This is a genomic window from Microbacterium sp. LWO12-1.2 (assembly GCF_040675875.1).
Lineage (GTDB): Bacteria > Actinomycetota > Actinomycetes > Actinomycetales > Microbacteriaceae > Microbacterium.
The window spans coordinates 1,519,029-1,575,364 of sequence record NZ_JBEGII010000001.1; the positions used below are offsets into that span (position 1 = coordinate 1,519,029).

55 protein-coding genes and 1 tRNA gene (2 of these 56 cut by a window edge) are annotated in these 56,336 nt (G+C 67.2%); 18 read left to right on the top strand and 38 right to left on the bottom strand.

Annotated elements, in window-relative coordinates; translation table 11 throughout:
- Positions 1-1,163, top strand: partial view of an alpha-L-rhamnosidase N-terminal domain-containing protein gene (locus tag MRBLWO12_RS07255; protein ID WP_363554084.1) — the 3' end only. The gene continues 1,258 nt to the left of window position 1, outside the view; 1,163 of the gene's 2,421 nt are visible here — the last part of the coding sequence; its start codon lies beyond the left edge, outside the window; the stop codon is at positions 1,161-1,163.
- A gap of 5 nt (positions 1,164-1,168) precedes the next feature.
- A complete protein-coding gene (locus MRBLWO12_RS07260; RefSeq protein ID WP_363554086.1) occupies positions 1,169-2,587 on the top strand; it encodes a carboxylesterase/lipase family protein in 1,419 nt (472 codons plus the stop codon).
- A 3-nt stretch (positions 2,588-2,590) separates the two neighbouring features.
- On the opposite strand, the gene hemW is transcribed toward MRBLWO12_RS07260, so the two are convergent.
- Both hemW and MRBLWO12_RS07270 read right to left on the bottom strand, forming a co-directional pair.
- Complete coding sequence (gene hemW, locus MRBLWO12_RS07265; protein WP_363554088.1) at positions 2,591-3,808, bottom strand: radical SAM family heme chaperone HemW; 1,218 nt, start codon at positions 3,806-3,808, stop codon at positions 2,591-2,593.
- Positions 3,808-4,461, bottom strand: coding sequence for a DUF1990 family protein (locus MRBLWO12_RS07270; RefSeq protein WP_363554090.1), 654 nt, complete (start codon positions 4,459-4,461; stop codon positions 3,808-3,810). The genes hemW and MRBLWO12_RS07270 overlap by 1 nt, the downstream gene beginning before the upstream one ends.
- A gap of 150 nt (positions 4,462-4,611) precedes the next feature.
- Between MRBLWO12_RS07270 and MRBLWO12_RS07275 the strand changes: the two genes are divergently transcribed.
- Entirely contained in the window at positions 4,612-4,932 is a 321-nt protein-coding gene (locus MRBLWO12_RS07275; protein WP_363554092.1) for a GIY-YIG nuclease family protein, read from the top strand.
- Between the two features lie 17 nt (positions 4,933-4,949).
- Here MRBLWO12_RS07275 and MRBLWO12_RS07280 read toward each other — a convergent pair whose 3' ends face one another.
- Both MRBLWO12_RS07280 and lepA read right to left on the bottom strand, forming a co-directional pair.
- Entirely contained in the window at positions 4,950-5,432 is a 483-nt protein-coding gene (locus MRBLWO12_RS07280; protein WP_363554094.1) for a DUF1990 family protein, read from the bottom strand.
- Between the two features lie 2 nt (positions 5,433-5,434).
- The gene (gene lepA / locus MRBLWO12_RS07285; RefSeq protein ID WP_363554096.1) at positions 5,435-7,288 is read right to left on the bottom strand and encodes a translation elongation factor 4; all 1,854 of its coding nucleotides are present in this window, start codon (positions 7,286-7,288) and stop codon (positions 5,435-5,437) included.
- Between the two features lie 263 nt (positions 7,289-7,551).
- On the opposite strand from lepA, the gene MRBLWO12_RS07290 reads away from it, so the two are divergent.
- The 5 genes from MRBLWO12_RS07290 (at position 7,552) to MRBLWO12_RS07310 (ending at position 14,079) form a co-directional block, all read left to right on the top strand.
- Positions 7,552-8,535 carry an ABC transporter permease gene (locus MRBLWO12_RS07290; RefSeq protein WP_363554098.1) on the top strand — a complete coding sequence of 328 codons (984 nt, stop codon included), beginning with the start codon at positions 7,552-7,554 and terminating at the stop codon, positions 8,533-8,535.
- Between the two features lies 1 nt (position 8,536).
- Positions 8,537-9,472, top strand: coding sequence for an ABC transporter permease (locus MRBLWO12_RS07295; protein WP_363554100.1), 936 nt, complete (start codon positions 8,537-8,539; stop codon positions 9,470-9,472).
- The gene (locus MRBLWO12_RS07300; RefSeq protein WP_363554102.1) at positions 9,469-11,427 is read left to right on the top strand and encodes an ABC transporter ATP-binding protein; all 1,959 of its coding nucleotides are present in this window, start codon (positions 9,469-9,471) and stop codon (positions 11,425-11,427) included. Before MRBLWO12_RS07295 ends, MRBLWO12_RS07300 begins: the two co-directional genes overlap by 4 nt.
- A gap of 117 nt (positions 11,428-11,544) precedes the next feature.
- Positions 11,545-13,254: an ABC transporter family substrate-binding protein gene (locus MRBLWO12_RS07305; RefSeq protein ID WP_363554107.1), complete on the top strand. Its 1,710-nt coding sequence runs from the start codon at positions 11,545-11,547 to the stop codon at positions 13,252-13,254.
- Between the two features lie 96 nt (positions 13,255-13,350).
- Complete coding sequence (locus tag MRBLWO12_RS07310; protein WP_363554109.1) at positions 13,351-14,079, top strand: alpha/beta fold hydrolase; 729 nt, start codon at positions 13,351-13,353, stop codon at positions 14,077-14,079.
- On the opposite strand, the gene MRBLWO12_RS07315 is transcribed toward MRBLWO12_RS07310, so the two are convergent.
- Together MRBLWO12_RS07315 and MRBLWO12_RS07320 are read right to left on the bottom strand one after the other, a co-directional pair.
- Positions 14,074-15,297, bottom strand: coding sequence for an MFS transporter (locus tag MRBLWO12_RS07315; protein WP_363554111.1), 1,224 nt, complete (start codon positions 15,295-15,297; stop codon positions 14,074-14,076). The two genes, MRBLWO12_RS07310 and MRBLWO12_RS07315, sit on opposite strands and share 6 nt — an antisense overlap.
- On the bottom strand, positions 15,294-16,682 hold the full coding sequence (locus MRBLWO12_RS07320; protein ID WP_363554113.1) for a GH1 family beta-glucosidase: 1,389 nt from the start codon (positions 16,680-16,682) through the stop codon (positions 15,294-15,296). Before MRBLWO12_RS07320 ends, MRBLWO12_RS07315 begins: the two co-directional genes overlap by 4 nt.
- Before the next feature lie 256 nt (positions 16,683-16,938).
- On the opposite strand from MRBLWO12_RS07320, the gene rpsT reads away from it, so the two are divergent.
- Positions 16,939-17,199 (top strand): 30S ribosomal protein S20, encoded by a 261-nt coding sequence (rpsT, locus tag MRBLWO12_RS07325; protein ID WP_141871754.1) that lies wholly within the window; start codon positions 16,939-16,941, stop codon positions 17,197-17,199.
- A gap of 86 nt (positions 17,200-17,285) precedes the next feature.
- Here the strand turns inward: rpsT and holA are convergent, their stop codons facing one another.
- The 5 genes from holA to MRBLWO12_RS07350 all read right to left on the bottom strand — a co-directional run bounded on the left by holA (position 17,286) and on the right by MRBLWO12_RS07350 (position 23,445).
- Entirely contained in the window at positions 17,286-18,323 is a 1,038-nt protein-coding gene (gene holA / locus MRBLWO12_RS07330) for a DNA polymerase III subunit delta (RefSeq protein ID WP_363554116.1), read from the bottom strand.
- A gap of 9 nt (positions 18,324-18,332) precedes the next feature.
- Positions 18,333-20,654, bottom strand: coding sequence for a ComEC/Rec2 family competence protein (locus MRBLWO12_RS07335; RefSeq protein ID WP_363554118.1), 2,322 nt, complete (start codon positions 20,652-20,654; stop codon positions 18,333-18,335).
- Between the two features lie 180 nt (positions 20,655-20,834).
- Positions 20,835-22,109: a hypothetical protein gene (locus MRBLWO12_RS07340; RefSeq protein ID WP_363554120.1), complete on the bottom strand. Its 1,275-nt coding sequence runs from the start codon at positions 22,107-22,109 to the stop codon at positions 20,835-20,837.
- Between the two features lie 35 nt (positions 22,110-22,144).
- Positions 22,145-22,780: a DUF1684 domain-containing protein gene (locus tag MRBLWO12_RS07345; RefSeq protein WP_363554122.1), complete on the bottom strand. Its 636-nt coding sequence runs from the start codon at positions 22,778-22,780 to the stop codon at positions 22,145-22,147.
- 50 nt (positions 22,781-22,830) lie between these two features.
- Positions 22,831-23,445 (bottom strand): ComEA family DNA-binding protein, encoded by a 615-nt coding sequence (locus tag MRBLWO12_RS07350; RefSeq protein WP_363554124.1) that lies wholly within the window; start codon positions 23,443-23,445, stop codon positions 22,831-22,833.
- Positions 23,446-23,631: 186 nt separating this feature from the next.
- Here MRBLWO12_RS07350 and MRBLWO12_RS07355 point away from each other — a divergent pair, with 186 nt between their 5' ends.
- On the top strand, positions 23,632-24,627 hold the full coding sequence (locus tag MRBLWO12_RS07355; RefSeq protein WP_363554126.1) for a hypothetical protein: 996 nt from the start codon (positions 23,632-23,634) through the stop codon (positions 24,625-24,627).
- 47 nt (positions 24,628-24,674) lie between these two features.
- Here the strand turns inward: MRBLWO12_RS07355 and leuS are convergent, their stop codons facing one another.
- Together leuS and MRBLWO12_RS07365 are read right to left on the bottom strand one after the other, a co-directional pair.
- Complete coding sequence (gene leuS, locus MRBLWO12_RS07360; protein WP_363554128.1) at positions 24,675-27,251, bottom strand: leucine--tRNA ligase; 2,577 nt, start codon at positions 27,249-27,251, stop codon at positions 24,675-24,677.
- Between the two features lie 34 nt (positions 27,252-27,285).
- Positions 27,286-28,614 (bottom strand): anthranilate synthase component I family protein, encoded by a 1,329-nt coding sequence (locus MRBLWO12_RS07365; protein WP_363554130.1) that lies wholly within the window; start codon positions 28,612-28,614, stop codon positions 27,286-27,288.
- A gap of 41 nt (positions 28,615-28,655) precedes the next feature.
- Here MRBLWO12_RS07365 and MRBLWO12_RS07370 point away from each other — a divergent pair, with 41 nt between their 5' ends.
- Genes MRBLWO12_RS07370 through MRBLWO12_RS07380 form a run of 3 tightly spaced genes read left to right on the top strand, consistent with a single transcriptional unit; the run spans position 28,656 to position 31,219 of the window.
- On the top strand, positions 28,656-29,327 hold the full coding sequence (locus MRBLWO12_RS07370; RefSeq protein WP_363554132.1) for a DedA family protein: 672 nt from the start codon (positions 28,656-28,658) through the stop codon (positions 29,325-29,327).
- A 4-nt stretch (positions 29,328-29,331) separates the two neighbouring features.
- The gene (locus MRBLWO12_RS07375; RefSeq protein ID WP_363554134.1) at positions 29,332-30,357 is read left to right on the top strand and encodes an App1 family protein; all 1,026 of its coding nucleotides are present in this window, start codon (positions 29,332-29,334) and stop codon (positions 30,355-30,357) included.
- A gap of 1 nt (position 30,358) precedes the next feature.
- Positions 30,359-31,219 carry a 3-methyladenine DNA glycosylase gene (locus MRBLWO12_RS07380; RefSeq protein ID WP_363554136.1) on the top strand — a complete coding sequence of 287 codons (861 nt, stop codon included), beginning with the start codon at positions 30,359-30,361 and terminating at the stop codon, positions 31,217-31,219.
- 4 nt (positions 31,220-31,223) lie between these two features.
- Here MRBLWO12_RS07380 and MRBLWO12_RS07385 read toward each other — a convergent pair whose 3' ends face one another.
- From MRBLWO12_RS07385 to MRBLWO12_RS07410, 6 genes are all read right to left on the bottom strand, one after another.
- Positions 31,224-32,411, bottom strand: coding sequence for a glycoside hydrolase family 3 N-terminal domain-containing protein (locus MRBLWO12_RS07385; RefSeq protein WP_363554138.1), 1,188 nt, complete (start codon positions 32,409-32,411; stop codon positions 31,224-31,226).
- A 33-nt stretch (positions 32,412-32,444) separates the two neighbouring features.
- Entirely contained in the window at positions 32,445-33,101 is a 657-nt protein-coding gene (locus MRBLWO12_RS07390; protein ID WP_363554140.1) for an SDR family oxidoreductase, read from the bottom strand.
- 30 nt (positions 33,102-33,131) lie between these two features.
- Positions 33,132-33,659: a hypothetical protein gene (locus MRBLWO12_RS07395; RefSeq protein ID WP_363554142.1), complete on the bottom strand. Its 528-nt coding sequence runs from the start codon at positions 33,657-33,659 to the stop codon at positions 33,132-33,134.
- Complete coding sequence (locus tag MRBLWO12_RS07400) at positions 33,656-34,447, bottom strand: hypothetical protein (protein WP_363554144.1); 792 nt, start codon at positions 34,445-34,447, stop codon at positions 33,656-33,658. The genes MRBLWO12_RS07395 and MRBLWO12_RS07400 overlap by 4 nt, the downstream gene beginning before the upstream one ends.
- A gap of 64 nt (positions 34,448-34,511) precedes the next feature.
- A complete protein-coding gene (locus tag MRBLWO12_RS07405; RefSeq protein ID WP_363554146.1) occupies positions 34,512-35,597 on the bottom strand; it encodes an NAD(P)-binding domain-containing protein in 1,086 nt (361 codons plus the stop codon).
- A 61-nt stretch (positions 35,598-35,658) separates the two neighbouring features.
- Positions 35,659-36,099, bottom strand: a complete 441-nt coding sequence (locus MRBLWO12_RS07410) for a GNAT family N-acetyltransferase (RefSeq protein WP_363554148.1) — start codon at positions 36,097-36,099, stop codon at positions 35,659-35,661.
- A 109-nt stretch (positions 36,100-36,208) separates the two neighbouring features.
- On the opposite strand from MRBLWO12_RS07410, the gene MRBLWO12_RS07415 reads away from it, so the two are divergent.
- A tRNA-Ala gene (locus tag MRBLWO12_RS07415) sits at positions 36,209-36,281 on the top strand.
- Positions 36,282-36,434: 153 nt separating this feature from the next.
- On the opposite strand, the gene MRBLWO12_RS07420 is transcribed toward MRBLWO12_RS07415, so the two are convergent.
- The gene (locus tag MRBLWO12_RS07420) at positions 36,435-36,644 is read right to left on the bottom strand and encodes a hypothetical protein (protein ID WP_363554150.1); all 210 of its coding nucleotides are present in this window, start codon (positions 36,642-36,644) and stop codon (positions 36,435-36,437) included.
- A gap of 8 nt (positions 36,645-36,652) precedes the next feature.
- Positions 36,653-37,615, bottom strand: coding sequence for a DUF2599 domain-containing protein (locus tag MRBLWO12_RS07425; protein ID WP_363554152.1), 963 nt, complete (start codon positions 37,613-37,615; stop codon positions 36,653-36,655).
- A gap of 486 nt (positions 37,616-38,101) precedes the next feature.
- Between MRBLWO12_RS07425 and MRBLWO12_RS07430 the strand changes: the two genes are divergently transcribed.
- Positions 38,102-38,869, top strand: coding sequence for a hypothetical protein (locus MRBLWO12_RS07430; protein WP_363554154.1), 768 nt, complete (start codon positions 38,102-38,104; stop codon positions 38,867-38,869).
- Between the two features lie 107 nt (positions 38,870-38,976).
- Positions 38,977-39,162, top strand: a complete 186-nt coding sequence (locus tag MRBLWO12_RS07435; RefSeq protein ID WP_363554156.1) for a hypothetical protein — start codon at positions 38,977-38,979, stop codon at positions 39,160-39,162.
- Positions 39,163-39,182: 20 nt separating this feature from the next.
- Here MRBLWO12_RS07435 and MRBLWO12_RS07440 read toward each other — a convergent pair whose 3' ends face one another.
- The 8 genes from MRBLWO12_RS07440 to MRBLWO12_RS07475 all read right to left on the bottom strand — a co-directional run bounded on the left by MRBLWO12_RS07440 (position 39,183) and on the right by MRBLWO12_RS07475 (position 47,426).
- Complete coding sequence (locus MRBLWO12_RS07440) at positions 39,183-39,407, bottom strand: hypothetical protein (protein WP_363554158.1); 225 nt, start codon at positions 39,405-39,407, stop codon at positions 39,183-39,185.
- Positions 39,408-39,562: 155 nt separating this feature from the next.
- Positions 39,563-40,582: an Lrp/AsnC family transcriptional regulator gene (locus MRBLWO12_RS07445; protein ID WP_363554160.1), complete on the bottom strand. Its 1,020-nt coding sequence runs from the start codon at positions 40,580-40,582 to the stop codon at positions 39,563-39,565.
- A 5-nt stretch (positions 40,583-40,587) separates the two neighbouring features.
- Positions 40,588-41,487, bottom strand: a complete 900-nt coding sequence (locus tag MRBLWO12_RS07450; protein ID WP_363554162.1) for an alpha/beta fold hydrolase — start codon at positions 41,485-41,487, stop codon at positions 40,588-40,590.
- Between the two features lie 32 nt (positions 41,488-41,519).
- Entirely contained in the window at positions 41,520-42,698 is a 1,179-nt protein-coding gene (locus MRBLWO12_RS07455) for a M24 family metallopeptidase (protein ID WP_363554164.1), read from the bottom strand.
- 9 nt (positions 42,699-42,707) lie between these two features.
- A complete protein-coding gene (locus MRBLWO12_RS07460) occupies positions 42,708-43,607 on the bottom strand; it encodes an ABC transporter permease (protein WP_363554166.1) in 900 nt (299 codons plus the stop codon).
- Positions 43,604-44,566 (bottom strand): ABC transporter permease, encoded by a 963-nt coding sequence (locus MRBLWO12_RS07465; protein WP_363554168.1) that lies wholly within the window; start codon positions 44,564-44,566, stop codon positions 43,604-43,606. The genes MRBLWO12_RS07460 and MRBLWO12_RS07465 overlap by 4 nt, the downstream gene beginning before the upstream one ends.
- A gap of 32 nt (positions 44,567-44,598) precedes the next feature.
- On the bottom strand, positions 44,599-46,218 hold the full coding sequence (locus MRBLWO12_RS07470; RefSeq protein ID WP_363554170.1) for an ABC transporter substrate-binding protein: 1,620 nt from the start codon (positions 46,216-46,218) through the stop codon (positions 44,599-44,601).
- Positions 46,218-47,426, bottom strand: a complete 1,209-nt coding sequence (locus MRBLWO12_RS07475) for a dipeptidase (RefSeq protein WP_363554172.1) — start codon at positions 47,424-47,426, stop codon at positions 46,218-46,220. Before MRBLWO12_RS07475 ends, MRBLWO12_RS07470 begins: the two co-directional genes overlap by 1 nt.
- Before the next feature lie 159 nt (positions 47,427-47,585).
- Between MRBLWO12_RS07475 and MRBLWO12_RS07480 the strand changes: the two genes are divergently transcribed.
- The gene (locus MRBLWO12_RS07480; protein ID WP_363554174.1) at positions 47,586-49,253 is read left to right on the top strand and encodes an ABC transporter ATP-binding protein; all 1,668 of its coding nucleotides are present in this window, start codon (positions 47,586-47,588) and stop codon (positions 49,251-49,253) included.
- 57 nt (positions 49,254-49,310) lie between these two features.
- Here MRBLWO12_RS07480 and rsfS read toward each other — a convergent pair whose 3' ends face one another.
- The 9 genes from rsfS to rplU all read right to left on the bottom strand — a co-directional run bounded on the left by rsfS (position 49,311) and on the right by rplU (position 55,942).
- A complete protein-coding gene (rsfS, locus tag MRBLWO12_RS07485; RefSeq protein WP_141871728.1) occupies positions 49,311-49,688 on the bottom strand; it encodes a ribosome silencing factor in 378 nt (125 codons plus the stop codon).
- A complete protein-coding gene (locus tag MRBLWO12_RS07490) occupies positions 49,688-50,806 on the bottom strand; it encodes a hypothetical protein (protein WP_363554176.1) in 1,119 nt (372 codons plus the stop codon). The genes rsfS and MRBLWO12_RS07490 overlap by 1 nt, the downstream gene beginning before the upstream one ends.
- Positions 50,803-51,405 carry a nicotinate-nucleotide adenylyltransferase gene (gene nadD, locus MRBLWO12_RS07495; protein ID WP_247630406.1) on the bottom strand — a complete coding sequence of 201 codons (603 nt, stop codon included), beginning with the start codon at positions 51,403-51,405 and terminating at the stop codon, positions 50,803-50,805. Before nadD ends, MRBLWO12_RS07490 begins: the two co-directional genes overlap by 4 nt.
- Positions 51,406-51,411: 6 nt before the next feature.
- Positions 51,412-51,636 carry a hypothetical protein gene (locus MRBLWO12_RS07500; RefSeq protein ID WP_141871725.1) on the bottom strand — a complete coding sequence of 75 codons (225 nt, stop codon included), beginning with the start codon at positions 51,634-51,636 and terminating at the stop codon, positions 51,412-51,414.
- A gap of 51 nt (positions 51,637-51,687) precedes the next feature.
- Positions 51,688-52,941: a glutamate-5-semialdehyde dehydrogenase gene (locus MRBLWO12_RS07505; protein WP_363554179.1), complete on the bottom strand. Its 1,254-nt coding sequence runs from the start codon at positions 52,939-52,941 to the stop codon at positions 51,688-51,690.
- A gap of 60 nt (positions 52,942-53,001) precedes the next feature.
- Entirely contained in the window at positions 53,002-53,784 is a 783-nt protein-coding gene (gene proB / locus MRBLWO12_RS07510) for a glutamate 5-kinase (protein WP_363554181.1), read from the bottom strand.
- The gene (gene obgE, locus MRBLWO12_RS07515; RefSeq protein WP_363554183.1) at positions 53,781-55,277 is read right to left on the bottom strand and encodes a GTPase ObgE; all 1,497 of its coding nucleotides are present in this window, start codon (positions 55,275-55,277) and stop codon (positions 53,781-53,783) included. The genes proB and obgE overlap by 4 nt, the downstream gene beginning before the upstream one ends.
- 79 nt (positions 55,278-55,356) lie before the next feature.
- Positions 55,357-55,614 carry a 50S ribosomal protein L27 gene (gene rpmA, locus MRBLWO12_RS07520; protein WP_141871721.1) on the bottom strand — a complete coding sequence of 86 codons (258 nt, stop codon included), beginning with the start codon at positions 55,612-55,614 and terminating at the stop codon, positions 55,357-55,359.
- A gap of 19 nt (positions 55,615-55,633) precedes the next feature.
- Positions 55,634-55,942: a 50S ribosomal protein L21 gene (gene rplU / locus MRBLWO12_RS07525; protein WP_170198084.1), complete on the bottom strand. Its 309-nt coding sequence runs from the start codon at positions 55,940-55,942 to the stop codon at positions 55,634-55,636.
- 211 nt (positions 55,943-56,153) lie between these two features.
- Between rplU and MRBLWO12_RS07530 the strand changes: the two genes are divergently transcribed.
- Positions 56,154-56,336 carry the 5' portion of a DUF4031 domain-containing protein gene (locus MRBLWO12_RS07530; RefSeq protein ID WP_363554185.1) on the top strand. 84 nt of this gene lie beyond the right edge of the window, so 183 of the gene's 267 nt are visible here — the first part of the coding sequence; its start codon is at positions 56,154-56,156; its stop codon lies beyond the right edge, outside the window.

Sequence of the window (56,336 nt, forward strand, 5' to 3'; positions counted from 1 at the left end):
GCGTCGATCTGGTCGCGAACGCCGACTGGTCGCTCGCCGCGTGGAACCCTGCGCTGCTGTCGCGGGCACGCCCAGAAGGGATCCTGCCGATGGCGGCAGCCGGCGACTTCGCCTCGCCCCGCATCCCGACCATCCCGGACTGGTCTCTGCACTGGGTCGCCAGCGTGCACAATCTGTACCGCTACACGGGAGATTTCACGCTGGTCGCACCGCTGCTGCCCACCGTGGAGTCCGTCCTGCGCTGGTTCCTCCCCTATCTTCGGGACGGGGTACTGACCGACGTCCCCGGGTGGGTGCTCATCGACTGGTCCCCTGTGCAGGTCGAGGGATCCAGCGCCGCCCTCACTGCCCTCTGGGCGCGGGCGCTGCGCCAGTTCTCCGACATCGCAGGAGGGCTCGGGGACGAGGGCAGGGCCGCGTGGGCGGACCGGGTCTGGTCGGAGATCGAGGCCGGGTTCGAGGTGTTCTGGGATGCCGAGCGCCAGGCCTACCGCGACAACATCCTCCCCGACGGCGCCCGCGGCCGCAGCGTCAGCGAGCACGTCGCCGCCACCGCGTTCCTGGCAGGACTCGTCCCCGCGTCTCGGCACGCGGCGATTCAGACGCTCCTCGCCGACCGGGAATCGATCTTCACACGCAGTCCGCTCGCCGATCACGGCGCCGACTCGCTCGGTCCGAGTTCTGGCGCGCCGGTCTGGCGCCGCGATGCCCCGGACTGGGATACGGAGTCACGGGTCGTGGGAGCCCAGCCGTTCTTCCGCGCCATCGTGCACGACGCTGTGGCGGCACTGGGCGGCGCACTGCAACCGCTCTACCGCGATTGGACCCGGCTGCTCGCCTCCGGACCGACGGCCCTCAGAGAATGCTGGGAGGGCGGCTCGTACTGCCATGGCTGGTCGGCGACGGTCGCGCGCGACGTGATCGTGCACACCCTCGGCGTCACTCCGGCGGAGCCGGGGTATCGGGCAGCGCGCATCGCGCCACGACTGGAATGCCTGGACTGGGCGGAGGCGCGCGTCCCCACGCCGCACGGTGACATCGTGCTGCGTGTCGAACCCGCGCTCCTCGTCCTCGACACGCCGGTGCCAGCGCATATCGATTGGAACGGCCACGTCGCCGCGCTTCCGGCGGGGTCGCATCGAATCGCGCGTGACCTACGATGACGAGCATGACGTCTGATCCCCAGATCACCCTCCGCGCCGGCACCGTCCAGGGAACGACGGCCGACGGAATCCACCGGTTCCTCGGCATCCCCTACGCGGCGCCACCCTTCGGTGAGAACCGATTCCGGGCACCGCAGCCGGTGGTCCCGTGGGACGGCGTGCGCAGCGCCACTGAGTTCGGCCCCACCGCCCCGCAGCTCCCCTACCCCGGAGCGATCGGCGAGCTGCTCGGCTCGGTGCACATCCCGGGCGACGACATCCTCACGGCCAACGTCTGGGCGCCGGCGGATGCGAAAGGGGCGCCGGTCGTGCTCTGGATCCACGGCGGTGCCCTGGAACGCGGCACCGCTGCGATCCCGCTCTACGACGGTGCGGTGTTCGCGCGTGCGGGCATCGTTTTCGTCTCGATCAACTATCGCCTGGGCGCCGAAGGGTTCTCGGTGCTCGACGACGCCCCGCGCAACCTCGGCCTCCGAGACGTCGCCGCCGCACTCGAATGGGTGCATGCCGAGATCGCGGCGTTCGGTGGCGATCCCGCACAGATCACCGCGATGGGCGAATCCGCCGGAGGGGCGCTCGTCGCCACCCTTCTCGCACGCGACGAGTCCCGTGCGCTGATCGCGAGAGCCATCATCGAGTCAGGCCCGCTCGAGGCGCAGACCCCCGCCAAGGCCGGCCGCGTCACTGCCCAGATGGCGAAGCGTCTGGGCGTCCGCACAGATCGCGCCTCCTTCGCCGCCATCCCGCCCGAGCAGCTCCTCGAAGCCCGCCGGCGGCAGTCGGCCGGCTCGTCACCGCTCGGCGGAGCACCCGGCTTCCAGATCGCGGTCGAACCCGAGAGCCTGCCGCTCTCGCCCCACGATGTGCTCGGCGCGATCGACACTCCGTTGCTGATCGGCACCAACACCGATGAGTACCGGCTGTGGTTCCCGCCGGAGGCGCTGGCCGGCATCAGCGAGACGAAGCTCTTCCTCGCCTCCCTGGCCCTGCGCATTCCCCGTCGCGCGGTGAAGGCGTACCGCGACGAGTGGCCCGGCGCATCCACAGGCGAGGTGTTCGGACAGCTCGCGACCGACATGATCCTGCGCCGCGGGCTCACCCGCGTCGCGCGAGCGAAGTCGACGTCGACGTTCGTGTACGAGTTCGCCTGGTCGAGCCCGGTGCGCGATCTGCGTGCCGCGCACGCCCTGGAACTCGGCTTCGTGTTCGACAGACTCGATGACGACGAGGCGCAACGGCTCGCCGGACCGGATGCGCCGCGGAGTCTCGCGGCAGAGATGAACGCTGCCTGGGTCGCGTTCATCACGACCGGCGACCCCGGCTGGCCGGCGTACGGCGCAGGCCGCACCACGCGACTGTTCGACACCGCGACCACGACGGTGCCGCAGCGACGGACGACGGGGCTCGACCAACTGCCGCGCTGACCGTCAGTCGGTCAGTTCCCGCACCACCGCGTCCGCGAGGAGTCGCCCTCGCAGTGTGAGCGTCACCCGACCGCGCAGCGCTGACGCGGCGTCGACCATCCCGTCCGCGATGAGCCCTGCCACCCGCGTGCGCGTGCCCTCGGGGAGCTCGGCGATGGCGATGCCCTCGGCGAGGCGGCTGAGCAACAGGACGCGCTCGAGCATGTGCGCCTGAGCATCCGGCCGCTCAGTGCCCGCAGCAGGAGATTCGGCGGCGGCGAGACGCTGCGCGTACGCGGCGGGGTGCTTCACGTTCCACCACCGCAGGCCGGCGACATGGCTGTGCGCGCCGGGGCCGAAGCCCCACCAATCGCTCCCCCGCCAATACGCGAGATTGTGGCGGGAGCGCTGCTCCGGGCTCCGCGCCCAGTTGCTGATCTCGTACCAGTCGAACCCCGCAGATCCGAGTCGAGCGTCCGCGAGCTCGTACATGTCGGCCTGGACGTCGTCATCCGGCGTGGGGACCTCGCCTCGCCTGATCTGTCGAGCGAGCTTCGTGCCGTCCTCGATGATCAGCGCGTAGGCCGAGATGTGGTCCGACTCGAGCGCGAGAGCGGCATCGAGCGACGCCTCCCAATCGCCGAGCGACTCACCGGGTGCCCCGTAGATCAGGTCCACGCTCACCGCGAGACCCGCGTCCTTCGCCGCAGCGACAGCGGTGCGCACATTCTCGGGTCGATGCGTGCGGTCGAGAGCGGCGAGCACGTGTGGCACCGCCGACTGCATTCCGACCGAGAGGCGCGTGACGCCCGCGTCAGCCAGAGTGCGTGCGACCTGCGGCGTCACCGTATCGGGGTTCGCCTCGACCGTCACCTCGGCGCCCTCGGCGAGGCCGAACGCCGAGACAGCCGCGTCGAGCATCCGAGCCAGGTCTCCGGCCGGGAGGAGCGTCGGCGTACCGCCGCCGAAGAAGACCGTGTCCATCGGACGCAGCGCGCCGGCGTCACCGAGCACGCGTCGCGCCAACGTGATCTCGGTCTCGAGAGTGGTCGCGTAGTCCTCCTGCTTCGCGCCGCGCAACTCGCTGGAGGTGTAGGTGTTGAAATCGCAGTACCCGCAGCGCACACGGCAGAACGGGATATGCAGGTACGCCGAGAACGGCACGTTCGTATCGATCGGCAGGTCGTCGGGCAGATGTCCGTCGGCCGGTGCCGGATCCCCAAGAGGAAGAGGTCCCGCCATCAGAGCGGCGTCGCGTAGAGCGGAGAGATCGCCCGGAGGTAGCGCGCGAAGAGTTCCCGTCGGCGCCGCTTCACGAGCGCAGGAACCGTGCGGTAGAGCAGCGAGTTCGGAGAATCGAAGGCCCGAACCGTGAACCAGACCTCATCGTTGTCCTCACGCCAGTCGATGTCGAAGGACTCCTCGCCGCTGACGACGGAACCGCCGACGGTGCCCAGTACGAAGCCGATCCGGCGGGTCTCCTCGGTCACCGAGATGACCCTGAGCTCTGCATCTGCGCGCATACCTCCGACGCGTCCCCGCAGATGCAGCGTCATGCCAGGGCCCACGAACGGCATGCCCTCAGCGTCGTAGCGAGGCTCGACATCGCGCTTGCTCGGTGCGATCGGATTGCCCTCCGCGTCGAAGCTCACGCCCGCGTACGCGGGACCGGGAGCGGGACGCACGTCTTCGACGCTGAGGCCGGCCGCACGTTGCGCGGTCCAGGAGAGCAGCGATTCTCCGGCGCTCTGGAAGCGCTCGACCCCGCTGCCGATCCGCCAGGAGTCCTCCGCCGGGATACTGCGCTCCGGCGGGTACTGCATCAGATCGGGCGCATGGGTCGCACCCACGGCCGCATAGTCCACCGTGTCGTCTCGGAAAGTCCCGCGCCGCATGAGTTCCAGCCTACTGGGGGTTACCTGAGCGAACACCCCCACGCGCCGCCGGCGGTCATATCCCCGCCACCCTGGGTCCCTGAGCCTGTCGAAGGGCCACGACTTATCCACACCGACGCCGCGCGGACTCCGTCCGCCCGAACATGGAGCATGGCCTGGACCTACATCCTCATCTGCAACGACAATTCCCTCTACACAGGTAGCACCAACGGCGATCTCGAATCGCGTGTCTGGCAACACAACAACGATCCGGACTACGCGGCGAACTTCACCTGGAAGCGGCGTCCGGTGGTTCTGGCGTATGCGGAACAGTTCGATACCGTCGATGCTGCGTTCCGGCGGGAGAAGCAGATCCAGGGCTGGAGCAGACGGAAGAAGTTCGCATTGATCGAGCTGCGAGGAGCGGAGTTGCCGGCACTGTCGCGGTCTCGCGCTCGGGACGCTTCGACAGGCTCAGCGACCCAGCCGTGAGAGTACGACACCACGACTCAGCGTGAGGCCGCGGCGATCTCGGACTCGACGATGCGGATGTAGCTGCGCGAAACCGAGAGTTGCAGCACGCGAAGAGCCGGGGAGGCAAGACGCCAGAAGAGGCTCGACGGGCAGGAGAGAGATCGTGCCGTGAAGACTCCGTCGTCGGCGAGCACGAACGATTCCTCACCGTAGAGCGGATGGCCGGGGCGCGTCTCGTAGCCGAAGCCCTCACGCCCTGCCCACACCACGCGCACGGGTTCAGCGAACCGGACGCCGAGCATCCGCTTCGCGAGGATGCCCTCGACATCAGCGGCCGGATCCTCCGCAGGTACGTCGAACCCGGCTCGTCGCTTGAACTCCCACGAGCTCACCAGTGCGGCCACGGCCGCGCGAGCGCGTTCAGGGACGAAGACGGACCGCTCTGTGAGTCGAAGCCCCGTCGGGACGGCATCGAGCGGATGACGGGTCGCCCCTCGCTCATATGCCGGGAACGGCATCCCTACTTCTTGTCCTTGCCGTCGACGTCGCCGGAGAGCGCCGCGATGAACGCCTCCTGGGGGACCTCGACGCGGCCGACCATCTTCATGCGCTTCTTGCCCTCTTTCTGCTTCTCGAGGAGCTTGCGCTTGCGGCTGATGTCACCGCCGTAGCACTTGGCGAGCACGTCCTTGCGGAGCGCCCTGATGGTCTCGCGGGCGATGATCCTGGCACCGATGGCGGCCTGGATCGGCACCTCGAAGTTCTGACGAGGGATGAGCTTGCGCAGTCGCTCGGTCATCAGCGTTCCGTACGCGTAGGCCTTGTCCCGGTGCACGATGGAGCTGAACGCATCAACTTTGTCGCCCTGCAGCAGGATGTCGACCTTCACGAGGTCGGCCTCCTGCTGTCCTGCGGGCTCATAGTCGAGCGACGCGTAGCCCTGCGTCTTGGACTTGAGCTGATCGAAGAAGTCGAAGACGATCTCGCCGAGCGGCATCATGTAGCGCAGCTCCACGCGCTCCTCCGAGAAATACTCCATACCCAGCAGCGTGCCTCGGCGCGACTGGCACAGCTCCATGACCGTGCCCACATAGTCCTTGGGCAACAGGATCGCGGCCTTCACCATCGGCTCAGAGACGGAGCCGATGCGTCCGTCCGGGTACTCGCTGGGGTTCGTGACCGTGACCGTCTCGCCCGTGTCCGAGGTGAGCACCTCGTAGATCACGCTGGGTGCAGTGGTGATCAGGTCGAGGTCGAACTCGCGGGCGAGGCGCTCGGTGATGATCTCCAGGTGCAGAAGACCCAGGAATCCGCAGCGGAAGCCGAAGCCGAGCGCGACGGACGTCTCGGGCTCATAGACGAGAGACGCGTCGGACAGCTTGAGCTTGTCGAGCGCCTCGCGGAGCTCCGCGTAGTCGCTGCCATCGATCGGGTACAGGCCGGAGAACACCATCGGCTTCGGCTCCGTGTAGCCGGGGAGAGCTTCGGTGGCGGGTTTGCGCGCTGTTGTCACCGTATCGCCGACCTTGGACAGGCGGACGTCCTTCACACCAGTGATGAGGTAGCCGACCTCTCCGACGCCGAGGCCCTTCGAAGGGATGGGCTCGGGACTGGACACCCCGATCTCGAGGAGATCGTGGGTCGCGCCCGTCGACATCATCTGGATGCGCTCGCGGGGCGAGAGGCTCCCATCGATCATGCGCACGTAGGTGACGACGCCGCGATAGGCGTCGTACACGGAGTCGAAGATCATGGCGCGCGCCGGCGCATCGGAATCGCCCTGGGGTGCCGGGATCTCCTGCACGAGGCGATCCAGCAGTTCCTGCACACCGACGCCGGTCTTGCCCGATACGCGGAGCACGTCCTCGGGCTTCCCCCCGATCAGCGAGGCCAGTTCCTTGGCGTACTTCTCGGGGTCGGCGGCAGGGAGGTCGATCTTGTTCAGCACCGGGATGATGTGCAGATCGTTCTCGAGGGCGAGATAGAGGTTCGCAAGCGTCTGCGCTTCGATCCCCTGTGCCGCATCGACGAGCAGGATCGCGCCTTCGCAGGCCGCGAGGGAACGAGAGACCTCGTACGTGAAGTCGACGTGCCCAGGGGTGTCGATCATGTTGAGCGCGAAGGTCTCGCCGCCCAGTTCCCACGGCATGCGGACGGCCTGGCTCTTGATCGTGATGCCACGCTCGCGCTCGATATCCATGCGGTCGAGGTACTGGGCACGCATGTCACGGTCCGAGACGGCCCCGGTGATCTGGAGCATGCGGTCGGCGAGGGTCGACTTGCCGTGATCGATGTGCGCGATGATGCAGAAATTGCGGATCTGCGCCGAAGGCGTCGCGGCAGGCTGAAGAGGGGTGAGGGCGCGTGGTGACATGTCCTCTCGATTCTACGGTGAGGTGGCCGTGTCGACCGATTCCCCCACTTGCAATGCGGAAACCCCTAGAACTGGTGATAGTCTCCCGAAGTTGCCCGGGAGCAATCCGTGACACCGGATCCCGTGGGCGATAAGACTCCGTCACAGACCAAGTGGAGGCGTCGTGTCGCGCAGATCGGCAGATGGTGTTTTGACTGTCTTCCCGGCTCAGCGTTGCGCCGACGGATACCGCGCGCGTCCGTAGAAGAGAAAGACTCATCACCTTGATCAAGTACCTCTTGCGCCGATCAATCGGCTGGCTGCTGATGATCGTGGTCGCGACGAACCTCACCTATTTCCTGGCGTGGGGCTTCCTCGATCCGAAGAACAACTTCGTCGGCCGACGTCCCCCGCTCTCCCCCGAGCAGATCGATCAACAGCTCATCCCGAAGAACCTGAGCGACACTGTGCCCCTCATCGAGCGCTGGTGGACGTGGCTGTCGAACATCCTGCTCCGGTGGGACTGGGGCGTGAGCCCGACCGGCGGATCGGTCAACGAGCAGGTCGCCTACCGCATGTGGATCAGCGCGGAACTCGTGCTGGGTGCGACGATCATCTCGACGATCCTCGGAATCGCGCTCGGTGTGTACACCGCGTCCCGCCAGTACAAGCTCGCCGACCGCATCGGCCAGGCGACCTCGATCATCACGATGAACGTCAACATCGTGGTTGCCGCTCTCGCCCTGGTGCTTCTCGCCATCAACTTCAACGAGTGGGTCGGCGTCCGCGTCTTCTACGTCACGGGTAGCTCCTCAAAGGGGGTCGAGGGCTTCTTCCCTGTGCTTGTCGATGCCTTGCAACACCTGGTGTTGCCGACCATCGCCCTGGTCATCGTCGGGTACGCGAACATCCACTTCCTGCAGCGCTCCCTGCTGCTCGACAACATCGGTGCCGACTACGTGCGCACGGCCAGGGCCAAGGGGCTCACGAAGCCGCAGGCCATCCGCAAGCACGCGCTGCGCACGTCGATGATCCCGGTCGCGACTCAGGTCGCCTTCACCATCCCCGCGATCTTCACCGGAGCTGTCCTGACCGAGACGATCTTCGCCTGGAACGGCATGGGCCGCTACTTCGTCGATGCGCTGGGGAAGAACGACATCAACGCGACGGTCGCCATCGCCGCATTCGGCGCGGTGCTGACCGCCATCGGAGCGATCCTGGCGGACATGGCCGTCGTCGTCCTCGACCCGCGAGTGAGGGTGAGCTGAAATGACCACCGAAATGATCGACCCCACGATCCAGCCGCCGGTCGGCCCCGACACGACCGCTGCCCGCACACCGCGCAAGCGCATGTCGAAGTGGTCTCTCTACTACCGCCGCTTCATGCGCAACCGCCCCGCCGTGGGCGGCGTGATCATCTTCATCGCCCTGGTGCTGTTCTCCGTGATCGCCCCGCTGATCGCGAAGTACAGCTTCACCGATCTCGACTTCCTGAACCTCAGTACTCCGCCATCCACAGAGCACTGGTTCGGGACCACTTCCTCGGGGAACGACACGTTCGCCCAGACCGCCGTCGGCCTGCAGCGGTCGCTCATGATCGCGCTCACCGTGTCGATCGGAACGACGGTCATCTCGGCCGTCGTGGGGACGGCTGCGGCGTACTTCCGTGGATGGACCGAGCGCATCACCCTCTTGATCATCCACTTCATGATGGTGATCCCGAGCTTCCTGATCCTGTCGCTCATCTCGAACAAGTCCGGTGGTGACTGGCGCATCATCGCGCTGATCATGATCTTCGTGATCGGCTGGTACTTCCCCGCGCGAGTGATCTGGACCATGGCGCTCTCACTCCGTGAGCGCGAGTACGTGCAGGCCGCCCGCTACATGGGCGTCCGCGGCATGGTCATCGTGTTCCGACACATGCTGCCGAACATCGGCTCGCTGCTCGTCATCAACTTCACCCTGGGCGTCGTCACCGCAGTGACGACCGAGACCGGACTGTCGTTCCTCGGCTTCGGTGTGAAGATCCCCGATGTGTCGCTGGGCTCGCTGATCGGCTCGGGCGCGAACACGATCACCAGTGCGCCGTGGCTGTTCTACTTCCCCGCGGCGGCGCTGACGCTACTGACCGTCTCGATGGCACTCATCGCCGACGGTCTGCGCGACGCACTCGATCCCACTTCGGCTGCAGGAGGCCGCGCATGAGCACCGTACTCTCCGTCCGCGACCTCAAGGTCAGCTTCGCCTCCGAGGCGGGGCGCGTCGACGCCGTTCGTGGCGTCTCCTTCGATCTCGAGGCGGGAAAGACCCTCGGCATCGTCGGCGAGTCCGGGTCGGGCAAGTCCGTCACCTCGCTGGCGATCATGGGCCTTCTCGATGAGAACGCCAAGGTCACCGGCTCGATCATGTTCGACGGGCAGGAACTGCTCGGCAAGAACGACACGCAGCTCTCCGCGATCCGCGGCAACGGCATCGCGATGATCTTCCAGGACCCGCTCACCTCGCTCACCCCGGTATACACGATCGGCGACCAGTTGATCGAGGCCCTCACGGTGCACCGCAGCCTCAGCAAGAAAGAGGCGTGGGCGCGTTCGATCGAGCTGCTGGAGCTGGTCGGCATCCCCGAGCCCGAGAAGCGGATGAAGGCCTTCCCTCACGAGTTCTCGGGGGGCATGCGTCAGCGTGTCGTGATCGCGATCGCGATGGCGAACAACCCGAAACTGATCATCGCCGACGAGCCGACCACGGCCCTCGACGTGACCATCCAGGCGCAGATCCTCGACCTGATCGAGAAGGCTCAGAAGGAGACCGGCGCCGCGGTGATGATGATCACCCACGACATGGGTGTCGTCGCGCGCACGGCGGATGACGTCATGGTGATGTACGCCGGGAAGCCGGTCGAGCAGGCCCCCGTGCGGGAGCTGTTCCACCAGACCCGGATGCCGTACTCGATCGGCCTCCTCGGGGCCATCCCCCGCGTCGACAAGGCCGAGAAGCAGCCGCTGATCCCCGTCAAGGGCAACCCGCCGCTGCTGATCAACCTGCCGGATGCCTGCCCGTTCGCCGATCGCTGCCCGATCGTGATGGACGCCTGCCGCACACGGGAGCCCGAACTGCTCCCGGTGTCCACGGGCGTCATCTCCACCGGGACCGGTGGCACGCCCTCCGGGGCCACCCACCTCGCCGCGTGCATCCGTGCGAACGAGATCGAGGACGGGGGCATCCTCGGAGGCCTCCCCGTCTACCCGGTCCGTGAGATCCCCGAGAGCGCGCTGACCCGCACGCCCCGCGAGGAGCGCCCGATCACCCTCGAGGTCAAGAACCTGACCAAGACCTTCCCGTTGCTCAAAGGTGCATTCCTCAAGCGCAAGGTCGGCGAGGTCCACGCCGTCAAGGGCATCAGCTTCGACGTCCGCGAGGGCGAGACGATGGCGATCGTCGGCGAGTCCGGCAGCGGCAAGACGACGACCCTGCTGCAGATCATGGACATGGTCAAGCAGACCGACGGCGACATCATCATCGCAGGCACGAGCGTGAACGACATCCACAGCCACAAGGTGGAGCGCGCACTGCGACGCGACATCCAGATCGTGTTCCAGGACCCGATGGGCGCCCTCGACCCGCGCATGACGGTCGCCGACATCATCTCGGAGCCGCTGTTCGCGATCGGCACGCCGAAGGAAGAGGCGAACCGTCGCGTCGACGAGCTGATGGACATCGTGGGCCTCAACCCCGCCCACAGCGACCGTTTCCCGCAGGCGTTCTCCGGCGGTCAGCGGCAGCGCATCGGCATCGCCCGCGCGCTGTCCACCAACCCGAAGATCGTCGTGCTCGACGAGCCCGTCTCGGCGCTCGACGTGTCGATCCAGGCCGGCGTCATCAACCTGCTCGATGAGCTGAAGGTCAAGCTCGGCCTGTCGTACCTGTTCGTCGCGCACGACCTCTCCGTGGTCCGGCATATCGCGGATCGTGTCGCGGTGATGTACCTCGGCGATTTCGTCGAACACGGTGATGTCGATGACGTGTTCGACAACCCGCAGCACCCCTACACGAAGGCGCTGCTGTCGGCGATCCCGGTTCCGGACCCCGACATCGAGCGCACGCGACAGCGGATCGTCTTCGACCCGGCGACCCTCACAGACGTCCCCGTCACCCGGTGATCCGGCAGCGGATCACCGTCCGGTAACAGTTAGCCGTGATTCACCGTCATCCCGAGATATCGGACGGCGAGCGAACTATTCTCCCCTTATGACACGCCGCAAGGCGAAAGGAGCACCATGAAGCAGCACAAGCTGATGGGCACGCTGGCATTCGGCGCAGCCCTCGCGCTCACCCTCGGTGGGTGCGCTGCCAACACCGGAAACAACGGTGACGGCAACGGCGAAGAGGCCACTGGCGTCGACGCAGCGGACTACAATCCGCAGCCGCGCGAGAACCTCAAGGAAGGTGGCACGGTCAACTTCCCGATCAACGAGATTCCGGAGCAGCTGAACTCGTTCAACAGCGACGCCAGCGCGGACACCGCACGCCTCGCCGCGTGGTACACACCGCAGATCCTGCTCATGGAGCCGGACGGCACGCCCTACAAGAACGACGCCTACCTCGACGAGTGGAAGTCGGAGACCGTCGACGGCAAGACCCAGCTCACCTTCACCTTCACGGACAAGGCGCACTGGAACGACGGCACCGACATGGACTGGACCGCCATCGACGCGACGTGGAAGGCGAACCGCTCTTCCGACGAGGGCTACAACCCGAACGCGACCGACGGCTACAAGGAGATCGAGTCGGTCGAGCAGGGCGACTCGCCCAAGACCGCCATCGTGACCTTCAAGGGCGAGTTCGCCTGGCCGCAGATGCCGTTCCTGACGGGGATCATCCACCCGGCGATCAACACGCCCGAGCTCTTCAACGAGGCGTACATCGACGACCTGCACCCTGAGTGGGGCGCGGGTCCGTACACGGTCGACGAGTTCGACGCGAACAGCGACTACGTCTCGTTCAAGCCGAACCCCGAGTGGTGGGGCAACGCACCGCTGCTCGACAAGGTCACGTTCCAGGGCATGGACGCCGCCGCCTCGATCAACGCCTTCAAGAACGGTGAGATCGACGCCGTCGCCACGGCGAGCAAGGACCGTCTCGCGCAGGTCGAGGACATGAAGGATGTCGTGACCTACCGTGCGCAGCAGTCCGCGAACACGCTGCTGCAGGTCGACTCCGACAAGCCGCAGTTCGAGGACATCAAGGTCCGCGAGGCCTTCTTCCTCGCGGTCGATCGTGAGCAGCAGAAGCAGATCGCCTGGAACGGCCTCGGATACAAGGAGGAGCCTGCCGGTTCCTTCACGCTGTTCACGTTCCAGCCCGGTTACAGCGACGCACTGGCTGAGGCCGGTTGGTCGCACGACGTCGACAAGGCGAACAAGCTGCTCGACGAGGCCGGCTGGGTGGCCGGAGAAGACGGGATCCGCGAGAAGGACGGCGTCAAGCTGTCCGTCACGTACCCCATCTTCAGCGACAGCCCGGTGCAGGAGGCCCTCGCCAAGGCTCTGCAGGCGCAGGAGAAGGAAGTCGGCATCGACGTCCAGATCGATGTGCGCTCCTCGCAGGACTTCTCGACGGACTACACCACGAAGAACTGGGACATCGTGAGCCTGCGCTTCAGCTCCTCCGACCCGTTCGGCGCGGCGTGGTTCTGCCAGCTCTACTGCTCGGACAGTGGCCTGAACCTCTCGGCCACCGGCTCTGAGGAGATCGACAACCGCATCCACGATGAGGTCGAGTCGATCTCGGACCCGGAGAAGCAGACGGCTGCCGCCATGAAGCTCGAGGCGGAGATCTTCGCCGAGACCTGGGGCATCATCCCGCTGTACAACGGCCCGGAGATCTGGACGGCTAAGAAGGGCCTGGCGAACCTCACGCCCGAGCCCTACGTCGGACTGGACCTCTTCGGTGTCCAGCCGGTGGAGAACGTGGGCTGGGAGAAGTAATTCCTTATCCTCGAGCGGGGTCGGTGGTTTCCACCGGCCCCGCTTTTCCGTGTGCCGCGGGTGGTCTCTCAGGCGACGCTTCTTTAGGCTGATCGAGTGAGCGTCCAGATCGTCCTCGTGCATGGCATCCGCACCTCGGCCACCATGTGGCGGTCGCAGGTCGCGTATCTCGACGATCACGGCTACTCATGCACCGCAGTGGATCTGCCAGGCCACGGCACGCGCATGGACGAGGACTTCACTCTCCAGGAAGCGCTCCACACGATCGATGCCGCGGTTCGGGCTGCCGCCGCGCGCGGACCAGTGCTCCTGGTCGGGCACTCGATGGGCGGGCTGCTCTGCCTCGCCTACGTCGGCGGCGGTGCCGCTCCTCCCGTGACCGCGCTCATCGCCGCGTCGTGCACAGCACTCCCCCGCGGAACCAGTCTGTCGGCGTACCGGATCGTCGCCCGCGCCGTGGACCGGCTTCCGGATCGCGGACTCTGGCTCACCGAGCGCATCCTCGACGCGACGATTCCGCTGGAGACACGTGCCGACTTCGCGGCGGGCGGCTACGCGCTCGACACCCAGGACCGTGCGCTGCAGAGCCTGGCGAATCTGGATATCGCGTCGGCGCTCGAGCGCATCCGCATCCCGCTCTGGTTCGTGAACGGGCAGTACGACCAGTTGCGGGTCAACGAGGGCCTCTTCCAGCGGCTCGCACCCCATGCCGAGCTGATCATCGTTCCGCGCACGACTCACCTGGTGACTGCCATGCGTCCTCGAGTGTTCAACGCGGTGCTGCAGCTCGCGATCGCGACCGTGGAGACACCGCGGGCATCATGACCGCGCGGGTTGTCGTGCGAACGCGGTGAGCACTCCTCCCACTATCGACAGCACGGCGGCGGCGACGAAGACCAGCCAGAAGCCGCCGACCAGCGCGACGAGCCCGGCGCCCAGCACCGGACCGATGAGCTGGCCGAGTGCCGCGGTGACGTTCACGATTCCGAGGTCGCGTGCGTGGTCCTGCTCATCGGGCAGCAGGTCGGCGGCGAACGCGAGACCCACCGTCGAAAAGGCGCCATAGCCGAGACCCATCAGCGCCGCCGCGACCATCGTCATCTCGAACGTCGGCACGAGCGCGATCGCGACCCCCGAAGCGGCCTGCACGACTGTGGCGGCGATCGTCAGACGGCGGCGATTGCCGGTGCGATCCGAGATGATCCCGGTCAGCACCGAGGCCAGGACCACGAACACCGTGTAGACCACGATCAGCAGGAGGAGGTTGTCCTGGGCTGTGGCGTTCGGCTGTCCGAGCCCGTGCAGCAGGAAGAACAGGAACAGCGCGGTCCCGAGCGCGTTGCCGATGTTTGTCACCAGGCGACCGGAGAGCATCCACGCGAAGTCTCGGTCGCGCAGGGAGGCGAGCGCACGGCGGCCTTCGCGCGGCGGGCGCATCTGCGCGGTCGCGGCCGGGTCGGGCAGGAGGAGCGCCACCGCGGTTCCCACCACCGCGATGATGCCGGCGAGCAGCAGGTATCCCGCCTGGATGCCGAGCCCGAGGAGTACGACCAGCCCCACGCCGAGCACGATGCCGACGGCCTGACTCGATCCGACTGCCGCGGATGCGGCGCCGCGCTGCGTCGAAGGCAGCTGGTCGGCGATCAGAGCGGTGAAGGCTGCCGACGATACGGCGACGCCGACAGAGACTCCGACCCACGCCGCCCCGACGGCCCACGGGCCCTCTGCATAGCCGGTGAGAACGAGACAGACGGCGGTCAGCCACACGCCCGCGAGTGCCCACGGACGTCGGCGCGGCCGTCCGACACCCGCGCGATCCGACAGGGCCCCGGCCGCCGGCCCGGCCACGATGCCCGCCAGGCCGCCGATACCGAGCACCAGGCCCGAGGACACCACTCCCCTGATCCAGTCGTCCTCCGGGGTGTCGAGCTGTAACGGGAGGAGCAGCTGCACGGGCGTGAGCTGCACGGTCCAGATCGCCAACCACGCGAGTGTGAACAGCGACATCCACCGGAAGCCGACCTTCGTCGTCGTCGTGGTCATCGCGTCTCCTCCTCGTGCATCGTGCGTGTCTGCACGTTCTCCGTGCGGGAGGCCGCGATGAGGTCGCGGTACCAGTCGTAGGAGGCTTTGGGGGTGCGCTCTCCGGTCGCGAAGTCCACGTGCACCAGACCGAAGCGCTGGGTGTAGCCGTCGGCCCACTCCCAGTTGTCCAGGAGCGACCACACCGTGTACTCCTCGACCGGGACGCCGGCGGCGATCGCTTCGGCGACGGCGTTGATATGGCGCGAGAGGTAGTCGATCCGGTCCTGGTCGTCGACGCGTCCGGCGCGATCGGGCTCCGGGAACGACGCACCGTTCTCCCCGATGATCACGGCGGGCATCTCCGGGTGGCGGGCGTGCAGGTCGACCAGCAGGTCGCGCAGCGCGTCGGGCACGATCGGCCACTCCGGCCCGAAACCGGTGACAGCAGCGCCCGGCGTGGGGACGATGTCGAACGGGATCGGGCTCGACGGATCAGCGGCAGTCACGGTCGTCGGGTTGTAGAAGTTGATGCCGTAGAAGTCGATCGACGATCCGATCGACTCGAGGTCGCCCTCGCGCACGGGCATGTCGGGGAGGCCGAACACCGCGAGATCGGGATACGCTCCGGCGAGCAGGGGCTCGCGGAAGACGCCGTTGTGGATCGTGTCATACGTCAGCGCGGCTGCTTGGTCCTCTGGGGTGTCGTGCAGCGGCTGCACCCAGGTGTGATTGTTCACGAGTCCGACCTGAACAGCCCCGCTCGCGCGAAGGACCGTCGCGGCGCGCGCGTGCGCGAGGAGCTGATGGTGCACGGTCGGCAGGGCATCGAACAGCAGCTGCCGCCCCGGAGCGAGCGCGCCCGTCGCGTACCCCTGCAGCGTGGTCATCGCCGGCTCGTTGAGCGTGTACCAGTGCGCGACGCGGTCGCCCAGCCGCTCGGCCACGATGGACACGTAGTCGGCGAACCTCTCGGCGTTATCCCGGTTCAGCCACCCGCCGTCCTCCTCGACCGCGCTCGGCATCTCCCAGTGGTACAGGGTCGGGAACGGCGTGACCCCTGCCGCCAGGAGCGCGTCGACGAAGCGGGAGTAGTGGTCGAGCGCGGCGGTGTTGCCGGGTCCTCGGCCGTCCGGCTGCACGCGCGCCCACGGGATCGAGAACCGATAGCGGTCGAGCTGCAGGCCCGCGATGAGTTCCACGTCGGCGTCTGGGTGCCGATAGCTGTCGCACGCGGGATCAGCGGTCGAGCCGTCTTTCACCGCTCCCGCAGTGGCGATGAAGTCATCCCAGATCGAACGTCCACCGCCGTCCGCACGTGGTGAGCCCTCGATCTGCACTGCGGAGGTCGCTGCGGACCAGCGGAAGCCGGCAGGCAGGACGACGGGGACGGGGACGGGGCTCATCTCGCTCCTTGACGTCGATGTCGGGTTAGTGATGATTCTGCACCCGGTGCCACCCCTGCCGCGACTGAGTTTCGACATTCATCCGGTCTCCCCTGCGTGCGGGCGCCGCGCCCGGCGCTCGTTTCGCGCGATCCTGCCCACTGCTGGTAGAGTTGGTTCTTGGCTTGCGTGTGGGTTCTTCCCTCACGACCGTCGCGCAGCAGCCCTCTTCTGGTGCCGACACTCCGAATCACTCCTGTACAGAAAGCGTCCACACGTGGCAAACATCAAGTCGCAGATCAAGCGCAACAAGACCAACGCCAAGGCGAACGAGCGCAACAAGGCCGTGAAGAGCGAGCTCAAGACGCTCATCCGCTCGACCCGCACCGCCGTCACCGCTGGCGACAAGGCAGCAGCCGAGGCATCCCTGAAGAAGGCTGCCGTCAAGCTCGACAAGGCCGTCAGCAAGGGTGTCCTGCACAAGAATCAGGCGTCGAACCGCAAGTCGGCTCTCGCCAAGCAGGTCGCCGCTCTCTGAGCTGAAGCATCTGAGAAAGGCCCGTCCCGTTTTCGGGGCGGGCCTTCTTCTTGTCTGTGCTCACGGCCGGGATGAAGCGCTGTCGACTACTCGCCGAACGGCTGCCGCGTCGCGATGACGGTGACCATGCGCTCGAGCGCGAAGATCGGGTCTCGGGCAGCGCCCTTCACCTCGCCGTCCGCTCGCGCGGTGGCTTGGATCGCCATACCCAGGGATCGCTCGTTCCAGCCGGCGAGGTCGCGGCGTGCGCGATCGACCTGCCAGTCCTTCATGCCCAGGCGCTGGGCGAGCTGCCTGCTCGGCTCGCGGTTGCCCGCGACCCGTGCCATGGTGCGCAGCTTCATCGCGAACGCCGCGACCATGGGCACCGGATCGGCGCCGGAGGCGAGTGCGTGCCGCAGCGAGATCAGTGCTTCGCCGTAGCGGCCGGCGATCGCCGTGTCGGCCACCACGAATGCCGACACCTCCACGCGTCCGCCGTAGTACTTGGTGACGATGTCTTCTGTGATGTCGCCCTCGACGTCTCCGATGAGCTGCTGGCACGCGGCGGCCAATTCGGTGAGGTCGTCGGCGAAGGCGGAGACCAGAGCCCGAAGCGCGGGTGGCGCGATGCGCTTCTTCGCCGTGCGGAACTCCCCTGCTGCGAAGTCGACCCTGTCGCCGTCGCGCTTGATCGCCGGGCACGCGATCTCGATCCCCCCACCGGTGCCGGCGCGGAGCGCATCGAGCAGCTTCTTGCCGCGCACACTCGCGCCGGTGTGACGTAGAACGACGGTCGCGCCCTCCTGCGGATGCTCCAGGTACGAGACGGCCTCCTGGATGAACGCGTCGGAGCAGCGCTCGACGCCCGAGACTCGCACCAGCCGCGGTTCGCCGAACAGCGAGGGCGAGGTCAGCGCGAGCAGCGTGCCGGGGGCGTAATCGTCGGCACGGACGTCGGTCACCTCGAGCGCGGGGTCCTCGGCGCGCAGGTAGTCTCGGACACCGGCGATCGCACGTTCGGCACAGATCTCTTCGGGGCCCGAGACGAGCACCAGGGGCGCCGGCCGGGGCTCACGCCAGGAGACCTGAGGAATCTTGGTGGGCTTAGCCCCGCCACGGGATGAGTTTCGCGGAGCAGCCATATTCCCAGACTACCCGGGGGCACCGACGCTCGACTCTGCCCACACCTGCAGTTCGCCGGCCTGCATCCCGATCAGGATGCGCCCCTGCTGGTCCGTGCGGAGCAGGTGTGCCCCGCTTGCGGCCAGGAGATCCAAGGTCTCATCTCGCGGATGTCCGTAGTCGTTGTCCGCTCCGGCGCTGAAGATCGCGAGCGTCGGGTCCAGGGCCTCGTAGAGTCCGGGATCCTGATCGGCGCTGCCGTGATGCGCGACCTTGACCACCGCGTACCCGCTGGTGAGCGGGGCCGTGCGCGTCAGCATCCGTTGGGGTGCCGCCGACAGGTCCCCCAGGAACAACGATCGGGGCACTTCCCCACCGGCGAACTCCACGATGACGCTCGCATCGTTGCCCTCGGGGAACGCGACCGATGCACGCTGTGGCCACAGCACGCGCCACGCGGCCGCACCGATAACCCCCTGAAGACCTGCCGCCGCGTCGTGGACGATCGCGCCCCCGGTTGCGAGGCCGTCCAATGACAGTTGGTCCGCCTCGTCCGACGGTGGACCGTGGAGCACCTCGTCGACGCGCCCCTGGACGGCCTCGAGACCGCCGACGTGATCCAGGTCGAAGTGCGTCAGCACCAGCAGATCGATCCGGTCGACGCCCAAGGACCGAAGACACGCCCGCAACGCCTCCGGTTCAGGTCCGGTGTCGATCAGGGCGATCTCACCTTCCGACCGCACCACCAGAGCGTCGCCCTGCCCGACATCACAGGCCGCGATCGCCCATCCGTCCGGTGTGCGGAGCGTGGCCAGTGGTCCTTCCAAGAGTGCATGCCCCACGCCGAGGGCGGCGACGATGATCAGAACAGTTGCCGCGCACCGGCGGACCCATCGCGACCAGATCCACGTCCGTCCGGACGTCGCCCTCGTTCTCCGCAGCAGGACGACGCCGATCGCCGCGCTCACGACCGCGACGAACAGGGCGCTGGGAATGCCGGCCGGGAGCAGGATCTGCGCCATCGGCAACTGCGCAGCGGTCGTTGCGGTGGTCGCGATCCACGCCGTGGGCAGCCATGCGGATGCCGCCAGCAGATCGGCGAGCGGCGGCACCGGCGCGGCCAGACACGCGAGCATCCCGACCACGGTCGCCACCGGCGCGGCAGGAGCCGCGAGCAGGTTCGCCACGACCCCGATCAACGACTGCTGCTCCGCGAACAGGGCGATGATCGGACCGCAGACGAGCTGAGCAGACAGCGGCACCGCGATCGCCAGGGCGAGCGGCGCCGGCAGAACGCGCTCGAGACCGCGTCCGAGCGGAGGCGCGAACAGGATGAGAGCTGCCGATGCTGCCGCGGATAGCGCGAACCCGGGTGTCGCCGCCAACCACGGATCGGCGATGAGGATTCCGGTGACGCCGAGGGCCAGCATGCCCGCTCCGGCTCTCGGCCGACCGATCAGCACGGTGACCATCGCGATGCCCGCCATCACGGCGGCGCGGATGACGCTCGGTTCCGGGGTGACGAGCACTACGAAGCCGCTCAGCGCCGCAGCGGCGAGCAGTACGCGCACACTCCGTCGACACCCGCACAGCGCGGCCAACCAGAAGACGGCGCCCACGACGATCGCGCAGTTCGCGCCGCTGACCGCGGTGAGGTGGCTGAGACCGGTGCTGCGCATGTCGTCGTTCAGCGCCTCGGACACGGCACGGGTATCCCCCACGGCCAGCCCGGGCAACAGACCCGCTCCCGGCTCCGGCAGACCGGCAGCCCGCTCCACGAACGTACGACGCAGGCCCGCCGCGACCCCGAAGATCCCTCCCGCCGGCTGCACGACCTCCGCCTCGCTCGTGTAGACCACGAGAACCGAGCGCTCACCGGCATCCGTCGCCTCCGCCTCGCCGACCACACGAACCACGGCGCCGAGATCGAACCCGTCCCCCGGCTCCACCCCGACCCGTACCGGAACCGACACCGATCGCGGTTCTCCCCGCACTCCGATACTCACGGTCTGCGCCTCGAACCACAGCCGCCCATCCTGACCGACCGATGCCGACGACGTCACGCCCGCGATCACCTCCACCACACGACCTCCGGATTCGGTCGCCTGCACTCGCGCCGGGAGCGCCAGGCCGACCGTGACCAGAACGGCCGCCATGGCGGCGAGCATCACAAGTGCGAGCCCCGCGCCCGTCGCCGCTCCCCTCCGACCCGCACCGACGAGGACGATCACGACGCCGATCCCGCATCCGCCCGCGAGCCACCACGTCATCGGTGGGCAGAACACCGCGAGCAACGCGGCGATCCACACCCCGAGTGCGACCGGCAGCAGACGCACGTCCGATCGCGTCATGCTGCTGCCGGTCTCACTCGCATCCGGCCACGCTAAGGCGCGGGACGGGCACCACCCGCGCGAGACTGCCGCAGATGCGCGGAACCTCGCTCGTGCCCCTTCTGTGCAGAGGGAGTGAGTCTCCTAGCCGGGGCGCCTAGGTCCTTCTCGTCGGGCGACGCTTCCTCGCCACCATCCCTGTCACGGCGCTCCGCTGTCGCAGATTCCGGTGCCGTCGGAGCGATTCGCACACAGACGACTTCCCTCGTCGGCCAGTCCGGAGAGCGTGGACAGGCGACTCTCGAGCTCAGCATCGGTGGCATCCTCCGCCAAAACGAGCGTCGTGCTGCGCGGGGTGCTCACCAGTGAGGCGACGTCGCCGTCTGCGAGCAGGTCGCCCGCGGATGCGACGATGTCCCCGAGTCTCGTCGGTGCCGCCGTCACGCTGAGTGACGGCTCATCGGGGTCGCCCACGGTCACCGTCAGCGTTGTGAAGGCCGCCGATTCGGGGCGTGCCGACAAGGCCGTCGCCGCAGATCTCGCCTGCGCCACGGAATCGACGAAGAACTCGACCCGGTCGTCATCGGTCCACACATTCCGCACGCCCGAGACGTCCGCAGGCGCCACCGCACCGAGCAGCGCACGGGCCGAATCGCCGGATGCATCCGCGCCGAGCAGCACGAGCGGGCTCGCGAAGACGACCACCAGATCGGCTTCCGTCGCGGCGCTGAGCTCCTGCGCTGCGGCGAGATCCGCTTCTTTCGCGAGGGTGAGCTTCAGCCGTCCTGGCTCAGCGCGCAGAGCGGTGACGGTCACCTCGTTCGACACCGCGCGCCAGACCTGTTCGACGTCGTCGACCCAGGCGCCCGCGTTCCCGTCGATCCGTACCCGATCATCCGCAACGATCGCCAGATGCAGGTTCGCTCCGCCGGTGACGTCGTCGAGCAGCATGGGAATGGTGCGGGCGAGGTCGAAGGCCAAGACGGGACTGCCCGCTCCGTGCTCCGCGAGCTGGACACTCACGCCCGTGACGCCCTTCGCCTCCGTGCGCGCGCTGAGAATGACGGAGTCGACCCGATCGTCATCCACGAGATCGAGCCCGCGTGCCATCGCACCGGCGCTGATCTCGGCATCCGCGAAGACGGGAACGGTCAGATCGGCGGCCTCTATCGTGATGCGCACGTCCTCGGCCGCGTGTTCACGCGCGAACTCGCTCAGACGATCGGCCAATGCCACCAGCTCGTCGCCGGAAGCGGTGTCTCGTGCCCGCACCTCGGCGCTCAGCCCATCCGTGAAGGGCATGTTGTCTGCGGTCGAGAGTTCGAAGTCTTCGACCGTCTCGTCTCCCGCGAAGGCCGCGCGGAAGTCGCCGTGCAGAGCGGAACCACTGCAGGCGGTGAGCAGCGACACCGTGATCAGGCCGACCACTCCGATCGCTGCAAATCGTCCTCGTGTCCGCTGACTCGTCGCCCCCATGACTCTCAGCGTATCGAGACGGCGCGGTGGAACGCTCAGACCACCGCCCCGGCGTACATCTCTCCCACCGGCACGGCCACCGACAGCACGTTGCCTGGTTGCGCGAGCGGGCAGGCCCATGCCGGGTCATACGCGCAGGAGGGGTTGTAGGCGAAGTTGAAGTCGAGCACGATCGTTCCGGCCGCCGCATCCGAGCCGAGGTCGGCACCCTTGATCGTGTCGATCAGATAGCGTCCGCCGCCGTACGTCCCTCCGGGTCGGCCGGCCAGTGCATCGCGCACCGGGATGAACAGCCCGCCGCCGTAGGACTTCAGCCGCCAGACGTCGAGCGAACCGGCATCCGGGATCTCGACAGCGCCGATCCGCTCGAACGGCACGATGCCATCGGTTCCGGTCTCGAAGTCGAAACCGCCGGGTTCGGCAGGCAGGATCGGAAGTTCGAAGCGCCACTGCGGGTCGTACGAGGCGATGGGCAATCCCTCGAAGAGCGTCCGGTCCCCCGCTGACAGGGCAGTGGCGGGATGGTGGAGCATGAGCTCGTCTCTCTCGATCCGCCACAGCTCGTGCGCCTCTTCCGGAGAGTCCATCTGCCGCACGGCGGCGTACAGGGCGAAGACGCGGCGGCGCCAGTCGACGACCTCGGCGGCGGTACGGGCGTTCATGAGCGTCATGGACCCAGGGTACGGGCCCGGGCGCCCGACACGGCGCCGCCCCGACCCACTCACACCCGAACCCCTTCACGGATCGCCTCCAGCAGCTTCTCTCCGATCCCCGGCACAGCCAGCAGATCGTCGACCGATTGGAACCTGCCGTTCTCCTCGCGCCACGCGATGATCCGCTCAGCGAGCGCCGGGCCGATGCGAGGCAGCGTCTCGAGCGCGGCCTGGTCGGCGGTGTTCAGGTCGATCAGGTCATCAGCAGCTCGCACTGAGGGCGCACCGGGATCGCCGACGGCTCCGACGACAGGCACCACGATCTGCTCTCCGTCGGCCAGGATGCGCGCGAGGTTGACCGCCCCCAGGTCGGCGTCATCCGTCGTTCCGCCGGCAGCTGCGACCGCGTCCACCAGGCGGGCATCGACGTCGAGGACGTAGAGTCCAGGGCGCTCCACCGCTCCGAGCACGTGCACGTAGAGGTCACCGCGCGGCGCCGGGGATGCAGCCGCGCCGGTCAGAGGAACGGACTCGCTCGGGGCGGCCTGCCCCCGCATGATGCCCAGGCCGACCGCGGCCGAGAGCACGACGAGCCCCAGCACCACGGCCGCCCCGATGCTCAGTCGCAGACGATGCGGCCGCGCGCGCGACGCCTCCACCGGCGGCGTGTCTGAAGAGACCATCCCGCCACGGTACGAGCACCCGGCGGGCTCCGATCCTCTCCGCGCCCGCGCTGGTGCATAACCGTCATCGCGCGGCGGACGTGCAGGCGGAGTCGCGGGCACGCGATTCCGCCGCCGTCGATCGTTATGGCCCTGTTGCCCGGTGCATCGCATCCCCGGCTACCGTCGAAAGAGGAGGTGGCACGGATGCGACGGATCACAGCGATGGCGCTGCTCGGCATCGCGATGCTGCTCAGCGGCTGCGGGCTCGTCCCCGGCATAGGTCCCGACCCTCGCATCGAAGCCTCACCCGTCGCGGAGGTCGTGTGCCCCGAGACGTATGAAGACGACTACGCCGAAGCCGGTCTGGTCCCGGCTGGATTCACCGCGGTCGCCGTGCTGCGATGCGACCCCTTCGCCTCGCAAGAGGACGCATCGGGAACGTGGTCGGGCGCACTGTTGGAACGGCGGCAAGGCGATCTCGGCCCCGTGCTCGCGGCCCTCGCTCAGCCGAGCGATCCGCACTCGAGCGGCCCCTGCCCGGCGATCGCCTACATGGTTCCCGAACTCTGGATCGAAGGCGCCGACGGAACGGTGATCCGGGTCGCGATCCCGACGGACGGTTGCGGTGCTCCCAAGGCCGTCGGCCTGGACGAGGCGGTCGAGTCGTTGGAGGTGGTGGAGGAGACGTTCATCCCGACGGCACTCGTCGAGTCGAACTCCGCGAACATGGCCGGTTGCGACACGCAGCCGCAGTTCCTGATCATCGCCGGTCTCGATGACCTGCAGGAGACCGAGCAGCAACCACCGGGGAGCACTCCGCTCTCCGACGATGCGCTCATCCCGATGGCGATGCCGGCGTGGCCGGAGGCAGACTCCATCACGGGCGCACGGCTCTGCGACTACACCGCCGCATCGTCGGCGCAGAGCACGTCGGGCGCGGACACGACGACGTTCGTCGGCGTACGAGAACTGGACGCCGACGCAGCACGGGAACTGACCGCCCTCGCACGCACGGCACCTGCTACTGCACGCTCGTGCTCGGCGACAGCCACCGCCGTGATCGTCGTCCACCTCGAGCACACGGGTGGAGAGGTCGCCGCGACGGTCGAACTCGACGGATGCGCGCGCCTGATCGACCCGGGGATGCGGGCACGCACCGCGCCCGCAGAGCTGCTGGCGCTCCTGAACCCGGAGACCTGATCGCCGGCCCCACCATCTGGCGGGGCCGGCGCAGGAGCAGAGCGCCGTCAGCCCTTGACGGCGATGCTGACGATCTTCGGGGCGCGCACGATGACCTTGACGATCTCGCGGTCGCCGATCGACCGGATCACGCGCTCATCCGCCATCGCCAGCGCCTCGAGCTCGGCCTCGCCGATACGCGCAGGCACCTCGAGCTGCGCGCGGACCTTGCCGCCCACCTGCACGACGGCCGTGATGGTGTCTTCGACGAGCAGAGCCGGGTCTGCGGAACGCCAGGTGACCAGGCCGACAGACGGCTCGTGGCCGAGGATCTCCCACATCTCCTCCGCGGTGTGCGGAGCGATGAGGTCGAGCATGACGGCGACGGTCTCGGCGGCTTCGCGCACCGCAGGATCCGCCGCCCCTGCTCCGCCGTCGATCGTCTTGCGGGTGATGTTGACGAGCTCCATGAGGCGCGCGACCAGCACGTTGAACTTGGTCTGCTCGACGAGCGCCGGCGCCTCGGCCAGCAGCTTGTGCGAGGCGCGGCGCAGCGCGGCGTTGCCGCCGTCGAACACCACGTCGACAGGGCTGGAGACCTCGCCGGCGATGCGCAGCGCGCGTGCCAGGAACTTCTGCGCACCGGTGGTCGAGACGTCGGCCCAGTCCTTGTCGTCCTCCACCGGGCCGGCGAACGCCAGGCCCACGCGCAGCGCGTCGGCGCCGTGAGCGTCGAGCTCGTCCTGGAACAGCACCAGGTTGCCCTTGCTCTTCGACATCTTCGTGCCGTTGAGGATGACCATGCCCTGATTGATCAGGTTCGAGAACGGCTCGGTGAAGTCGATCAGGCCCATGTCGAACAGCACCTTGGTGATGAAGCGTGCGTAGAGCAGGTGCAGAATCGCATGCTCGACACCACCGATGTACGAGTCCACGGGGGCCCAACGGTCCGCCTGGGCGGGGTCGAAAGCCATGGTGTCGCTGTTCGGCGACAGGAAACGCAGGAAGTACCACGAGCTGTCGACGAAGGTGTCCATGGTGTCGGGGTCGCGCAGCACCGGGTCGCCCGTCTCGGGGTCGGTCGTGCGCACCCAGCTCTCGGCGCCCCCCAGAGGCGAGGTGCCCTTGGGCGACAGGTCGAGCCCGTCGACACTGGGCAGCTTCACCGGCAGCTGGTCCTCGGGGACCGGGATGATGCGGCCGTCGTCGGCGTGCAGCATGGGGATCGGCGTGCCCCAGAAGCGCTGGCGCGAGATCAGCCAGTCGCGCAGGCGATAGTTCTTCGCCGCACGTCCGGTGCCCCGGGATTCCAACTGCTCGATCGCCCGCGCGATCGCGTTGCGCTTGGAGAGTCCGTTGAGCGCGCCCGAGTTGATCATCCGCCCCTCGCCGGTCAGCGCGACGCCGGTGGATGCCGGGTTCTGCTCGTCGAGCGCGGCACCGGTGTCGATCGGCACGCCCTCTTCATCGACCTCGATCACGGGCATCGCACCGGTGATCGGAGCTGTCGTGTCGACCACGACCTTGACCGGCAGGTCGAAGGCGCGGGCGAAGTCCAGGTCGCGCTGGTCGTGTGCGGGAACCGCCATGACCGCGCCGTGACCGTAGTCGGCCAGCACGTAGTCGGCCGCCCAGACGGGCAGCTTCTCGCCGTTGACCGGGTTGATCGCATACCGCTCGAGGAAGACCCCGGTCTTGGGGCGATCGGTGGCCTGCCGGTCGATGTCGGTCGTCTTCTGCACCTGGGCGAGGTAGTCCTGGAAGCGCTGACGAACCTCTGCCGGCGCATCCGCCGCCAGTTCGGAGGCGAGATCGGAGTCCGGGGCCACCACGAAGAACGTCGCGCCGTGGAGCGTGTCGGGGCGCGTCGAGAAGACGGTGACCGGCTCGGTGCGTCCTTCGATCTCGAAGTCGACATCCGCACCGATCGAGCGGCCGATCCAGTTGCGCTGCATCTGCAGCACCTTGTGCGGCCAGAAGCCCTCGAGCTGGTTCAGGTCATCCAGCAGACGATCCGCGTAGTCGGTGATGCGGAAGTACCACTGCGTGAGCTTCTTCTTCACGACCTCGGTGCCGCAGCGCTCGCAGCGCCCGTCGATGACCTGCTCGTTCGCCAAGACCGTCTGGTCGTGGGGGCACCAGTTGACCGGGCTCTTCTTTCGGTAGGCCAAGCCGCGCTCGTACAGCTTCAGGAACAACCACTGGTTCCAGCGGTAGTACTCGGGGTCCGACGTGTGGAGCACGCGGGTCCAGTCGAAGGAGACGCCGTAGGACTGGAACCCCTCCTTCTGCTGCGCGATGTTCGAGTACGTCCACTCGCGCGGGTCCGCACCGCGACGGATCGCCGCGTTCTCGGCGGGCAGGCCGAAGGAGTCCCACCCGATCGGGTTGAGCACGTTGTGACCGCGGTGACGCCAGAAGCGCGCCACGATGTCGGAGTAGAGGTAGTTCTCCGCATGCCCCATGTGCAGGTCACCTGAGGGGTAGGGGAACATCGCGAGCACGTAGCGTCGCGGGCGGGTGTCATCGTCGCCACCCGTGAGGAAGGTCTCGTTGTCTGCCCAGTACTTCTGCCATTTGGCCTGGATGGCATGCGCCGACGACGACTCGTCCTCGGCAGGAGCTGTGGACAGGTTCTCAGACAACGAACACACGACCAATCTGATGGAAAAAACGGGATCAGTTCAGGATATCGGAACCCCAGAGCACCGGCAGGACGGCGCCGAGTGCGGCAAGCGGCGCCCGCGCCTTGGTCGCCACCTCAGCGACCTCCGCCGCGGGATCGGAGCCCCAGGTGATTCCCCCGCCCGCACCGACGACCGCACCCTCGGCGTCGATCACGATGCTGCGGATCACCATCGCCAGATCGAGCGCGCCATCGACGCCCACATACCCGAAGCATCCGGCGTAGACGCCGCGCGCCGCGCCCTCCAGGTCATGGAGCCGGGCCATCGCCGACAGTTTCGGCGCTCCGGTCATGCTCCCGGCCGGGAAGGTCGCGTCCAACAACGCTCCGACGGTCGTTCCCGCCACGGCGGTTCCGGTGACCGTGCTGACGAGTTGATGCACCGCAGGGTAGCTCTCGACGACCCAGAGTCCGTCGACACGGATCGTCCCCGGTTCGCAGACGCGTGAGAGATCGTTGCGCATCAGATCGACGATCATGACGTTCTCCGCGCGCTCCTTGGGGTTCTCCGCGAGCTCCGCGGCGAGCGCAGCATCCTGTGCAGCATCGGCCGAGCGGGGCCGGGTTCCCTTGATCGGCCGGGTGCGGATGACACCTCGCTCGGCATGCAGGAACTGCTCGGGACTCGCGCTGAGCAGGGCCCGCCCGCCGATGCGCACGAACCCGCCATGGTGCGCGGGGGTCGCCGCGCGGAGGCGCAGGTACACCTCGACGGGGTCATGGGTCCCGGGCACGGAGAAACGCGTGGTGAGGCACAGCTGATAGGCGATGCCCGCGCGGATCAGCTCCCGGCAGCGCTGGATGAGCCCGGCGTACTCGTCGGTGTCGTGCCGCGCCTCGGCGATCAAGGGCGCACCGGTCGGCGGTGCACCGGGGCGCGACGAGGCGACGTCGGCGGCGGAAGCGGACATCGCCGCCAGGGCATCCGTCCAGGTATCGAGTCCGTCGGCGTCTGCGAGCGCCCACGTCTGACCCGCGTCATGGTCGAAGGCGACGACATGCGTGGCACCCAGCCACGCTCCCCCCTCGGTCGTGCTCTCGAAGACTGGCACTCCCGCAGCGCGGGCTCCGCTCTCATAATCGAGCCATCCGACCCATCCCCCCGAGAATGGAGGCAGCGTGGCGTCGGACGATGCGGCGTCGAGTCTCAACGCGGCAGGAAGCTCCGCGATCGTGCCCCGGCCGATGAAGCTCCACCCCGTGCGGGCATCCGCTCCGGCGTCGAGCCAGAAGACCTCGGACTCCGCCGCCTCCAGCCACCGGAACACCGCGACGGGCTCGACCCAGGCGGGGAGCAGACGGGCGCGCAGGCGTTCAGGCACGCTTACAGACTAGGACCGTCGCGCTCCCGTATCCTCATGGGGTGGATGACCTGCTGCTGTGGATGTTCGACTTCGTGCAGTCCATCGATCCGGTCACCCGCACCCTGATCGCCGGCATCGCCGTCCTCCTCGAGACGAGCGTGCTCATCGGTCTCGTCGTCCCCGGTGACACGATCGTCATCATCGCCTCGATGGGCGTCGCCACTCCCCTCGAGGGCGTGTTCATGGTGATCGCCGTGGTGATCGGTGCCTTGATCGGCGAGAGCATCGGCTTCGTCCTCGGACGCTGGCTCGGTCCGCGCATCCGCGTGTCCTGGCTGGGGCGCCGCATCGGCGAGCACAACTGGGTCAGGGCCGAGCGCTACCTGGAGCGCCGAGGCGGTCTGGCCATCTTCCTGTCCCGCTTCCTCCCCGTGCTCCATTCCCTGGTCCCGCTCACGGTCGGAATGAGCGGCTACTCCTACCGACGCTTCCTCGCCTGGACGGCCCCCGCCTGTCTGCTGTGGGCGACGGCCTACGTCTCGGTGACATCGCTCGCTGCCGGCGGATTCCGTGAGTTGGTGGATCGCGTGCACTTCGCCGGCTACATCTTCGTCGGTGTCATCGCCCTGTTCCTCCTGCTGGTCTTCCTCGGAAAGAAGCTCCTGACCCGTCTCGAGTCGCGTCATCTGGATGCACCCGACGCGGAACACGAGAGTGACGTGAAAGACTGAAGCAATGGCTTCCGCACCCCCGGCGCCCCGAATCCACTGGTTCGCCCGTCTTGAGCACCGCCTCCATGTGTGGCGCGAAGGTCGAGCGCGCCGTCGAGGCCGCGCCGCGACGATCGTGCCGTTCCCCGGATACGGAGGCCCTGGATGGGTCCGCGTGGTCGGGCGCGTCCTGATCGTCCCCGCGCAGCGACGCACCAAAGACGGCGAGCTCGCGAGCGTGCGCGGCTGGCGCAGCTTCGTCGGCATTCCGGTGAGCTTCGCCGCCGTCGACGTGCATATCGGCGACACCACCCACCATGTGGTGGCCGACCGCGGCGGGGTGGTCGACACCCGCATCGCCGCCGACCTGGAACCCGGCTGGCAGACGTTCACGATCTCGGTCGAAGGTCAGGAACCTGTCGAGGCACGCGCGTTCATCGTCGCGGAGTCCACGAACTTCGGCGTGGTGTCCGACGTCGATGACACGGTGATGGTCACGGCACTCCCCCGTCCGTTCATCGCGTTCTGGAACTCCTTCGTGCTCGACGAGCACGCGCGCATCCCGGTGCCGGGCATGGCGGTGTTGCTGGATCAACTGCTCCGCCAGCACCCCGGCGCCCCGATGGTCTACCTCTCCACAGGCGCGTGGAACGTCGCGCCCACGCTCTGGCGTTTCCTCGGACGACATCTGTTCCCGGCCGGCTCCATGCTCCTCACCGACTGGGGGCCCACGCACGACCGCTGGTTCCGCAGCGGCCGCGAGCACAAGCTCACGAACCTGCGCCGCCTCGCCGCTGAGTTCCCGGATGTGAAGTGGCTGCTGATCGGCGACGACGGACAGCACGACGAGTCGATCTACACGCAGTTCATGGACGAGCACCCCGAATCCGTCGCCGGGGTCGCCATCCGACGCCTGCTCCCCGCCGAAGCCGTCATGGCCGGTGGTCGTGCCGGACGTGAACCCCACTCCGAGGACACCGCGCCATGGGTGAGCGCCGAGGACGGCGCCGGGCTGCGCGATCTGCTCGGTGAGGCCGGCATCCTGCACTGACATGGCACTGTCACGCGCGGAGTGGCTCGTCCGAGAGCTCGCTCATCAGGAGCGGGCTGATGCACTCATCGCCGACCACCGCGCGCGCTCTCAGCGCGGTGAGAAGCATCCGGTCTGGGACTTCCTGTTCACGTACTACAGCTACAAGCCCGCCCAGTTGCGGCGCTGGCATCCTGGAGCCGGCGTGGAACTGGAAGATGCACCGGAGCGGTCGGGGTGGCGCTGGTATTCCCCTGGGGCCTCCACAAACGGCGTCGTGCCGGACGCCGCAGCCTTCGCCGCGGGGAAGTCCGATCTGGCAGGGCTCATCGAGCGGATGCTTCGCCGCACGGCCTCCCGCCCCGGGCAGTTCGGCTGCTTCGGGCTGCATGAGTGGGCGATGGTCTATCAGGCCGACGAACTGCGGCACCCGGTTCCCCTACGTCTCGGGCAGGCCGGCACGGATGCCGTCGTCGAGAACCACGACCTGCGCTGCACCCACTTCGACGCGTTCCGGTTCTTCACGCCTGAGGCTGTGCCGCGCAACCGTGCAGCGCTGACCCGCGAGGACCAGCCCCTGTTCGAGCAGCCCGGTTGTCTGCACGCCGGGATGGACCTGTACAAGTGGGCGACGAAGCTCGGACCGCTCATCCCCGGCGAGCTGCTGCTGGACACGTTCGAGCTCGCCCGCGACATCCGCCTCCTCGACATGGAGGCCGCGCCCTACGACCTCTCCCCGTGGGGCGTGACTCCGGTGCCGATCGAGACGGCGGAGGGGAAGGCCGAGTACGTGCGCAGACAGCGGGGCTTCGCCGACCGCGGCGCTGCTCTGCGCACGGCATTGCTGGAGGCATGGCTCGGTACCCCCGTCAGCGCCGCCTGACGGCTCAGTCCGCCGGCGTGCAGTCGGGACACACGGTCCATGCGGACGTCGCCGACGACAACTGCAACCTCAGCGCCATGACGCGGGTGGCCGCGTCCTCCAGCCGCTCGGGAGGCAGTGTTCCGGCGTCGACCGCGGCCGCGATCGCACCAGCCATCTGACCAGCCGTCTCTCTCGTCGAACCGGCGATCATGAGGACCAGATCGTTCCCCGTCGCCACGGCGGTGACCGCGTTGGCGATCGGGTCGGCATACTCCGGCACGCCGGACGAGGTGAGCATGCCGAGGTCGTCTGTCACCGAAACACCCTCGAACCCCATCTCCTCGCGTGCGATCTCGTGCCACTTCGTCGACATCGACGCTGGTGCCGCATCGACGGCGGTGTACGCCAGGTGTCCGAACATCAGCAGCGACGCCCCGGCATCGATCCCCGCAACGAACGGCAGAGCATCCGATGCGCGCCACTCCTCGAGGCTCATTCCTGTGGACGGGATCGCGTGGTGCGAGTCGCCGGGCGCGGCTCCATGACCGGGGAAGTGCTTGAGCGTGGATCCGAGGAACTGTTCCTGCGCGGTCGTGGCGGCAGCGACCCGCTCCGCAGCACCGGACGGCTCCGTCCCCAGCGCACGCCCGTAGATGAACGAATCGGGATCGGCGGCGACATCGGCCACCGTGCCGAAGTTCACTGTGATCCCGGCCCGAGCGACCAGCGACCCTCGTGCGGCGAAAGCGCTCGCGGTGTCGGCGACGGGCATGTCCTTCAACACCGTGGATGCGGGGTATCCATCACCGTGCAGCCGAGAGACGATGCCGCCCTCCTGGTCGACGGCGATCAACGGAGGAAGGGCCGGATCGATCGTCAGCGCGGCGGTGAGCGTCTGCAGTTCGGCCTCGGAGGCGGGGACGTTGGCTCCCATCAGGATGAAACCACCGAGGCCGCCCTCCATGTACGCGCGCAGCTCTTCGGGGTCTGTGCCGGAGACGTGGCCCATCACGATGCTCGCCGCCTGCTCAGCGGTGGTCATCTGCGCCACCAGATCGGCGGCGCGCCCCGTAGGCCCCACGCCGGACGTCGAGGCAGCGGCAATCGCACCGGGTGCCGGGCCCCCGGGCGCAGCCGCGGCCGGAGTGGACACGACGGCGAAGGCGGCGAGCACGAGGCCCGCCACCGCCGCTCCCCGCCGTCCGCTCATGGTGTCCCGCTCGCTCGGTGGCCGGTGCCGACCTCAGCAGCCGATCGCGTCGGCGATCGGCTCGGCTGTGTCATCGTCTCCGTTGCCGAACCGGATGGTGCGACCGATCGTGCACGGCTCCTGCAGCGCTGCGGCGATGACCGCGGCCACATCGGCCCGCGCCACAGCCCCACGTCCGTCGGGGTCGATCTGGATCCGGCCGGTCGGTTCGTCGAACGTGAGGGTGCCCGGAGCGAGGATCGTGCCGTCGAGCGACATGCTGCGCAAGTGCTCGTCCGCTGCCCACTTGGCGTCGGCGTAGGCGAAGAAGGAGTCCTCCGGCGGCACGCCGTGGTCCGCGGTGGAGCCGAGCCAGGAGACCATGACGTAGCGGCGCACCCCCGCGCGACCGGTCGCGTCCATGGAGCGGATCGCCGCGTCACGATCGACCGCGTACGTGCGCTCCCGAGAACCGCCTCCGGCCCCCGCCGACCAGACCACTGCGTCATGACCGCGGATGACCTCGGCGATCGCATCGACGTCCATCTGCTCGACGTCGGCGACGAACGCGTGCGCGCCACCAGCCTCCACTTCCTCGGTGTGAGCCGGATTACGGATGACGGCGGTCACCTCGTCTCCCCGCGCCACGAGAAGCGGGGCGAGAAGCAGGGCGATACGGCCGTGGCCGCCGAACACGATGATGCGGGACATGATTTCCTCCTCTGTCCGCCCAGCTGGATCTCAGCGGGGCGTCTGCGAGCTGTCGATGACGAACGCCTGCGGGTGGCCGGGAAGGTAGCGTACGACGACCGGCTCCCCTGTCGAGATGTACGCGTCGCGGTCGGGGTACACCGCAGGCGTGAAGAAGTTACTCTCGAGCGTGTACTCCACACCCTCTGCGGTCGTGAAGGTCACCCAGTCGCCGTCTGTGGTGGCTGTCGTCGGGCGACCGTTGTCGTAGATGTAGGCGCGGGTCACCGGCACGCCCGTGAGACTCAGAATCCCGATCACCAGCGATGCGAGCATCACGAGGGCAAGGACGCGGAAGAAGATTCGCAGCACGCGACCGCCGACCTGACCCCGCGGCCGATCCTGCGCACGTAGAAGCCCTTCGCGCTCGCGGATCTGCCGGAGCCCTCCGCCGACCGTCGCACCGCGTGCCGACATCACGAACAGGCCCAGGATCGAGAACCCGGCGATGAACACCATCGCGTAGCCGTGCGCAGCCGGGAAGTTCAGCAGCCAGAACACGGAGTCCAGGGCGTTCATCGGGAAGCCTCCTTCTCGATCGTGATCGCGATCGTCTGCGGATCCTCGCGGCGATAGAACGCCCAGATGGGCGCCCCGACCTGAAGACGTGAGATCGCCTCGGGGTACACGAAGACCGTCGTATCGGCCTCCCACGTCGCCGCACCCTCCGGCGCCATCAGCACGCGCAGCGCGAGCTCGCTCTGGCCCTCTCGGCGCTGCCCGGTCGGGCGCACTTCGAGAACCGACGCCGGCACCTGCGTCCCCGTCGTGCGCGCTCTGACCTGCCTCGGATCGATGAGGCCGCGCTCGATGCGCCAGGCGATCAGCGCGTCCGACACCACGGGGTCGTTCGGATCGGCGAGCTCGACGACGTCCTGATCCGTGAGGCTGTACCGCACGGCAAGCGGCTGCCCGACCTGGAGCGCACCGAGGTCGCTCGGCTCCACGAGCATCCGCAGCTGCGCGATGAAGTCCTGCTCTGCACGCGGAGTCACCCGGATGAACACGTCGTACTGGGGGACGTCGTTGACCGTGAGCCCCGTGCGCGACACCTCGACGATGCGTCCGATGCCGATCTGGGCTTCGCCGCGCACCTTCTTGCGGCGCCCGAGACCTGACATGGTGCTGCCGAACGTCAACAACAGGCCCCACGCGACCCCGATCATGATCGGAGCGCCCAGCGTGTCCTCGCCGGAGAACGGAAGGATCGACTCGCGCTGGTTCACACCGAACAGTCCTTCGCCCACCCAGATGAGGAGCCAGACCGAGAGCACCAGCCAGATGATCGTGAGGACGATGCGGAGCATTCCTTCAGCGTACCGAGGGCGCCCGACGTGCGCTCCTGCACTTCGAGGAGTGCCGCGATGGCCATCAGCTGCGGACTGCGTCTGACTGCACCGCCTCCGTCGGCTCCGAGGCGAGAGCACGCTGCACTCCCTTCGCCGCAGATCGGCCCGCGCGATTCGCGCCGATCGTGCTGGCCGAGGGTCCGTAGCCGACGAGCTGGATGCGCGGATCCTGCACCGCGGTGGTGCCGCGCCCGTGCCGGTCGAGCTGGATGCCTCCCGCTGCGCTGCGCAAGTGCAACGGCGACAGATGAGTGATCGCCGGCCGGAACCCGGTCGCCCACAGGATCACATCGACCCTCTCGAACGAGCCGTCCGCCCAGCGCACGCCGTCCGGCTCGATACGCTCGAACATCGGTCGCCGGGCCGCATACGCACCGAGCTGCTCGGCTGCGCGCTCCTGCGGCCGCAGGATGAGACCCGTGACGCTCACCACGCTCTGCGGCGGGAGCCCTTGCGCGACGCGCTGCTCCACGAGGGCGACCGCCGCGGCTCCCGCCTCCGGAGTGAAGTCGTCGGTGCGCCAGATCGGCTCGCGACGAGTGACCCACAGAGTGTCTGTCAGCGGAGCGAGCGCACCGAGGAACTGGACCGCCGACGCACCACCGCCCACCACGAGCACCCGCTTGCCGACGAAGTGCTCCGGCCCCGGGTATTCGACGGTGTGCAGCTGCTCGCCAAGAAAAGTCTCCATGCCCGGGTAGTGCGGAAGGAACGGGTGCGTCCACGTGCCTGTCGCGTTCACGAGTGTGCGCGTGCGCCACTCTCGCTCCCCCGCGCGCACGACGAGCGTCCCACCCTCGTCGTCGACGCGATCCACTGCCACCGGCCGGATCACCGGCAGCGCGTGGGTGCGCTCGTAGGCTGCGAAGTACGCGGGAACGGCGACGTTCGCACGCTCAGAGTCACGCGGCGGCGGGGTGTCTCCCGGCAGTTCGGCCACACCGTGCACATCGCGCATCGTGAGAGCGTCCCAGCGGTGTCTCCAGGCACCCCCTGGCTCGGCGTCCGCGTCCAACACGACGTGCGAGATCCCGAGACGAGCCAGATGGAACGACGAGGACAGGCCCGCTTGCCCTGCGCCGATCACGATGCTGTCGAGGATGCTCACGTCTGAGTGAACGCACGGGCCGCTGCGGTTGTTCCGTTCGTCAGCCGACGGTGAGCGGCGATCAGAGCTCGATCTCGTAGTGCGTGAAGCCGGTGTGCGCTGCCACACGGTCGTACAGGCGGCGCGCTGTCGCATTGCCGTCCTGTGTGAGCCAGTACACCTTCTCGCATCCCTGCTGCTCCGCCCAGCCCCTGACATGCGCGATCAGTGCGCCTCCGGTGCCCGCGCCTCGCGTGCCGGGATCGACGAACAGATCCTCGAGATAGCAGTACCCGGAGATGCTCCACGTCGAGGGATGCGTCAGCCAGTGCACGAGTCCGATCGCCTTCCCCTCGCCGTCACGCGCGATCGCTCCGTGCACGCCGTCGTCGGCGGTGATCCGGCGGAAGGTCTCGCGCGTCACCTCTGCCGACACGTCGGACTCGTAGAACCGCAGATAGCCGTCCCACAGCTCCGACCACTCGTCGATGTCCTCAGGGCGGATGGGCTGAATGCTCGTCATGCGCTCAGCCTAGGCGCGGCGCGCCCGGGAGGTGGTCGCCGATTGGTGCTCACGCTGATTCGTGTAGTACTCTTTTCGAGTTGCCCCGCGGTACGAAAGGGCAGCGTGAGGGCCTGTGGCGCAGCTGGTAGCGCACCTGCATGGCATGCAGGGGGTCGGGGGTTCGAGTCCCCCCAGGTCCACAAATAGCCCCTGGTCGCCCAGGGGTTTTTTGTGTTTCTGTGGCGTGTCGAGCCGCACGATGGATGAAGAAGACCCCGCCACCCTGGTGGGTGGCGGGGTCGACCGGCCATAGCCGCGGTCACGCAGCAAGGGCCGATGAATCGAGGTTCGGATCACTCCCTGCGGAAGAGAGTGCTGCCGAATCCTAGGAGCATGAGACACGCGCCCAGAAGGCCAGTGAGAGCAGCTGGGGCGAGGTTCCCGGTTCTGTACTCAGCATCGGAGGCGTAGCCCTCAGCGATTGCCATGACGACGGCCAGGACGATGACGGCCGCACCCACGAGGCCTACGCTGACCATCACGCGCCGGGTACTCACTGTCACGGTTACTCCTAGGGGTTGCATGCTGCTGCCAAGACGTTGCTGTAGCTTACGTCAGGCCGCCACGCGTCGAGATTCCACGGTGACTTGAACGGTGCGACATCGACATGGCACCGCAGCTGGTTGTAGAACTTGTTGCCCTCGTAGTGCGAGGCCACCCAGAGCTTGTACTCGGCCCACCAGTTCGAGAACGGCGTGATCGCCCAGCCTGAGCGAGGCGTGACACTCACAACGATTCCGTACGGGCTCGATGGATAGGTGACCTTGGTGATGAGGTTTCCCCGGACAGCAGGGTCAGCAACAATCGGATAGGTGTAACCGGAGTCATGCTCAACGACCTGCACGAGCGTGTCCCCCTGCTGTTCATACCAGGTGGGCACGTTGCGGCCGTTCGCATCCTTTGCCCAGGCGGGGTCGATCATGGCCGCAGGCTGACCGGCGGCGTCAAGGACGGCGAAGAATCCGTCTCCTGCATCGATGAGTTCTCCGCCGTCGGCCACGGCGATCGGATACTCGTAGCGCGTCGGCGCGGAAGTACCTTCGATCAGAGTTGTGATCTGGACAACTCCGTCCTCACGGACCAGGGGCACAGTGATCGAGCCGTCCGTGTTATCGAAGTGCACGAGCCCTTCTTCGTCAGCCACGCCTGGCGCTGCATCTGAAGCGTTAGGAAGTCCGATCGTTACAATAGCGCCGCCTTGATCCAGAGCTACACCGGCGGAGGCGTCCATAGGGACAGTAACAAGGGTGTCCCGCTCAGGAATATCCGCAACATACTCCTCAGTAGCCTTGCTCTCTTGCACCGCGAGCACATCTGCGTTGGCGGGGCCAGGTGTGGCCAATTCGATGGTCTCGAGGGTGGTGGGATCATCTATCGGGTCGGCAGCCATGGCCGGAGACGCCACGCCAATACACAAAGCCGCAACGGCACCTGCGGTGATTGTAATCCGAGCAAGGGGTTTCATCTTCATCATGTATTTCTCATTCCAGTCAGCTGGACGCTCGATTCGCCCGAGCCCGATTGACGCTGGCATGCAGACTCCAGGTCGTCTGTAGGCCACTTGGGGGACACACGCTCGATTCGCCCTACATCCCTATGTGCCGACCTGAATCACATTCCAGCATTCCGGAACTCATTGCGCCGAAGCCCCTTCCCTGGCTCGCCACCCGACCTTCTTGGGTGGATGGGGCTGCTTCGATATGAGCCTGGTCTTGCGCGGGGCGCCGCTATCGCGCTCATCCAAGGGGGTGTCCAATCGAACGGCCCTGGCAGCCGCCCTCGCTAGGTCGCGTCACCGTGATATCGCTGTTCAAGAAGCATGGCGATCACATCGTCCACGAAGACGTTCGGCTTGATGCAACCCGCTCAGTGGTAGAGACGGCGATCACGGCCTGCTTCATTCCCGGGGGTTTTCGATATCCGCGAGGCGCAGGAATGGCGCGTCATCTATCCTGCATTCGTGCAAAAGCTCCGAATCCTCTCATCGTCCGTCCTCGCCGTCGCCGTGGTCGCAGTCGTCGCGGGATGCGCGGGAGCCACGCCCGAAGTCGACGCGGCTGCCCCGCCGACCCCGATTCCCACGACCTCGGCGACAACCATAGAGGCAGCGGCATCCTGCTTGTCGATCGATACCACCGCACCCACCGTCGACGGGGTGACCTTGGGCACCTGCTTCGCTGACGCCCTGCACGCGGTCGGGTCCATGAAGGCGACCAACGAAACGGGAGACCGTCGGCAGCAGGCCGATATCCGACTGCGACCCGACATCGCGATCCACACCACCACCACTGACTCCGACGGCACATCCGAGGTGATCTTCGTCGATGACGTGGCCTACGAAGACGACGGTTCCGGGTGGATCCGCGGAGATGTGTCCTCGGAAGATGACGATGAGATGATCCTGGGAGGCGTCGGCGAGCTGCTGGTCGCCGTGTTCGCCGGTGACGTACTGAAGCAGTCGATCGCCGCGTGTCCCGTCTGGAACATCGAGCCGGGAAGCACGAGCATCACGCTGCCTGACAGCCGGGTCGTCGAGACGCGGGAGTTCGCCTGCGCGGCACCTTTCGAGAGCTTCGGCACCACGGTGAGCCCGATGAGCCTCTGGATCGACGAGGATTGGACACCGTACGGAACGCAGAGCACCGTGACCGGATTCGGACAGGTGATCGACGGCGCACAGTATTACTTCGATCATGGTGTCGAGGTCGACATCGTCGCCCCGATGTGAGGCGTGACGCGACCACTTCCCTACCGGCAACCCCACCGCGGGTCAACCCGCTCCCTGACGTCAGCGCACCGTCCTACCGTGAGGGGCACCTGACGAAAGGACACACCATGTCGAACCCCATCCCTCCGATCGTGCCGATCCCTGACGACGACGCGCCCGACGTCCCCACCCGCGAGGTGGATGGCGAGACGGTGCTCGACCCTGATGCGGATGACGCTCAGATGACGAGCGTCGAGGCGGACCGGATCGCGAGCAGCGCGGATGCCGACCCGTACGACGATGACGACGAGTGATCTGCCCCTCCCCTGCCGCCCTACGCGGGCGGCGGGGGAAGATGCGGGATCGGGACGGGGCGCGTGGCCCTGCTGACGCTCAGCATCCGCTGCACATCATCGAGCACCGCGAGTGCGGAACCGTAACGGGTCGCGAGCGGCAGATCCCGCAGCCACACGACTTCGACCTCGGTGTCGTCCAGCTCGTAGACCCGGGCGACGGCGTGTCGGGAGTCGTCCGGCGGGTAGCGCAAGTCGCTGATCACCCATTCCGATCGTGAGACTCGGCGCAGCGCGCATCTCGGATCCGGTACATCAGACATTCCTCAGCCCTCCCAGACCTCGTCCCCCACACACACGAGTGTGCGCGAGGAGGTCCCCGGAGGATAGGCCCTTGACAGGATCTCCCGGGTGACCAGGGTCAGTGGATCGCGGCCTCGGCGGAGGCGACCTGGGCACGCCACCACGGCGTCTCGATGAACCCGCGCTTCATGAACACCAGTTCCATCGCCGCGTTCCACCCGCGCACGCCCTTGAGGTGGGCGATGGTGCCGGTGAGGAAGTCGTGCAGCGTCTCCGTCGAGGGCAGGATGATCTCGCAGTACAGCGAGTTCTCCTCCAGCACGGTGGCGAGGAAGCGCACTGACACGTGCTGAGCGAGCGTCTGCGCGACGGAGGCGAGGTGCGATGGCTCTACCCGGAGCATGAGCAGCGTCTCGGCGCTCATGCCCAGCGCAGACGCCGGCACCATCGTCACGGTCGTGAGGCAGCCCGCGCTGCGCATGCGTTCGTACCGGCGGCGCACGCTGCTCTCGTTCATGTCGAGCTTCGCAGCGATAGAGAGGAACGACGCCCGCCCGTTGATGCTGAGCTCCTCCACGATCGCGCGATCGGCGTCATCGAAGTGCGTGGGATCGCAGGTGTTGGGTGCGGGCATGTACGACTGCGGGTCAGCGGTGGGCTCGGCGTGGGAGTCGTACAGTTGGCGCCCCCAGTCGAAGCTCACCTTGTAGGTGTGCACCACCAGGTCGCTGCGCCAGCGCTCGACTCCGGGGATGCCCTGCAGGTCGGTGAGCACATGCGCGTAGTTCGCGGAGTCGCCGGGGATCACCACCTCGGCGAAGACGTCGAACTTGCCGGTCACCAGCGTGACGAAGCGCACATACGGCGATCCGATCAGTGCCTGCGCGACGGCGAGCTGCGCGCCAGGGGTGCAGTTGATCCGCACGAAGAACGTCTCGACATGACCCTCGCTGCCGAGGGTCGGCACGATACCCACCCTCACGACGCCCTCGGCGAGCAGTTGCTGCCCCCGCCGCGTGACGGTCGATACGGATGCGCCGGCGAACTCGGCGATCGATGTCCAACTCGCTCGTCCGTCCTGCTGGAGGGCGACGACGATGCGTCGATCGAGGTCGGTGACGTCTCGAGAGATGTGCACTCCACTCATCGTGTCGGCGGGCACACCCGGTGCAGGAACCCTCGCACTGTTCTGGTCCACGCCTCTGCCTCCTCGATCTGCGGCGAATGTCCCGACTTCTCGAACACCACCATCTCAGAATCCGGAATGAGATCGGCGATCACCTGGCTACACGATACTGGCGTGATCCAGTCCGTCCGGCCCACGGTGATGAGTGTCGGCACCTCGATCTCATGCAGCCGGGGCTTGAGATCGTAGTTCGGCAGGTTCACCGAGAACGCGTAGTTGTGAGCCTGATAGCGGTACGGGGTGGCCTGCACCTTGCGCTCGACGGCATCAGGATCGTACGTGAAGTCGTACAGCGGCAGGATCTCCCGCCAGCAGTCCTTGAGGTCCTCGTCGTCGTATACCCGCCCCACGTCGATACGATCGAACTTCTCCATGTCGATGGTCACGCGGTCCGAGGCGAGGGCGTTCTCGCGCGCGAGATGCGCGTTCGCGTTGTCGGGCGAGGTGTCACGCAGCACGACGGCCGACACGCGGTCCGGGTACCGCAGGGCGTACTCCATCGACATGAAACCGCCGTAGGAGCCGCCGGCCATCACGATCTTCTCGGCGCCGATCCACTCACGCAGACCGTCGATGTCGGCAGCCCACTGCTCGTGGCTGTAGATGCCGTTCCCTTCGCTCTGCCCGCTGCCGCGCGCATCGAACACGATCACCCGGTACTCGTCAGCGAGGCGGCCGAAGCTCGCCCGAGGTTCCGCCCGTGATCCCAGGCCAGGGGCCCCGTGGTGGGTGATGATGACGGGCGCTCCTTCGGGCCCGAGCACCTCAACGGCCAGGTGGTTGCCGTTGATCTCGACCCACTGGTGATCGGTCGTGGCAGCCGCGAACTCGGGAGACACCTCGGGCGTCGATGACATGTGATCCTCTTTCTCGAATAGTCGTGTGGCGCTCAGAGCGCGATGGTGCAGTCGTCGAGCGCGCGGGGGAAGGTCGTCAGCGCCTCGGCACCGCCGGCGGTCACGAGCATGCTGTCGCTGATCCGGTATCCCGCGTGCCCCGGCACATAGATGCCCGGCTCGTTGGAGACGACCATTCCCGCTTCGAGCACGGTCGCGTCACCGTCTTCCAGCCACGGTGCCTCGTGCATGCCGAGTCCGATCCCGTGCCCCTGGCGGTGGCGGATGAACGCGCCGAGACCGGCATCGCGGATGACGTCGAGGCACAGCCGGTTCGCATCACGACACTCGAGCCCGGCGCGGATCGTGTCTCGTCCCGCCTGCTGCGCGGCACGGATGGTGTCGTGGTAGCGGCGCTGATCGTCCGTCGGCTCGCCGAGCACGAAAGTGCGCTCCCCCTCGATGAAGCGGCCGCCCACCGCGCATCCCAGTGACAGCATGAACGTGTCGCCCGCTCTGAGCCGGTTCACGGAAGGAAGCCCGTGGGGGAAAGCCGAGTTCGCCCCGGAATAGACCAGGCCGCCCGCGAGGAGCGAGGCCACGACCACGTTGCGATGCTCGGCGTACATGAGCTCTGTCCCGACCGAGGTGACGTGGCGTTCGAGCTCCGCCTCGGTGGGCAGCACTCCCCCGGCGGCGACGGCGTCGGTCACCAGCTGCACGCCGGCATCCACCATCCGATCGGTGATGCGCGCGGCCTCGCGGTGCAGCACGACCTCCTCGGGGAACTTCACGTACCTGGCGCGGGTGATGAGGTCGGAACCGACGAACTCCGTGTCAGCCATGGCAGCGCGCACGGCACTGAGCCGCTGGTACGACATGGTCGAGGCGAAGCCCACTCTGGCCGTGCGCCCGACGACGTCGGCCAGCACCGCGAACGGCGGCACGACACCGGGATACTCGAAGAAGGCGACGAGCTCGGCGCGCGCGGACTGCGATTCGGCGTACTCCCGCTCCAGCTCGGGGAGCAGCATGACGACGCGGCCGGTCGTCTCGATCCAGATCGCGACAGGCCTCTCCGACGGGTGATGGAAGAACCCGGTGAGGTACGCGATGTCCTCGGGGTGATCGGTCAGAAAGGCATCGAAGCCCTCGTCGGCGATCCGCTCCTGCACGCGTGCCTGGACGCGATCGAAGAACTCGGGGGCGAGTCGCTGGTCGAACTCGGTCATGTCGGGCTCCTAGCGGGCGAGGTGGCGCGGGTTGCGCGCATCGTTGTACGAGATCGAGAGCAGCGTCGCCGAGAGCACCAGGATCAGGATCGCGATCGACGGGAACAGCGTCAGCCACCACGCGCTCACCATCGCCCCGGCCTGCTGGGCTTCGTAGAGGATCCGCCCCCACGACCAGGTGGTCGGATCGCCGAGGCCGAGGAACGCCAGGCCCGCCGCCGAGAGCACGGCGCGCGATGCGGTGACCACGACCGATACCACCACGACCGGTGTCACGGCCGGCAGCACGTGGCGGGTGATGATCCACAGCGGCGAGGTCGTCATGAGCCGAGACGCGTCGACGTACGGGAGTCCGACGACGGTGAGCGCCTGCGAGCGGACGAGTCTGGTCACTTCGGGCCATGAGAACGCCGCGACCACGAAGATGATCGTCGAGGTGCTGGGGCCGACCAGCGCGGCGATGAGGATCATCAGTGGGAGCACCGGCAGCGAGAGCGTCATGTCGACGATCACGCTGATGAAGCCGTCCAAGCGCCGGAAGTACGCTCCGAGCACGGCGATGATCGTGCCGAAGATGATGGCGATCACCGATGCCGCGACCGCGACCAGCACGCTCTGCTGCGTGCCCCAGATGACTTCGGAGAACACGTCGCGTCCGAGGGCGTCCGTGCCGAACCAGTGGTCCCCGCTCGGTGGACGCAGCACGTCGGGGCCGTAGCTGGCGGGGTACGGGGCGATCAGGGGCGCCGCGAGTGCGATGACCACCAGCAACAGCAGGAGCCCCAGCGAGATCATGCCGAGCGGGTCGCGTCGGAACGCACGCCAGGTGTGGGCGCTGGCGCGTTCGCTTCCGGCGGCGGTCGGCTCGCTCGGAGCCAGGGTCTCGGAGGAGGGAATCGGAGCGGTCATGAGGTCTTCACTCTCGGGTCCAGGTAGCCGTAGACGATGTCGGTGAGCGTGTTCGCGACCACCACGGTGGCGGCGAGCATCAGGAAGGCGCCCTGCAGCACCGGGAAGTCGAGCTGGGTGACAGCCTCGTAGATGCCGCGTCCGATGCCCGGGTAGGCGAACACGGTCTCGGTCAGCACGGCGCCGCCGACCAGGAAGCCGAGCTGCAGACCGATCAGGGTCGTCGTGGGCAGCAGCGCGTTGCGCAGCGCGTGCTTCCAGAGGATGCGCCGGCCGCGGAGTCCGTTCGCCTTCGCGAGGAGGATGTAATCCTCGCCGAGCGTCTCGATCAGCGTCGACCGCATCGTGAGCACGTAGGAGCCGACCTGGATGAGCATGAGCGACACGGCCGGCAGTACCAGGTGCTGCGCCACACTCAGATACCACTCGAGTCCGTACGTGTTGTTCGTGTATGCGCCGCCGATCGGGAACCAGCCCAGGTTCAGACCGAACACGAACAGCAGCAGGATCGCGACGCTCGGGACGAACAGCGATTGTCCCGTCACCCCGACGATCTGCACGGCGCGGTCGATGAAGCGTCCCTTGTGGGATGCCGCGGCGACACCGAGCGGGATTCCGATGATGATCGTCAGCACCAGTGCCGTCATGGTCAGCAGGAGCGTCCAGGGCAGCCGCTGCAGGAGAACGTCGAGAACGGGAATCGACTGGGTGAACGAGATACCCAGGTTCCCCTGCAGCAGCTGCCACATGTACAGGCCGTACTGGACGATCAAGGGTTGATCCAGCCCGTACTGCTCGAGGATGGTCGCCCGGATGGCATCCGTCATGTTCGGACTCGCCAGCGCCAGTGCAGGGTCACCGGGCAGCAGCCGCAGGAGCAGGAACGTCACGGTCACGGCGAACCAGATCGTGAGCAGACCTCGACCTGCGCGACGGAGAATGAACGATGCTCGGGACACCCGGGCGACCTTCCTCGAGATTTCGGTGGTTGTTACTCGACCGGGTGCGCGCTCGCGAGCGAGAGCGGGTTCACGATCGAGAGCAGCTCGCTCGGCTTCGAGATGAAGCCGGCCCACTCGTCGCTGGCGGCGAAGAACAGGTTCTGCGTGTACATGATGTTGTCGTAGACCTGCTCGTGCACGATCTTGTTCGCCTCGCGCATGATCGAGATCTTGTCGTCCTCGTCGAACGTGACCATTCCCTCCTCGATCAGGGCGTTGAGGTCGGAGTCATCCACATGGGTGTAGTTGATCGCTCCCCCGGGAAGGTACGACAGCGCGAAGTTCGTGACCGGGTCATCCATGATCGCGAAGTTACCCGCGTAGATGTCGTAGTCACCCTCGCTCGTCTGCGACAGGTACGTGTTGCGCTCCGTGCCCTGCAACTCGATCGTGATGCCCGCCTCCGCCGCGCTGTCCTTCACCATCTGTGCCCACTGGCTGGTGACACTGTCCTGCAGCGAGTAGATCAGGCGGAACGAGACCGGGAAGTTGCCACCGGCGTCTGCCGTGTAACCGGCCTTCTCCATGAGCTCGCGCGACTTCTCGGGGTCGAACTCGTACTCCGTCACCGACTCGTCGTAGTACTTGGCGAGCACCGGCATCAGCGCGCTGGAGCCGGTCGAGACGGCCTGCCCCTGCAGCACCACGGTGCGGATCGCTTCATAGTCCACCGCGTGGGCGAGCGCCTGACGGACCTCGGTCTTCGCGAGGTCCGGCTTGTCCATGTTGTAGACGAGGTGTGCGTAGCCGAGCCCCGGCGCCTCGATGACCTGCAGGCCGTCGGTGTTGCTGAGCTGCTCGACCTGTGCCGGCGGGAGCGCGTTCGCGATCACGTCGATCTCGCCGCTCTGCAGGGCGAGGATCTCGGTGTTCACGTCCGGATATACGCGGTACACGACTTCAGCAGGTCCAGGGACGCCGCCGTCGACCAGCGGGTAGTCCTCGACGCGCTCGAGCGTGTAGTGCTGTCCGACCTGGAAGTCGCTCATGATGAACGGGCCCATGCCCACCCAGCCGCCGTCACTGCCGTCGTTCGCGAACTCGGCGATCGACCCCTGAGGATCGAACACGTGCTTCGGCACCACCACTCCCCAGAAGCCGATCTCCTCGATGATCGAGGAGTCCGGCTGCGTGAGCGTGAGCTCGACGCGGGTGTCCGACACAGCCGTGGCCGTGTCGAGGTTGCCGAGCTGACCGTAGAAGGTACCGGGAGCCTGATCGCGCTTGACCGCGTTCAGCGTCCACGCCACGTCCTCGGCCGTCAGCGGCTCACCATCGCTCCAGGTGAGATCGTCGCGGATCTCGTAGAAGCCGGTGGTGTCGTCCACATAGCCCCAGTCGGTGGCCACGTGGGCCTCCTTGGTGCCGTCGTCGCTGATGCTCAGCAGGTGCGGGTACATCAGGTTCGTGATCCAGGAGTCGGTGCGGCTGTTGCCGAGCACCGGGTTGAAGTTGACCACATCGGTCGTCGTGCCGATGCTGATCGTCTCGTCGCTCGGACCGGTGCTGCCCGAGGACTCCCCCGGCTCCGGTGCGGACGGGGCGCACCCGGCGAGACCGACGGCGAGAGCCGCGGCCGCGCCCAGGGCAAGGAACTTGCTGTGCTTCATCAGACCCAAACCTCCTCGAGTACGCGCATGGTGTTGCCACCGACGACGGCGCGAATCTCGTCGTCGGAGTAGTCGTGCTTCACAAGCCAGCCGATGATGTTGTAGAACGCCTCGGCCGGGTTCTCGATCCCGTCGACGTACGGCTGCTTCTCGTACTCGACGTTGGCGTGCGCCTGGCCGAGTGACAGATTCGATGAGAACGCGTCGTGCAGGCCGACGTGGTCGCCGAACAGGGTGTCGGGGCCGAAGCTCACGTGCTCCAGACCCACCAGGTCGACACAGTACTGGAAGTGGTCCATGACCGAATCCAGCGAGTGCTTCGGGTGCTGCGGCGAGATGGTCGTGTGCGGTGCCGCTTCGATGCCGATCACACCGCCGCGCTTGGCGCACTCGATGATCGTCTCATCCGTCTTCATGCGGTTGGTCGGCCACAGCCCCCGGGCGCCGGCGTGCGTGATGAACACCGGGACCTTCGAGTGCGCGATGACGTCGAGACAGGTCTGGTCTCCCGAGTGCGAGATGTCGATCGCGATGCCCAGCTTGTTCATGCGCTCGACGGCGCGCTCGCCGAAGTACGTGAGTCCGCCGTCGCCGCGCTCCTTGAGTCCGCCGCCCAGCATGTTCGCCTCCGAGTAGGCGATGCCCATCTGACGCACGCCGAAGCCGTAGAGCACGTCGAGACGGTCGACCTCGTTCTCGATCATGGTCGAGGCTTCGAGCGCGAAGATGTGCGCGACGCGTCCGGTCTCGGCCGCGTGACGGATGTCCTTGATCGACTCGGCCTTGATCACGAAGTCCTGGTGTGCAAGGTCCGCCATGCGCACGCCGAGGTCGAACAGGACGTCCTGGTACTTCCACCCGGCGTCGCTCGAGATGCAGCAGGTGCCGTCCATGCCGTTGTCGAAGACGGCGGTCAGACCCGAGCGGGCGAGACCCTGGTAGCCGGTAGGTTCCCGGCCCTGGCGGATGTGGTCGCGCAGCTCACCCATGTCCTCGGGGAAGACCTGGACATGCTCGTGCAGGGAGATCACGGTCTCCTCGCGCAGCAGGCGCTCGGTGCGCTCCTTCTGCGCGTCGCTGAGCTCCAGCCCTTCATAGGCCGGAACGCGGCCGATCTGCTTGGCATAACGGAACTCGCGATAGTCCTTGCCCGCCTCGAGGTAGTCGTAGGCGGTGTAGCCGGTGTAGCGGTCTGCTTTTTCGAGCACGGATGCGCTCCTTCGGTTCGATGATGCGGGTGCGACTCCCGAGCGATGTTCGGGAGATTTCACTCGAATCTCGATGATTTCGGCACAAAAGTCAACCTTGATGATGATTTTCGGCTGAGATGTTTCCTGTTCGAAACAATTCAGAGGCAGAATGCTGGCATGATGACATCCATGGAGAACACGTCCGCACCTGCGCATGGCATAGTCCTCGACGTTCACGGCCTCACCGTGACGCTGTCCAGTGACGGACGTCGCAACCGCGTCGTCGACGGCATCGACCTCACCGTGCACCGCGGGGAGGTCTTCGCGCTGCTGGGTGAATCCGGCTCGGGCAAGTCGATGACCGCGCGAGCGATCATGGGGCTGATCGACAAGGGCGATATCGAGGCCGAGAGCATGACCCTCAACGGCACTGACCTGCTGTCCCTGAGCACCGAACAGCATCGCCGCATGCGCGGCGTGCACGTGAGCCTGGTCATGCAGGATGCCCTCTCGGCCCTGAATCCCGTGCTCAACATCGGCGACCAGATCATCGACCTCATCCGCGCGCACCGCACCGTGAGCCGACGAGCAGCAGAGAAGCGTGCCGTCGAACTGCTCGGCCTGGTCGGCATCCCGACACCCGACAAGCGAGTGCACGACTTCCCCCACCAGTTCTCCGGCGGGCAGCGCCAGCGCATCCTCATCGCCATGGCCATCGCGTTGGAACCCGACCTCATCATCGCGGACGAGCCGACCACCGCCCTCGACGTCACGGTGCAGGCGCAGATCCTCGATCTGCTGCTCTCGCTGCGCGATCGCCTGGGCATGGGCATCCTGCTCATCACGCACGATCTCGGGGTCGTGATGGAGGTGGCCGACCAGGTCGCCGTCATGCGCTCGGGGCGCATCGTCGAGGCCGGCAGCGCCGACACGGTGCTCACCGCACCGCAGCACGAGTACACGAAGCAGCTGCTGCACTCCATGCCGCGCGTCGTGACCGCGGCGAGCGGAGACGTGGACGCGCCGCCGATCCTCGAGGGCCGAGGTCTGGAGCGCACGTTCCGCTCCGGCAGCGGCCGTCGCGCACATCGTGTCGCCGCCGTCGCGGGAGTCGATCTGCACCTGCGCAGCGGGGAGATCCTCGCGGTCGTCGGGGAGTCCGGGAGCGGCAAATCCACACTTGCGCGGATGCTGGTCGGCCTCGATACACCGGATGCCGGCACACTGAGCTACCGCGACCAGGATGTGACCCGCGGTCGCCTGCGGGATCGCAAGGTCCTCCGCCGTGGAGTGCAGATGGTCTTCCAGGACCCGTACATGTCATTGAATCCACGCATGACCGTGCAACAGATCATCGCCGAACCGCTGGCGGCGAACAGATCCGGAACCCCGGCGACACGTCGTGAACGCGTCGCCGAACTGCTCGAGCTCGTGGGGCTGACGCCCGAGATGGGCTCGCGCTTCCCACATCAGTTCTCCGGTGGGCAGCGTCAGCGCATCGGCATCGCCCGCGCCCTCGCGCTGCATCCGGACGTGCTGGTGTGCGACGAACCCGTCTCCGCGCTCGACGTGTCGATCCGCGCGCAGATCATCGACCTGCTGTGCGAGTTGCGCGAACGTCTGGGCATGTCGATCGTCTTCATCGCCCACGACCTCTCATTGGTGCGCCACATCGCCGACCGCGTCGCCGTGATGTACCTGGGCAACATGGTCGAGATCGGTGACACAGAAGACGTCTACGAGAACCCGACGCACCCCTATACGCGGTCGCTGCTGTCGGCGATCCCCCCGCAGACGCGGGCCGAGCGCGGCATGCTGCAGCGACGCACGGCGATGTCGGCCTGAAACGAGTCGCCGCCCCCGGAGCTGCTCTCGCAGTCCGGGGGCGGCGATCTGGGGAGGTCACTCCCCCGCGACAGGCTCCGCCAGCTCGATGGGTACGACCGGGCAGTCCTTCCAGAGGCGCTCGAGGCCGTAGTAAACCCGCTCCTCCTGATGGAAGACGTGCACGATCAGGTCCCCGAAGTCCAGGAGGATCCAGCGTGACTCTGCTCGCCCCTCGCGGCGCACACGCTTGTGGCCCGACTCCAGGAGTTTGTCCTCGACCTCGTCTGCGATAGCGGCGACGTTGCGCTCGCTGTTACCGGTGACGAGAAGGAAGATGTCGACGAGCGGAAGTGGCTCCGAGACATTCAGGGCGACGAGGTCTTCGCCACCCTTGGATGCGGCGGCGTCTGCGGCTATGCGCAGCATTTCTTCGGCAGTTTCAGGTGATTGCATCAGAACACATTCGTAGTGAAGGCGAAAATGAGGACGACGCCCAGGGCGAGCGCGAGGCCGCCGGCCGTGATCGCCAGGATGAGCATGAGCTTGTTGCCCTTTTCTGGCGCGGGGGGACGAATCACCTCGCCGGCGGGCTTGATGGTACTGACCGCGGAGCTCGCCGCGATCGGCGTTGGTGATGACGCGGGAGGCAGCTCGCCGTCGATGAGTACGGCGTCCACCTCCTTGCCGTCTGTCGTGCCGTGCGCGTGCCCCTGCGAACCGATGCCCTGAGGCAGTTCGTAGGAGCCCGTGACCAGGATCTCGCCGGTGGATGCGACAGGTCCGGAGAGGGATCCTTCACCGGGCGACGGCGTGAAGATGAGGGCGCTCGGCGCGATGTGCTGAGAGCCGGTGGAATCGCCGACCGAGAGAAGCTCGTCGAACGAAGGAGTGAAGGGCTTGGGTGCTTCTTCCGTCCCGCCCAGGAGCTCTTCTCCGAAAGCGGGATTCACGGTGGGACGTTCGCCCTGCAGCACGTCGTCGTCTGCGTCGGCGACATCGGCGAGCACGTCATCCGCGTCCTCGTCGGTCTCGATCCCGAGTGCCGCGACGTCGTCGACATCGTCAGCGGGCTCTTCGATGACCTCGAGCGGGACGTCGCCGACCGAATCCGCAGCGCTCACGGCGCTCACAGGCTCGACCGTCGCGATGTCGTCGACGCCTTCGTCGTCGTCATCGACGTCGGATGGCACCGGCCGAGCGAAATCGGGAACGGCAGACACGATGGGCGAGGAATCGACGACCGTCGCTTCCTCCGCGGACGAGGCCTCGACGTCGGCGTCGCTCACGGGGACGGTAGAGGTACCGGTACGCTCCTGCGCGCGAGCTTGACGGCGGGTGAGCGGAGCGTGGTCGGCGTTGACGTCAGCAACCGCACTGTTCTCCGCGACGGGGGCTGGCGCGACCTCCGCCGAGTCGACCGGATCCGGCAACGGCGGAGCCGGGGGCACGACCAGGTCGGCTGTCGCCGCCGCAGCGGCATCTTCCGGGGTGATGACCGGCGTCGAACCCGTCAGTCGAATCTCCCGCAGCTGCTTACGGGTCAGCGGACCCTGCTGATCCGATGTACTCATGCCTTGCTCCGATACAGATGATGCTTCGCGATGTACTGGACGACACCGTCGGGGACGAGATACCAGACCGGCTGATCGTCGCGAACGCGTTCACGGCAGGCCGTCGACGAGATCGACAGGGCCGGCACTTCCAGTTGGCTGACATTGTCGCTCGGGAGGCCGTCAGTACTCAGGACATGTCCTGGGCGAGAGACCGCGACGAAGTGGGCCAACTCCCACAACTCATCATGGTCCCTCCAACTGAGAATTTGCGCTACGGCGTCGGCGCCGGTGATGAAGAAGAGCTCCGCATCCCCACGATCGCGCTTCAGATCCTTCAGCGTGTCGATCGTGTAGGTAGGTCCCTCACGGTCGATATCCACGCGGCTGACCGTGAACTGCGGGTTCGAGGCCGTCGCGATCACCGTCATCAGGTAGCGGTGTTCGCTGGGTGTGACGCCCGACTTCTGCCAGGGGTGACCGGTGGGCACGAAGACGACTTCATCCAGATCGAAGGAGTGCGCCACCTCGCTGGCGGCGACCAGGTGCCCGTGGTGGATGGGGTCGAACGTACCGCCCATCACGCCGATGCGCGGAGCACGCGAGGTCGCTGCATTCATGGGGGCCTAGTGGCCGTGTCCCGCCCCGTGGCTGTCTTTACCGTGCTTCGCGGCCCAGGCCTCCGCCTTCGCGGAGTGACGGTTGGCGACGTTCTTGTAGGAGAGGGTCACCAGTCCGAGGAACGCGAACACGATCGCCGCGATGACCCCGAAGATGAGGGTCTCGAGGGCGACGTTGCCATGGTGCTCGGTTTCGGCAGCGGCCATCGCGATCTGTGCGACGAGGTTCATCGGGGCTCCGTTTCATGACCGGGTACGGTACAGCGTCCCCCAGTCTAGTCCTCAGCCGCGCGTCTGCCCTGATCCACGCGCCAGCCACTTGGTGCTGGTCAGCTCGGCCAGGCCCATCGGACCGCGCGCGTGGAGCTTCTGCGTCGAGATGCCGACCTCAGCGCCGAACCCGAACTCCGCTCCGTCGGTGAACCGCGTCGAGGCGTTGGCCATCACGACGGCAGAATCGACCTCGGCCAGGAAGCGCTCGATGTTGCGCGAGTCAGTGGAGATGATCGACTCGGTGTGTCCGGTGCTGTAGCGACGGATGTGGTCGAGCGCCTCATCGAGCGAGTCGACGACCTTGATCGCGATGTCCAGGCTGAGGTACTCCGTCTGCCAGTCCTCCTCCGTCGCGGGGATGACGTTCGAGACGAGTCCGGCCACGATGTCGTCGCCGTGGACCGTGACGCCTTCGCTCTGCAGGGCGCTGGCGATCAGCGGAATCAGCCGCGGTGCGGCCTGGCGGTGCACGAGGACCGTCTCGACCGCGTTGCAGACGCTCGGCCGCTGCACCTTGGCGTTCACGACGATGTCGCGTGCCCAGTCGTCGGGGGCGCTCTCGTCGAGCACGATGTGCACGTTGCCTGCGCCCGTCTCGATCACGGGGACCGTCGACTCCGTCACCACGGTCTCGATCAGCCCTGCGCTGCCGCGCGGGACCAGGACGTCGATGAACCCGCGGCCGTGCATCATGGCCTTCGCGCCATCCCGACCGAAGTCGTCGACCGTCTGGATCGCTTCTGCGGTGATGCCCGCCGTCGCCAGCGCATCACGCATGACCTGCACGAGCACTGTGTTGGACTCGTGCGCGGCGCTCCCTCCGCGCAGCACCACGGCGTTTCCCGAACGCAGCGCGAGCGCCGCGATGTCGACCGTGACGTTGGGCCGCGCCTCGTAGATCGCTCCGACCACGCCGAACGGCACGCGCACCTGCTCCAGACCCACACCGTTCGGCATCCGATGCCCACCGACCACCCGGCCGACAGGATCAGGGAGTGCGGCGACCTGACGCACCGCGGATGCGAGCGCTGCGACGCGCTTCTCGTCCAGGCGCAGACGGTCGATCAGCGAATCGCCGATACCGTCGGCGCGACCGCGGGCGATGTCCAGCGCGTTGGCTTCGATGATCGGAGCGGCATTCGACTCCAGCGCGACGGCGATGGCCTCGAGCGCACGAGCCTTGTCATCGCTGGTGAGGGCGGCGATCGCGCGGGACGCTTCCTTTGCGCGCTCGAGACGCACCTGAGGGGTCTGGTCGGTCATCCGCCCAGTCTAGAGCGTGGGCGAGGGCCAGGATCGGAGCATGACGACCGCGGGAAGCGGTCAGACGGCCGGCTCGAACCAGGTGCCGATCTCGGCGCCGGCCAAGGCCTTGTCGACCAGGTCGGCACTGGTGACGAGTACGCCGATCCCCGACGCGGCAGCGAGCCGGGCTGCGGACACCTTGGTCGCCGCTCCCCCGGTTCCGACGCTGTTCACGACGGTGGCACCGAACTCCAGCCCGCTCAGATCCGCATCCGCGGCGATGATGTCGATCGGCTCGGCACCGGGATCGGTGGGCGGCTTCGTGTACAACGACTCGATGTCGCTGAGCAGGATCAACGCGTCGGCCTGGATCAGCTGTGCGACGAGAGCGCCGAGACGGTCGTTGTCGCCGAACCGGATCTCCTGCGTCGCGACCGTGTCGTTCTCGTTCACGATCGGGAGGACGCGCAGTCCCATCAGCCGTTCCATCGCTCGGCGCGCATTGCTGCGCGACGTCGGGTTCTCGAGATCACCGGTCGTCAGCAGCACCTGGCCGGCGACGATCTGGAAGGGCCGCAGAGACTCCTGATACCGGTACACGAGCATCGTCTGGCCGACCGCCGCGGCGGCCTGCTGCGTGGCGAGGTCGGTGGGCCGCGCATCGAGCTGCAGGAACGGAATACCGGTGGCGATCGCACCGGACGAGACGAGCACCACCTCGGCGCCGCGCGCGTGCGCAGCAGCCAGCGCCTCGACGAGCACCGGGATGCGCCAGGATGACTCACCACTGATCGAGGACGATCCCACCTTCACCACGATGCGTGACGCGGTGGCGAGATCGGCCCGCGATCGTGCGGTCACTCCTCGTCTCCCCGGTAGGCGGCGAGACGCTGAGCTTCCACCTCTGCTCGGGCTTCGGCCTTGGCGTCCATGCGCTCGTAATAGGTCTCACGACGCTCGGAGGTGGTGCGGCGCGCGTTCGGGGCGAGTCGGGGGTCGGTGCCTCGCGGTGCCGTCATGAGCTCGGCAGCCGAGGTCATCGTCGGCTCCCAGTCGAACACGATGCTGTCGGCTTCGCCGATCACGACGGTGGAGCCCTGAACGGCTCCGACGCGGAACAGCTCATCCTCGACGCCGAGACGCTCCAGGCGGTCGGCAAGGTAGCCGACGGCCTCCTCGTTCTGGAAATCGGTCTGCTGCACCCAGCGCACCGGCTTCTCACCGAGGACGCGGTACACGTTGCCGTACGTCCCACCCTCCACGCGGATGCTGAACTCCTTCTTGGAGCGGCGGGGACGGATGACGATGCGCTCGGGCACCTCGACGACGGTCTCGGCGCGGTGCTTCTCGACGATCTCGCCGAGAGCGAAGGTCAGCGGACGCAGTCCCTCATGCGAGATGGTCGAGATCTCGAACACGCGGAATCCGCGAGCCTCGAGGTCGGGGCGCACGAGCTCGGCGAGATCCCGCGCCTCTGGCACGTCGATCTTGTTCAGCGCGATGAGCTGCGGGCGCTCCAGAAGCGGCGTCTGCCCCTCCGGCACTTCGTAGGCGGCGAGTTCGCCGAGGATCACGTCGAGGTCGGAGATCGGGTCGCGACCGGGCTCGAGCGTCGCGCAATCGAGCACGTGCAGCAGCGCGGAGCATCGCTCGACGTGACGAAGGAACTCGAGGCCGAGGCCACGGCCTTCGCTGGCGCCCTCGACGAGACCGGGAACATCGGCGACCGTGTAGCGCGATTCGCCGGCCTGCACGACACCGAGGTTCGGGTGCAGCGTGGTGAACGGGTAGTCGGCGATCTTCGGCCGTGCGGCCGAGATGGCGCCGATCAGGCTCGACTTGCCGGCGGACGGGTAGCCGACCAGCGCGACGTCTGCCACGGTCTTGAGTTCGAGCACGACGTCGCCCTCGTACCCGGGCGTGCCGAGCAGCGCGAAGCCGGGGGCCTTGCGCTTCGGCGATGAGAGCGCGGCATTGCCGAGACCGCCCTGACCGCCGGCGGCGACGACGAAGCGCTCCCCCGGCACGATCATGTCGATCAGGACCTTGCCGTCCGGGGACTTGACGACGGTTCCGACCGGCACGGGAAGCTCGAGGGTCTCCCCCATGAACCCTGCACGGTGGTCGCCCATCCCGGGGCCGCCGTTCCCTGCGGAGCGGTGTGGCGAGTGGTGGTACGACAGCAGGGTGCCGGTCTGGGTGTCGGCGACGAGCACGACGTCTCCGCCGTCGCCGCCGTTTCCGCCGTCAGGACCGCCGAGCGGCTTGAACTTCTCGCGGTGGACCGAGACACAGCCGTTCCCGCCCTTGCCGGCGCGCAGATGCAGCGTCACGGTGTCGACGAAGCTGACCATGTCGAGTTCCCCTCAGATACACGGACGGGGCGAGCCGAAGCCCGCCCCGAACCGGATGATTATGTGTGTCGTGCTGCGATTACTCGCCGGCGACGACGATGTTGATGACCTTGCGGCCACCCTTGGCGCCGAACTGGACCGCGCCTGCGGCCAGAGCGAACAGCGTGTCGTCTCCGCCACGGCCGACGTTCACGCCGGGGTGGAAGTGCGTGCCGCGCTGGCGGACGATGATCTCGCCGGCGTTGACCTGCTGGCCACCGAAGCGCTTCACGCCGAGGCGCTGTGCGTTGGAGTCACGACCGTTACGGGTGGAGCTTGCGCCCTTTTTATGTGCCATGTCCTGGTCTCCTCGGTCTTTACTTGATGCCGGTGATCTTGACGCGCGTGAGCTCCTGGCGGTGGCCCTGACGCTTCTTGTAGCCGGTCTTGTTCTTGTACTTCTGGATGATGATCTTCGGGCCGCGGAGGTTGCCGATGACCTCAGCCGTGACCTTGACCTTCGCGAGCTTGTCAGCGTCGGTGGTCACAGAGGTGCCATCGACGAGCAGCACGGCTGCGAGCTCGATGTTCTCGCCCTGGGCAGCCTTCACACGATCGAGCTGAACGATCGTGCCGACCTCGACCTTCTCCTGCCGCCCACCGGCGCGCACTACTGCGTAAACCACTTCATACCTGTTTCGTTGGGGAGCAAATCGCTCCGAGAATCTCACGGGAAGACTGTTGCTTGCATGCACCGCGGGCGGCGGGTGCGAACGCAAGGCTCTCCACTCCGACCGACGAGGACGGGGCGGCATACGCACCAAGGGACTACTTTACCGGATGGCGGACCCTGCCGCAAAGTGAGCCGCGGGGTGTGTCCGGCCATAGGCTGACAATATGACGATACTCGTCGACGACCCGCTCTGGCCCGCCCACGGTCGACTCTGGGCGCACCTGGTCAGCGACGACAACCTGGACGAACTGCACGCTTTCGCGCGTGCGCACGATGTGCCCGCGCGCGCGTTCGACCTGGACCACTACGACGTGCCGGAGGAGATCATCCCCCGGCTCCTCACAGCC

Excerpts from the sequence above, each read along its gene's own strand:
- MRBLWO12_RS07260 (WP_363554086.1), top strand. The coding sequence starts at position 1,169 with ATGACGTCTGATCCCCAGATCACCCTCCGCGCCGGCACCGTCCAGGGA.
- hemW (WP_363554088.1), bottom strand. The coding sequence starts at position 3,808 with ATGGCGGGACCTCTTCCTCTTGGGGATCCGGCACCGGCCGACGGACAT.
- MRBLWO12_RS07270 (WP_363554090.1), bottom strand. The coding sequence starts at position 4,461 with ATGCGGCGCGGGACTTTCCGAGACGACACGGTGGACTATGCGGCCGTG.
- MRBLWO12_RS07275 (WP_363554092.1), top strand. The coding sequence starts at position 4,612 with ATGGCCTGGACCTACATCCTCATCTGCAACGACAATTCCCTCTACACA.
- MRBLWO12_RS07280 (WP_363554094.1), bottom strand. The coding sequence starts at position 5,432 with ATGCCGTTCCCGGCATATGAGCGAGGGGCGACCCGTCATCCGCTCGAT.
- lepA (WP_363554096.1), bottom strand. The coding sequence starts at position 7,288 with ATGTCACCACGCGCCCTCACCCCTCTTCAGCCTGCCGCGACGCCTTCG.
- MRBLWO12_RS07295 (WP_363554100.1), top strand. The coding sequence starts at position 8,537 with ATGACCACCGAAATGATCGACCCCACGATCCAGCCGCCGGTCGGCCCC.
- MRBLWO12_RS07300 (WP_363554102.1), top strand. The coding sequence starts at position 9,469 with ATGAGCACCGTACTCTCCGTCCGCGACCTCAAGGTCAGCTTCGCCTCC.
- MRBLWO12_RS07305 (WP_363554107.1), top strand. The coding sequence starts at position 11,545 with ATGAAGCAGCACAAGCTGATGGGCACGCTGGCATTCGGCGCAGCCCTC.
- MRBLWO12_RS07315 (WP_363554111.1), bottom strand. The coding sequence starts at position 15,297 with ATGACCACGACGACGACGAAGGTCGGCTTCCGGTGGATGTCGCTGTTC.
- MRBLWO12_RS07320 (WP_363554113.1), bottom strand. The coding sequence starts at position 16,682 with ATGAGCCCCGTCCCCGTCCCCGTCGTCCTGCCTGCCGGCTTCCGCTGG.
- holA (WP_363554116.1), bottom strand. The coding sequence starts at position 18,323 with ATGGCTGCTCCGCGAAACTCATCCCGTGGCGGGGCTAAGCCCACCAAG.
- MRBLWO12_RS07335 (WP_363554118.1), bottom strand. The coding sequence starts at position 20,654 with ATGACGCGATCGGACGTGCGTCTGCTGCCGGTCGCACTCGGGGTGTGG.
- MRBLWO12_RS07340 (WP_363554120.1), bottom strand. The coding sequence starts at position 22,109 with ATGGGGGCGACGAGTCAGCGGACACGAGGACGATTTGCAGCGATCGGA.
- MRBLWO12_RS07345 (WP_363554122.1), bottom strand. The coding sequence starts at position 22,780 with ATGACGCTCATGAACGCCCGTACCGCCGCCGAGGTCGTCGACTGGCGC.
- MRBLWO12_RS07350 (WP_363554124.1), bottom strand. The coding sequence starts at position 23,445 with ATGGTCTCTTCAGACACGCCGCCGGTGGAGGCGTCGCGCGCGCGGCCG.
- MRBLWO12_RS07355 (WP_363554126.1), top strand. The coding sequence starts at position 23,632 with ATGCGACGGATCACAGCGATGGCGCTGCTCGGCATCGCGATGCTGCTC.
- MRBLWO12_RS07375 (WP_363554134.1), top strand. The coding sequence starts at position 29,332 with ATGGCTTCCGCACCCCCGGCGCCCCGAATCCACTGGTTCGCCCGTCTT.
- MRBLWO12_RS07380 (WP_363554136.1), top strand. The coding sequence starts at position 30,359 with ATGGCACTGTCACGCGCGGAGTGGCTCGTCCGAGAGCTCGCTCATCAG.
- MRBLWO12_RS07385 (WP_363554138.1), bottom strand. The coding sequence starts at position 32,411 with ATGAGCGGACGGCGGGGAGCGGCGGTGGCGGGCCTCGTGCTCGCCGCC.
- MRBLWO12_RS07390 (WP_363554140.1), bottom strand. The coding sequence starts at position 33,101 with ATGTCCCGCATCATCGTGTTCGGCGGCCACGGCCGTATCGCCCTGCTT.
- MRBLWO12_RS07395 (WP_363554142.1), bottom strand. The coding sequence starts at position 33,659 with ATGAACGCCCTGGACTCCGTGTTCTGGCTGCTGAACTTCCCGGCTGCG.
- MRBLWO12_RS07400 (WP_363554144.1), bottom strand. The coding sequence starts at position 34,447 with ATGCTCCGCATCGTCCTCACGATCATCTGGCTGGTGCTCTCGGTCTGG.
- MRBLWO12_RS07410 (WP_363554148.1), bottom strand. The coding sequence starts at position 36,099 with ATGACGAGCATTCAGCCCATCCGCCCTGAGGACATCGACGAGTGGTCG.
- MRBLWO12_RS07425 (WP_363554152.1), bottom strand. The coding sequence starts at position 37,615 with ATGATGAAGATGAAACCCCTTGCTCGGATTACAATCACCGCAGGTGCC.
- MRBLWO12_RS07435 (WP_363554156.1), top strand. The coding sequence starts at position 38,977 with ATGTCGAACCCCATCCCTCCGATCGTGCCGATCCCTGACGACGACGCG.
- MRBLWO12_RS07450 (WP_363554162.1), bottom strand. The coding sequence starts at position 41,487 with ATGTCATCGACGCCCGAGGTGTCTCCCGAGTTCGCGGCTGCCACGACC.
- MRBLWO12_RS07455 (WP_363554164.1), bottom strand. The coding sequence starts at position 42,698 with ATGACCGAGTTCGACCAGCGACTCGCCCCCGAGTTCTTCGATCGCGTC.
- MRBLWO12_RS07460 (WP_363554166.1), bottom strand. The coding sequence starts at position 43,607 with ATGACCGCTCCGATTCCCTCCTCCGAGACCCTGGCTCCGAGCGAGCCG.
- MRBLWO12_RS07470 (WP_363554170.1), bottom strand. The coding sequence starts at position 46,218 with ATGAAGCACAGCAAGTTCCTTGCCCTGGGCGCGGCCGCGGCTCTCGCC.
- MRBLWO12_RS07480 (WP_363554174.1), top strand. The coding sequence starts at position 47,586 with ATGATGACATCCATGGAGAACACGTCCGCACCTGCGCATGGCATAGTC.
- rsfS (WP_141871728.1), bottom strand. The coding sequence starts at position 49,688 with ATGCAATCACCTGAAACTGCCGAAGAAATGCTGCGCATAGCCGCAGAC.
- MRBLWO12_RS07490 (WP_363554176.1), bottom strand. The coding sequence starts at position 50,806 with ATGAGTACATCGGATCAGCAGGGTCCGCTGACCCGTAAGCAGCTGCGG.
- nadD (WP_247630406.1), bottom strand. The coding sequence starts at position 51,405 with ATGAATGCAGCGACCTCGCGTGCTCCGCGCATCGGCGTGATGGGCGGT.
- MRBLWO12_RS07500 (WP_141871725.1), bottom strand. The coding sequence starts at position 51,636 with ATGAACCTCGTCGCACAGATCGCGATGGCCGCTGCCGAAACCGAGCAC.
- MRBLWO12_RS07505 (WP_363554179.1), bottom strand. The coding sequence starts at position 52,941 with ATGACCGACCAGACCCCTCAGGTGCGTCTCGAGCGCGCAAAGGAAGCG.
- obgE (WP_363554183.1), bottom strand. The coding sequence starts at position 55,277 with ATGGTCAGCTTCGTCGACACCGTGACGCTGCATCTGCGCGCCGGCAAG.
- rpmA (WP_141871721.1), bottom strand. The coding sequence starts at position 55,614 with ATGGCACATAAAAAGGGCGCAAGCTCCACCCGTAACGGTCGTGACTCC.